This is a genomic window from Amycolatopsis dendrobii, assembly GCF_014145675.1.
GTDB lineage: Bacteria > Actinomycetota > Actinomycetes > Mycobacteriales > Pseudonocardiaceae > Amycolatopsis > Amycolatopsis dendrobii.
Map to the genome: position 1 here is coordinate 57053 of NZ_JACGZW010000016.1, position 56787 is coordinate 113839.

The 56787-nt window shown below is 69.3% G+C and carries 57 protein-coding genes (2 of these 57 only partly in view); 33 read left to right on the plus strand and 24 right to left on the minus strand.

Annotation, left to right across the window (positions count from 1 at the left end):
- Positions 1–654, plus strand: partial view of a LacI family DNA-binding transcriptional regulator gene (locus tag H4281_RS37460; protein ID WP_182895596.1) — the 3' portion only. Its footprint begins 357 nt before the window's first position; 654 of the gene's 1011 nt are visible here — the last part of the coding sequence; its start codon lies off the left edge, out of view; it ends in the stop codon at positions 652–654.
- The gene (locus H4281_RS37465; RefSeq protein ID WP_182895597.1) at positions 651–1652 is read left to right on the plus strand and encodes a Gfo/Idh/MocA family protein; all 1002 of its coding nucleotides are present in this window, start codon (positions 651–653) and stop codon (positions 1650–1652) included. Before H4281_RS37460 ends, H4281_RS37465 begins: the two co-directional genes overlap by 4 nt.
- Before the next feature lies 1 nt (position 1653).
- Here H4281_RS37465 and H4281_RS37470 read toward each other — a convergent pair whose 3' ends face one another.
- Entirely contained in the window at positions 1654–2250 is a 597-nt protein-coding gene (locus H4281_RS37470; protein WP_182895598.1) for a TetR/AcrR family transcriptional regulator, read from the minus strand.
- A gap of 61 nt (positions 2251–2311) precedes the next feature.
- Here H4281_RS37470 and H4281_RS37475 point away from each other — a divergent pair, with 61 nt between their 5' ends.
- Together H4281_RS37475 and H4281_RS37480 are read left to right on the plus strand one after the other, a co-directional pair.
- Positions 2312–2971, plus strand: coding sequence for an SDR family NAD(P)-dependent oxidoreductase (locus H4281_RS37475; RefSeq protein WP_182895708.1), 660 nt, complete (start codon positions 2312–2314; stop codon positions 2969–2971).
- Positions 2972–3024: 53 nt separating this feature from the next.
- On the plus strand, positions 3025–3528 hold the full coding sequence (locus H4281_RS37480; RefSeq protein ID WP_237598407.1) for a GNAT family N-acetyltransferase: 504 nt from the start codon (positions 3025–3027) through the stop codon (positions 3526–3528).
- 211 nt (positions 3529–3739) lie between these two features.
- Here the strand turns inward: H4281_RS37480 and asnB are convergent, their stop codons facing one another.
- Positions 3740–5581 (minus strand): asparagine synthase (glutamine-hydrolyzing), encoded by a 1842-nt coding sequence (asnB, locus tag H4281_RS37485; protein ID WP_182895599.1) that lies wholly within the window; start codon positions 5579–5581, stop codon positions 3740–3742.
- 425 nt (positions 5582–6006) lie between these two features.
- On the opposite strand from asnB, the gene kdpF reads away from it, so the two are divergent.
- The 13 genes from kdpF to H4281_RS37550 all read left to right on the plus strand — a co-directional run bounded on the left by kdpF (position 6007) and on the right by H4281_RS37550 (position 20546).
- Positions 6007–6108, plus strand: coding sequence for a K(+)-transporting ATPase subunit F (gene kdpF / locus H4281_RS45950; RefSeq protein ID WP_037358287.1), 102 nt, complete (start codon positions 6007–6009; stop codon positions 6106–6108).
- 1 nt (position 6109) lies between these two features.
- Complete coding sequence (kdpA, locus tag H4281_RS37495) at positions 6110–7771, plus strand: potassium-transporting ATPase subunit KdpA (RefSeq protein WP_182895600.1); 1662 nt, start codon at positions 6110–6112, stop codon at positions 7769–7771.
- On the plus strand, positions 7768–9861 hold the full coding sequence (gene kdpB, locus H4281_RS37500; RefSeq protein WP_182895601.1) for a potassium-transporting ATPase subunit KdpB: 2094 nt from the start codon (positions 7768–7770) through the stop codon (positions 9859–9861). Before kdpA ends, kdpB begins: the two co-directional genes overlap by 4 nt.
- A gap of 1 nt (position 9862) precedes the next feature.
- Positions 9863–10474, plus strand: a complete 612-nt coding sequence (locus H4281_RS37505; protein ID WP_182895602.1) for a potassium-transporting ATPase subunit C — start codon at positions 9863–9865, stop codon at positions 10472–10474.
- A 5-nt stretch (positions 10475–10479) separates the two neighbouring features.
- Entirely contained in the window at positions 10480–13038 is a 2559-nt protein-coding gene (locus H4281_RS37510) for a DUF4118 domain-containing protein (RefSeq protein ID WP_182895603.1), read from the plus strand.
- On the plus strand, positions 13035–13733 hold the full coding sequence (locus H4281_RS37515) for a response regulator (RefSeq protein ID WP_037810222.1): 699 nt from the start codon (positions 13035–13037) through the stop codon (positions 13731–13733). Before H4281_RS37510 ends, H4281_RS37515 begins: the two co-directional genes overlap by 4 nt.
- A 77-nt stretch (positions 13734–13810) precedes the next feature.
- Positions 13811–14062, plus strand: a complete 252-nt coding sequence (locus tag H4281_RS37520; protein WP_182895604.1) for a hypothetical protein — start codon at positions 13811–13813, stop codon at positions 14060–14062.
- Between the two features lie 30 nt (positions 14063–14092).
- Positions 14093–14374 carry a hypothetical protein gene (locus H4281_RS37525; protein ID WP_182895605.1) on the plus strand — a complete coding sequence of 94 codons (282 nt, stop codon included), beginning with the start codon at positions 14093–14095 and terminating at the stop codon, positions 14372–14374.
- Between the two features lie 269 nt (positions 14375–14643).
- Positions 14644–14940 (plus strand): acylphosphatase, encoded by a 297-nt coding sequence (locus tag H4281_RS37530; protein WP_182895606.1) that lies wholly within the window; start codon positions 14644–14646, stop codon positions 14938–14940.
- Between the two features lie 179 nt (positions 14941–15119).
- Positions 15120–18722 (plus strand): chromosome segregation protein SMC, encoded by a 3603-nt coding sequence (smc, locus tag H4281_RS37535; RefSeq protein WP_182895710.1) that lies wholly within the window; start codon positions 15120–15122, stop codon positions 18720–18722.
- Positions 18723–18858: 136 nt separating this feature from the next.
- The gene (locus tag H4281_RS37540; protein ID WP_220508429.1) at positions 18859–19401 is read left to right on the plus strand and encodes a hypothetical protein; all 543 of its coding nucleotides are present in this window, start codon (positions 18859–18861) and stop codon (positions 19399–19401) included.
- A gap of 155 nt (positions 19402–19556) precedes the next feature.
- Positions 19557–19898 carry a beta/gamma crystallin domain-containing protein gene (locus H4281_RS37545; protein WP_182895607.1) on the plus strand — a complete coding sequence of 114 codons (342 nt, stop codon included), beginning with the start codon at positions 19557–19559 and terminating at the stop codon, positions 19896–19898.
- Positions 19899–20048: 150 nt separating this feature from the next.
- Entirely contained in the window at positions 20049–20546 is a 498-nt protein-coding gene (locus tag H4281_RS37550) for a hypothetical protein (RefSeq protein ID WP_182895608.1), read from the plus strand.
- Between the two features lie 54 nt (positions 20547–20600).
- Here H4281_RS37550 and H4281_RS37555 read toward each other — a convergent pair whose 3' ends face one another.
- Positions 20601–22166, minus strand: coding sequence for a sodium:solute symporter (locus H4281_RS37555; protein WP_182895609.1), 1566 nt, complete (start codon positions 22164–22166; stop codon positions 20601–20603).
- A gap of 9 nt (positions 22167–22175) precedes the next feature.
- Positions 22176–23390 carry an anhydro-N-acetylmuramic acid kinase gene (locus tag H4281_RS37560; RefSeq protein WP_182895610.1) on the minus strand — a complete coding sequence of 405 codons (1215 nt, stop codon included), beginning with the start codon at positions 23388–23390 and terminating at the stop codon, positions 22176–22178.
- 140 nt (positions 23391–23530) lie between these two features.
- Between H4281_RS37560 and ftsY the strand changes: the two genes are divergently transcribed.
- Together ftsY and H4281_RS37570 are read left to right on the plus strand one after the other, a co-directional pair.
- Positions 23531–24892 carry a signal recognition particle-docking protein FtsY gene (gene ftsY / locus H4281_RS37565; protein WP_182895611.1) on the plus strand — a complete coding sequence of 454 codons (1362 nt, stop codon included), beginning with the start codon at positions 23531–23533 and terminating at the stop codon, positions 24890–24892.
- Between the two features lie 34 nt (positions 24893–24926).
- Positions 24927–25421 (plus strand): GNAT family N-acetyltransferase, encoded by a 495-nt coding sequence (locus H4281_RS37570; RefSeq protein WP_182895612.1) that lies wholly within the window; start codon positions 24927–24929, stop codon positions 25419–25421.
- Here H4281_RS37570 and H4281_RS37575 read toward each other — a convergent pair.
- The gene (locus H4281_RS37575; RefSeq protein ID WP_182895613.1) at positions 25414–26178 is read right to left on the minus strand and encodes an IclR family transcriptional regulator; all 765 of its coding nucleotides are present in this window, start codon (positions 26176–26178) and stop codon (positions 25414–25416) included. The two genes, H4281_RS37570 and H4281_RS37575, sit on opposite strands and share 8 nt — an antisense overlap.
- Positions 26179–26286: 108 nt before the next feature.
- On the opposite strand from H4281_RS37575, the gene aceB reads away from it, so the two are divergent.
- Positions 26287–27861 carry a malate synthase A gene (aceB, locus tag H4281_RS37580; RefSeq protein WP_182895614.1) on the plus strand — a complete coding sequence of 525 codons (1575 nt, stop codon included), beginning with the start codon at positions 26287–26289 and terminating at the stop codon, positions 27859–27861.
- Positions 27861–29057: a DUF6986 family protein gene (locus H4281_RS37585; RefSeq protein ID WP_182895615.1), complete on the plus strand. Its 1197-nt coding sequence runs from the start codon at positions 27861–27863 to the stop codon at positions 29055–29057. The genes aceB and H4281_RS37585 overlap by 1 nt, the downstream gene beginning before the upstream one ends.
- A 54-nt stretch (positions 29058–29111) precedes the next feature.
- Here the strand turns inward: H4281_RS37585 and H4281_RS37590 are convergent, their stop codons facing one another.
- Entirely contained in the window at positions 29112–29531 is a 420-nt protein-coding gene (locus H4281_RS37590) for a nuclear transport factor 2 family protein (protein ID WP_237598415.1), read from the minus strand.
- Between the two features lie 131 nt (positions 29532–29662).
- Here H4281_RS37590 and htpG point away from each other — a divergent pair, with 131 nt between their 5' ends.
- A complete protein-coding gene (gene htpG / locus H4281_RS37595; RefSeq protein ID WP_182895616.1) occupies positions 29663–31549 on the plus strand; it encodes a molecular chaperone HtpG in 1887 nt (628 codons plus the stop codon).
- 69 nt (positions 31550–31618) lie between these two features.
- On the plus strand, positions 31619–32959 hold the full coding sequence (locus H4281_RS37600; protein ID WP_182895617.1) for an 8-oxoguanine deaminase: 1341 nt from the start codon (positions 31619–31621) through the stop codon (positions 32957–32959).
- A gap of 325 nt (positions 32960–33284) precedes the next feature.
- On the opposite strand, the gene H4281_RS37605 is transcribed toward H4281_RS37600, so the two are convergent.
- Positions 33285–34679 (minus strand): FtsW/RodA/SpoVE family cell cycle protein, encoded by a 1395-nt coding sequence (locus H4281_RS37605; protein ID WP_182895618.1) that lies wholly within the window; start codon positions 34677–34679, stop codon positions 33285–33287.
- A gap of 163 nt (positions 34680–34842) precedes the next feature.
- On the opposite strand from H4281_RS37605, the gene H4281_RS37610 reads away from it, so the two are divergent.
- Entirely contained in the window at positions 34843–35529 is a 687-nt protein-coding gene (locus tag H4281_RS37610) for a DUF998 domain-containing protein (protein ID WP_182895619.1), read from the plus strand.
- A gap of 11 nt (positions 35530–35540) precedes the next feature.
- On the opposite strand, the gene H4281_RS37615 is transcribed toward H4281_RS37610, so the two are convergent.
- The 7 genes from H4281_RS37615 to H4281_RS37645 all read right to left on the minus strand — a co-directional run bounded on the left by H4281_RS37615 (position 35541) and on the right by H4281_RS37645 (position 40261).
- A complete protein-coding gene (locus H4281_RS37615) occupies positions 35541–35900 on the minus strand; it encodes a twin-arginine translocase TatA/TatE family subunit (protein ID WP_182895620.1) in 360 nt (119 codons plus the stop codon).
- A 36-nt stretch (positions 35901–35936) separates the two neighbouring features.
- Positions 35937–36545: a TetR/AcrR family transcriptional regulator gene (locus H4281_RS37620; protein ID WP_182895621.1), complete on the minus strand. Its 609-nt coding sequence runs from the start codon at positions 36543–36545 to the stop codon at positions 35937–35939.
- On the minus strand, positions 36542–37888 hold the full coding sequence (locus tag H4281_RS37625) for a nucleobase:cation symporter-2 family protein (RefSeq protein WP_182895622.1): 1347 nt from the start codon (positions 37886–37888) through the stop codon (positions 36542–36544). The genes H4281_RS37620 and H4281_RS37625 overlap by 4 nt, the downstream gene beginning before the upstream one ends.
- 25 nt (positions 37889–37913) lie before the next feature.
- Positions 37914–38804, minus strand: a complete 891-nt coding sequence (gene pucL, locus H4281_RS37630) for a factor-independent urate hydroxylase (protein ID WP_182895623.1) — start codon at positions 38802–38804, stop codon at positions 37914–37916.
- 1 nt (position 38805) lies between these two features.
- On the minus strand, positions 38806–39123 hold the full coding sequence (gene uraH / locus H4281_RS37635; RefSeq protein WP_182895624.1) for a hydroxyisourate hydrolase: 318 nt from the start codon (positions 39121–39123) through the stop codon (positions 38806–38808).
- An 82-nt stretch (positions 39124–39205) separates the two neighbouring features.
- Complete coding sequence (gene uraD, locus H4281_RS37640) at positions 39206–39691, minus strand: 2-oxo-4-hydroxy-4-carboxy-5-ureidoimidazoline decarboxylase (RefSeq protein WP_182895625.1); 486 nt, start codon at positions 39689–39691, stop codon at positions 39206–39208.
- A 93-nt stretch (positions 39692–39784) separates the two neighbouring features.
- Positions 39785–40261, minus strand: a complete 477-nt coding sequence (locus tag H4281_RS37645) for a helix-turn-helix domain-containing protein (RefSeq protein ID WP_043833120.1) — start codon at positions 40259–40261, stop codon at positions 39785–39787.
- Positions 40262–40369: 108 nt separating this feature from the next.
- On the opposite strand from H4281_RS37645, the gene allB reads away from it, so the two are divergent.
- The gene (gene allB, locus H4281_RS37650; RefSeq protein ID WP_182895626.1) at positions 40370–41698 is read left to right on the plus strand and encodes an allantoinase AllB; all 1329 of its coding nucleotides are present in this window, start codon (positions 40370–40372) and stop codon (positions 41696–41698) included.
- 4 nt (positions 41699–41702) lie between these two features.
- Entirely contained in the window at positions 41703–42722 is a 1020-nt protein-coding gene (gene alc / locus H4281_RS37655; RefSeq protein ID WP_182895627.1) for an allantoicase, read from the plus strand.
- Positions 42723–42953: 231 nt separating this feature from the next.
- On the opposite strand, the gene H4281_RS37660 is transcribed toward alc, so the two are convergent.
- The 3 genes from H4281_RS37660 to H4281_RS37670 all read right to left on the minus strand — a co-directional run bounded on the left by H4281_RS37660 (position 42954) and on the right by H4281_RS37670 (position 45582).
- Positions 42954–44939 (minus strand): hypothetical protein, encoded by a 1986-nt coding sequence (locus H4281_RS37660; RefSeq protein ID WP_182895628.1) that lies wholly within the window; start codon positions 44937–44939, stop codon positions 42954–42956.
- Entirely contained in the window at positions 44936–45268 is a 333-nt protein-coding gene (locus H4281_RS37665; protein WP_182895629.1) for a type VII secretion target, read from the minus strand. Before H4281_RS37665 ends, H4281_RS37660 begins: the two co-directional genes overlap by 4 nt.
- A gap of 137 nt (positions 45269–45405) precedes the next feature.
- On the minus strand, positions 45406–45582 hold the full coding sequence (locus tag H4281_RS37670) for a hypothetical protein (RefSeq protein ID WP_167441866.1): 177 nt from the start codon (positions 45580–45582) through the stop codon (positions 45406–45408).
- Between the two features lie 69 nt (positions 45583–45651).
- Here H4281_RS37670 and H4281_RS37675 point away from each other — a divergent pair, with 69 nt between their 5' ends.
- Genes H4281_RS37675 through H4281_RS37685 form a run of 3 tightly spaced genes read left to right on the plus strand, consistent with a single transcriptional unit; the run spans position 45652 to position 46962 of the window.
- Complete coding sequence (locus tag H4281_RS37675; protein ID WP_009074407.1) at positions 45652–45816, plus strand: ribbon-helix-helix protein, CopG family; 165 nt, start codon at positions 45652–45654, stop codon at positions 45814–45816.
- A gap of 1 nt (position 45817) precedes the next feature.
- Complete coding sequence (locus H4281_RS37680) at positions 45818–46144, plus strand: VOC family protein (protein ID WP_182895630.1); 327 nt, start codon at positions 45818–45820, stop codon at positions 46142–46144.
- Positions 46141–46962 (plus strand): class I SAM-dependent methyltransferase, encoded by an 822-nt coding sequence (locus H4281_RS37685; protein ID WP_312872253.1) that lies wholly within the window; start codon positions 46141–46143, stop codon positions 46960–46962. Before H4281_RS37680 ends, H4281_RS37685 begins: the two co-directional genes overlap by 4 nt.
- Here the strand turns inward: H4281_RS37685 and H4281_RS37690 are convergent.
- The 5 genes from H4281_RS37690 to H4281_RS37710 are packed head-to-tail and all read right to left on the minus strand — an operon-like array spanning position 46955 to position 50590.
- Positions 46955–47449 carry a DUF6228 family protein gene (locus H4281_RS37690; protein ID WP_182895631.1) on the minus strand — a complete coding sequence of 165 codons (495 nt, stop codon included), beginning with the start codon at positions 47447–47449 and terminating at the stop codon, positions 46955–46957. The two genes, H4281_RS37685 and H4281_RS37690, sit on opposite strands and share 8 nt — an antisense overlap.
- A 30-nt stretch (positions 47450–47479) precedes the next feature.
- On the minus strand, positions 47480–47956 hold the full coding sequence (locus tag H4281_RS37695; protein WP_182895632.1) for a CoA-binding protein: 477 nt from the start codon (positions 47954–47956) through the stop codon (positions 47480–47482).
- Positions 47953–49239 carry an O-acetylhomoserine aminocarboxypropyltransferase/cysteine synthase family protein gene (locus H4281_RS37700; protein WP_182895633.1) on the minus strand — a complete coding sequence of 429 codons (1287 nt, stop codon included), beginning with the start codon at positions 49237–49239 and terminating at the stop codon, positions 47953–47955. The genes H4281_RS37695 and H4281_RS37700 overlap by 4 nt, the downstream gene beginning before the upstream one ends.
- An 11-nt stretch (positions 49240–49250) precedes the next feature.
- Positions 49251–49760: a GNAT family N-acetyltransferase gene (locus tag H4281_RS37705; RefSeq protein ID WP_182895634.1), complete on the minus strand. Its 510-nt coding sequence runs from the start codon at positions 49758–49760 to the stop codon at positions 49251–49253.
- Positions 49757–50590: a putative RNA methyltransferase gene (locus tag H4281_RS37710; protein WP_182895635.1), complete on the minus strand. Its 834-nt coding sequence runs from the start codon at positions 50588–50590 to the stop codon at positions 49757–49759. Before H4281_RS37710 ends, H4281_RS37705 begins: the two co-directional genes overlap by 4 nt.
- A 174-nt stretch (positions 50591–50764) precedes the next feature.
- Here H4281_RS37710 and H4281_RS37715 point away from each other — a divergent pair, with 174 nt between their 5' ends.
- The 4 genes from H4281_RS37715 to H4281_RS37730 all read left to right on the plus strand — a co-directional run bounded on the left by H4281_RS37715 (position 50765) and on the right by H4281_RS37730 (position 55332).
- Positions 50765–52132, plus strand: coding sequence for an ammonium transporter (locus H4281_RS37715; RefSeq protein WP_182895636.1), 1368 nt, complete (start codon positions 50765–50767; stop codon positions 52130–52132).
- A complete protein-coding gene (locus H4281_RS37720; RefSeq protein ID WP_182895637.1) occupies positions 52129–52467 on the plus strand; it encodes a P-II family nitrogen regulator in 339 nt (112 codons plus the stop codon). Before H4281_RS37715 ends, H4281_RS37720 begins: the two co-directional genes overlap by 4 nt.
- Before the next feature lie 3 nt (positions 52468–52470).
- Entirely contained in the window at positions 52471–54774 is a 2304-nt protein-coding gene (locus tag H4281_RS37725; protein ID WP_182895638.1) for a [protein-PII] uridylyltransferase, read from the plus strand.
- Between the two features lie 171 nt (positions 54775–54945).
- Positions 54946–55332: a hypothetical protein gene (locus H4281_RS37730; RefSeq protein WP_182895639.1), complete on the plus strand. Its 387-nt coding sequence runs from the start codon at positions 54946–54948 to the stop codon at positions 55330–55332.
- Positions 55333–55531: 199 nt separating this feature from the next.
- On the opposite strand, the gene H4281_RS37735 is transcribed toward H4281_RS37730, so the two are convergent.
- The gene (locus H4281_RS37735; protein ID WP_182895640.1) at positions 55532–55972 is read right to left on the minus strand and encodes a MarR family winged helix-turn-helix transcriptional regulator; all 441 of its coding nucleotides are present in this window, start codon (positions 55970–55972) and stop codon (positions 55532–55534) included.
- Positions 55973–55981: 9 nt separating this feature from the next.
- Positions 55982–56787 carry the 3' end of an ABC transporter ATP-binding protein gene (locus H4281_RS37740; protein WP_182895641.1) on the minus strand. It continues 988 nt past the right edge of the window, so only the last 806 of its 1794 coding nucleotides appear in the window; the start codon falls outside the window, past its right edge; its stop codon occupies positions 55982–55984.

A 56787-nucleotide genomic window follows, 5' to 3' on the forward strand; every position in this document is an offset into this window, starting at 1 on the left:
GGCGTCGTGCTGTTGTCGCCTGTGGTTCCGGCCGCGGCGATCGAAGCCGCGGCACGGCAGTGTCCGGTAGTGTTGGTGTCACGGACCTCTCGACTGTCTACTGTGGATACGGTGAACGACGACGGCGAGGCTGGCGCGGCGTTGGCCGTCGAGCACCTGGTCCAGTTGGGGCATCGCCGGATCGCGCACCTCGACGGCGGGGGAGCGGCCGGCGCCGCGGCTCGGCGACGCGGTTTCCGGCAGGCGATGCGGGCGCACGGGCTGGAGCCGATCGTGGTGAGCAGCGAACACACCGACACCGCGGGCGAGAAAGCCGTGCAGGAATTGCTGTCCGCGTACTCTCCGGCTCCGACGGCACTGCTGGCGGGCAATGACTTCAACGCGGTCGGCGCGATCTCGGCGCTCGAAGAACGCGGGTTGAGGGTGCCGGAGGACGTGTCCGTAGTCGGCTACGACAACACGTCCTTGGCTTCCCTGCGGCACATTTCACTGACCACAGTGGACCAACCGCGGGCGGAAATGGCGCGGCTGGCTTTCGACGCGCTGCTGGAGCGCGTACGCGGTGAACGCACTGAACCGGTGCGGCACCTGCTTCATCCGTCCCTGGTCGTGCGGGAGACCACGGGGCCCGACTCAGGGGAGGCGCAGCGATGAGGTTAGGACTGGCAGGGGCCGGACGGATCGGTGCCGCACACGCGGAAACGCTCGCGGGATTCGACGAGGTCGCGTCGGTGGTCGTCGCCGACGTGGATCCGGCGCGCGCCCAGCCGGTCGCCGATCGGCTCGGTGTCGAGGCGGCCGAAGGAATCGACGCCCTGTTCCAGTCTGGTCTCGACGGCCTGGTCATCGCGGCGGCCACGGACGCGCATCCGGAGTTGATCATCAAGGCGGTCGACGCGCGACTACCGGTGTTCTGCGAAAAGCCGGTCGCCGCGGACATCCCCGGCACGCTCGCGGTGATCGACCGCATCGCGGACTCGGACGTTCCGGTGCAGATCGGTTTCCAGCGCCGGTTCGACGCGGGTTACCAGGCCGCGCGGGTCGCGGTGGAGAGCGGGGAGCTGGGCTGGCTGCACAGCGTCCGGGCGACCACTTTGGACCCGGCACCGCCGCCCGCCGCGTATGTCGCGCATTCCGGCGGTCTCTTCCGGGACTGCGGCGTGCACGACTTCGACATCCTCCGGTGGGTGACCGGCCGGGAGGTCGAGCAGGTGTTTGCCTTGGGGCGCAACAAAGGCGAGCAGTTCTTCGCGGATGCCGGAGACGTCGATACCGCCGCGGTCGCGATGACTCTCGACGACGGAACCCTCGCGACGGTCTCGCTGACGCGTTACAACGGCGCGGGTTATGACGTGCGCTTCGAGGCCCTCGGTTCGCTGGCGAACGCCGTGGTGGGCTTGGACGGCCAGGCCCCGCTGCGGTCCGTGGAGCCGGGCGTCGGACGATTGCCGGGACCGGCGTATCCGGGCTTCATGGAACGTTTCCGGACGGCCTATTCGGCTGAGCTGCGGGCGTTCCTGGATGTTGCCGCCCGGCGGATCCCGTCGCCTGCCGGAGCAGCGGACGCGTTGGAGGCGTTCTACATCGCGGAGGCGTGCGAGGTCTCGCGGAGGGAGAACCGCCCGGTGCGGGTCGCCGAGGTGCGGCGGTAGGTCACCCGCGCGGACGAAGCAGCTTATCCACCAACGTATCCACCAAATTCTTCGGCACCGCGGTTCCCGTGAGCGCACAGTAGACGATCGGTCCGAACAGAGCGTCCATTGTGGCTTCCGGATCCAGTACCGGAGAAACCTCGCCTGCCTCGGCAGCGCGGGTCAGCATCTCGCGTTCGGCGATCTGCCGCGGCTCCAGGTAGCGCTCGTGGAACCGCGCGGCAGTCCCCGCATCGTGCTGTGCTTCGGCCAGCAGGGTAAGCAGGCACTTGCCCGCAGGGTCCTCGGCGAGGAAATGCGCGAAGTCGCGCAGATAGGCCCGGATGCTGTCGGCCGTCGGGAGTTCCGTCGGCACCGGCAGGCGTTTCTCGCTGTCCTCGATCAGCGTGTCCAGCAGAATCTCGACCTTCGACGGCCACCAGCGGTAGATGGTCTGCTTCGCGACGCCGGCCCGGCGCGCGATCGCTTCGACGGTCAGTGCGCCGAAGCCGTGCTCGACCAGCAGGTCGTCGGCGGCGTGGAGCACCGCCAGGCGCGCGGCCTCGTCGCGCCGGTTGCCGGAGCGTGCCCTGCGGGGCTGGGAATTGACTGCGGGCATACCGGGCACCTTACCGTGCTACTGTCTAGACGTGACGTTGCGTCTAGACAAGGGAGCGGTCATGGCGGTACGCCGGGCGTTGGTGGTCGGGGCTTCGCGAGGACTGGGATTGGTGCTGGTCACCGAACTGGACCGGCGCGGGTGGGAGGTCGTCGCGACGACTCGCGACGGTTCGGTGCCGCGGGAAGGAATGCGGACCGAGCAGCTGGAGATGACTGACGACGCACAGATCGCGGCGCTCGGAGACAGAGTCGGCGGTCCGCTCGACCTGCTCTTCGTGAACGCAGCGATCAACCAAGGGAATCTGCCGATCAGCGAAGTGCCGGCGACGATGTTCGCCGAAGTCATGATCACCAACGCGTTGAGCCCGTTGAGAGTCCTCGAAGGACTGCACGATCTGGTCGCGCCGGGCGGCACGGTCGCGGTGATGTCGTCCGAGCAGGGCAGCATCTCGATGAACGTCGAACCGGGATACGAGCTGTACAAGGCGAGCAAGGCCGCGCTCAACCAGCTCATGCGCAGCTACGCCACTCGCCACGAGGCCGACGGGCGCACCAAACTGCTCATCGATCCCGGCCACAACCGGACTCGGCTCGGCGGTCCGGACGCGCCGTTGCTGCCTGAGGAAAGCGTCCCCGCGGTCGTCGACGTGCTCGAAGCACAGGCAGGAGAGCCCGGGCTGCGGTTCCTCGACCGCTTCGGCGAGCCGGTTCCCTGGTAACGACTGGGCCGATCGGGTAGCGCTGGACGGCTTCGCGTGCCAAGCTGCGGGGCGTGCCTGGATCCGGAGAATCCGAGATCGTGCTGATCCCGCTCGACGAGCCGGGGCTCGAGCGGCTTCTGGACGCCGCGGTGGCCGACGCCGAACCGACGGAGGTCATGCCGCCGGTGGAAGGTCCCGCCGGGTGGACCGAAGCCCGCCGCGAAGCGTTTCTCGCGTTTCACCGCAGGCGATCGCTCAATCCGGACACCGCCATCGAGACGACGTGGGTCGTGGAAGTCGACGGCCGCGTCTGCGGGGCGGCGCGGCTGCGGCCAGTGTCCGGACGGGCCGCACTGGCGGTCGAGGCCGGGGTGTGGCTGGGCCGATCGGCGCGCGGACGCGGAATCGGCCGCAAGGTGACCGCGGTACTGCTGGACGCGGCCCGCGACGGCGGCGCGGCGAAGTTCGTCGCGACGACCACTGTGGACAATGCGGCGGCACAGCGGCTGCTGAGCGGGGCCGGCGCGGAACTGGACGTGCGCGGCACGGAGATCGACGCGCACCTGGACTTCTGACCGCTCGCCCGGCCGACGAGACGGCCTTCACGGCTTCGCTCCGATGAGGTCCGTGAAGGGCTCCTTGAGGGAATCAGATTCCCTCAAGGAGTCCTTCACCGACGTCGGCATCGCGCGCCCGGTCCCGAGGGTAACGGGGCGGCACACCACAGCCGCTGAGCCCGGCACCGCGCGGAAACGGTGCCGGGCGAGCAGCGGGCCAGGGCCAAGGTCAGTTGAGTTCCAGCTCCGGCGAGTACATGTCGAACCAGTGGTGCAGGTCCAGCGCCCGGTCCATGCCGACGCGCTGTGCCTGGCTGATCGTCGCCGGGTCGGTGTCCGCCGACTGCTGCAGCCATTCCCGGCTGACCATCTGGAACACCGGATTGTCCTTCTGCGCCAAGGCTTCCTTGATCTGCTGCTGCAGCGCGATCGCGTACCCCGGGTCCTGAGTGGAGGGATACGGGCTCTTCACCCGGTCCCGCACCGACGCCGGCAGCACGTGCTTCGTCGCGTGCCGCAGCAGGCTCTTTTCCCTGCCGTCGTAGGTCTTCAGCGACCACGGCGTGTTGTAGACGTACTCCACGAGCCGGTGGTCGCAGAACGGCACGCGCACTTCCAGGCCCACCGCCATCGACATGCGGTCCTTGCGGTCGAGCAGCTGCCGTACGAAACGGGTCAGGTGGAGGTTGCAGATGACGCGCATCCGCGACTCCCGCTCGGATTCGCCGTCCAGCAAGTCCACTTGGGACACTGCGGTGCGGTACTGGTCGGCGACGTAGGACTCCAGGTCCAGCTTCGCGGCCAGGCCCGGTTCGAGCAGCGATTCCCGGTCGTCCATCAGGCTGTTGCGGAACGCCAGCCACGGGAAGGTGTCCGCCTTCACCGCGGCCTCGTCGTGGAACCAGCGGTACCCGCCGAACACCTCGTCGGCCGATTCGCCGGACAGCGCGACCGTCGATTCCGCCCGGATCGCCTTGAACAGCAAGTACAAGGACGTGTCCATGTCGCCGAGCCCGGTGGGGATGTCACGGGCGCGCAGCACCTTGCGGCGCACCTCGGGGTCGCTCAGGTCGGCCGGGTTCAGCATCACGTCCTGGTGAGCGGAACCGACGAGCTTGGCGACGTCGCGGATGTAGGGCGAGTCGGGGGTGTCGCGCATTTCGTCGGGCTGGAAGTTCTCCTCCTGCCCGAAGAAGTCGACCGAGAACGTGCGCAGCTGCTCGCCCTGCTCGGCCAGCCGGGCGGCGGCGAGGCCGGTGACCGCGCTCGAGTCGAGGCCGCCGGACAGCAGCACGCAGCGCGGGACGTCGGCGACCAGCTGCCGGTGGACGATGTCGGTCATCAGCTCGCGCACGCGCGCGACCGTCGTCTCCTGGTCGTCGGTGTGCTGCTTCGCGTCGAGCTTCCAGTAGGTGCGGGTGTTGATGCCCTCGCGGGTCACCGTCACGACGGTGGCCGGGTCGACCTCGTACATGCCCTTCCACAGCGACCAGCCCGGCCGCTTCGTGAAGCCCATCAGCTCGCGCAGGCCGTCGCTGTCGACCACCTTGCGCGCCAGCGGGTTCGCGAGGATCGCCTTGGGCTCGGAGCCGAACAGGACGCCGTCGCGGGTGGGGTAGTAGTAGAACGGCTTGATGCCCATCCGGTCGCGGATCATCACGAGCTTCTGGTCGCGTTCGTCCCAGATCGCGAACGCGTACATGCCGTTGAGGTGGTCCACGACCTCGGCGCCCCACTGCAGGTAGCCGTGCAGCACGACCTCGGTGTCGCTGTCGGTCTCCCAGCGGTGGCCCAGTTTGGTGAGTTCTTCACGAAGTTCGGAGAAGTTGTACGCCTCGCCGCTGTAGACCATGGCGACTTCGCCGTTCGGAGTCTTGACGCTCATCGGCTGGCGGCCGCCCGGCAGGTCGATGATGGCGAGCCGGCGGTGACCGAGCGCGACCGAACGGCGGACCCAGGTTCCGCGGTCGTCGGGTCCTCGGCAGGCCATGGTCTCGGTCATCGCGTCCGCGATCTCCTGCTGCTGCGTGAGATCGGTGTCGTAGGAAACCCAGCCCGCGATTCCGCACATACGAGCCCTCCCTGAACCTAGTTAGTTAGTTGATACAACTATTGGTTACTCAGGTGTAACACGGACCCCCGATCGTTGTCTGCCCGAATTGCACTCTCTGTCCTTGATCCGCTACCAGCTGTGCCGCAAGTCACCCACCAACTACGGACAGTCATGCCGTCGCGCTGACCCGGATGGCGCTTGACGCAGTGGCCCGGGTCACCAGCCGTCAAGATCGCGTAAACGCCCCCAGGTCGCGGCGTCAAGGAGGCGTCAGACGCGGGTGCTTACGCTCCGCGACGACCGCACAGTGGCTCTCGACCGACGGTCACCCCGTGCCGGGTGACCCTTCCTGAGAGGTGCCTCGTGGCGGATTTGCTGTACGCCCTATTGCTCATCGGCGTTTTCGTGGTGCTCGCCGGTGTCCTGCGCGGGCTGGAGAAGCTGTGAGCGGCGCGGGCACCGTGGCCAACATCGTCGGCGGGCTGCTGGCGCTTGGCCTCCTCGGCTACCTGTTCGTCGCCCTCGTGAGGCCGGAGAAATTCTGAGATGAGTGACGTCGCGGCCGGCTTCCTGCAAGCCGGCATGCTCCTGGTCGCCCTCGCGGTGGTCTACAAACCCCTCGGCGACTACCTCGCCCGCGTCTTCTCCACCGAGAAGCATCTGCGGGTCGAGAGGGCCCTGTACAAGGTCGTCCGGGTCGACCCGGACACCGAGCAGCACTGGAAGACCTACGCCTCCGGCGTGCTCGGCTTCTCGTTCGTCTCGGTGATCCTGCTGTACCTGGTGCAGCGCCTGCAGTCGATCCTGCCGTGGAACTTCGATCGCGGCCCGGTATCGCCTGCCGTCGCGTTCAACACCGCGGTTTCCTTCGTGACCAACACGAACTGGCAGTCCTACACGCCCGAGACGACCATGGGCCACTTCGTCCAGATGGCCGGGCTCACCGTGCAGAACTTCCTGTCCGCGGGCGTCGGGCTGGCCGTGGCGATCGCGGTGACGCGCGGGTTCGTCCGCTCGCGCACCGACCGGCTCGGCAACTTCTGGGTCGACCTGACCCGCGGCACGATCCGCGTGCTGCTGCCGATGGCGTTCGTGTTCGCGATCGTCCTCGTGGCGCTCGGCGTGGTGCAAAGCCTCCGTTCCGGCGTCGCGGTGACCAACCCGGACGGCAGCACCAGCACGATCGCGCTGGCCCCGGCGGCGAGCCAGGAAGTGATCAAGGAACTCGGCACGAACGGCGGCGGCATCTTCAACGCCAACTCCGCGCACCCGTTCGAAAACCCGAACGTCTGGACCAACCTCGTCGAGATCTTCCTGATCCTGGTGATCCCGGTCTGCCTCACCCGCGCTTTCGGGCAGCTGGTGGGCAACCGCAAGCAGGGCTACGTCCTGCTGTCGGTGATGGCCGGTCTGTGGGCCGCGATGCTCGCGGTGATCTGGACGTCCGAGACGCACACGAACAGCCCCGCCGCGCTGGCCGCGGGCGGGAACTTCGAGGGCAAGGAACAGCGGTTCGGGCTCAGCCTGACGTCGCTGTTCGCCGACACCACCACCGGCACCTCGACCGGCGCGGTGAACGGCGCGCACGACAGCCTGTCCGGTCTCGGCGGCGGGGGCGCGATGCTCAACATGCTCTTCGGCGAGGTTTCGCCGGGCGGTGTGGGCACCGGGCTGTACGGCATCCTCGTGATGGCTGTGATCGCGATGTTCCTGGCCGGCCTGATGGTCGGCCGGACTCCGGAGTACCTGGGCAAGAAGCTCGGCAAGCGCGAGGTCACCTGCGCGGCGATCTCGATGCTGGCGATGCCCGTCGTGGTGCTGCTCGGCTCCGGCATCGCCCTGATGATCCCGAGCACGCGAGACGCGCTCGCCAACTCGGGATCGCACGGACTGTCCGAAGTCCTTTACGGCTACACGTCCGCGGGCAACAACAACGGCAGTGCCTTCGGCGGGCTCACCGCGACCAGCGACTGGTTCCAGGCGTCGCTGTCGGTGGCCATGCTGATCGGCCGGTTCGTGCCGATCGTCGCGGTGCTTTGCCTGGCGGGTTCCCTTGCCGCGCAGAAGAAAGTCCCGGAAACCGCGGGCACGCTGCCCACCACCGGGCCGCTGTTCGGGACGTTGCTGACCGGCACCGTCGTCCTCGTCGCGGCTCTCACGTTCATCCCGGCGCTCGCGCTGGGGCCGATTGCAGAGGCATTGGCATGAGCATTACCCAGGAGCGGACTCCGGAACAGGAGACGCAGCACCACGTCGAAAACGCCGGACGCGTCGGAGCGGGCGTGTTCAGCCCGAAGCAGCTGTGGTCGTCCATGCCGGACGCGCTGCGCAAGCTGAACCCGCGCCACCAGCTCAAGAACCCGGTGATGTTCGTGGTGTGGGCCGGTTCGGTCCTCACCACCGTCTTCGCGGTCACCGACCCGAGCGTGTTCTCGATCCTCATCGCGGTGTGGCTGTGGTTCACCGTCGTGTTCGCGAACCTGGCCGAGGCGGTCGCCGAAGGGCGCGGCAAGGCACAGGCGGAATCGTTGCGGCGGACCAAAAAGGAGACCGTCGCGCGGCGGCTCACTGAGGACGGTTCCGAGGAGCAGGTGCCCGGCGTGGACCTGCGGGTCGGCGACCGCGTGGTGGTCGAGGCGGGCGAAGTGATCCCGGGCGACGGCGACGTCGTCGAGGGCATCGCCACGGTCGACGAATCGGCCATCACCGGCGAGTCGGCCCCGGTGATCCGGGAGTCCGGCGGCGACCGGTCGGCGGTCACCGGCGGCACCACGGTGCTGAGCGACCGGATCGTGGTGCGGATCAGCACCAAGCCCGGCGAGTCCTTTGTGGACCGGATGATCGCGTTGGTGGAAGGCGCTTCCCGGCAGAAGACGCCGAACGAGATCGCGCTGACCATCCTGCTGTCGACGCTGACCATCATCTTCCTGCTCGCCGTCGTGGCGCTGCAGCCGATGGCCGCCTACTCCGGCAGCGAGCAGTCGGTGATCGTGCTGACCGCGCTGCTGGTCTGCCTGATCCCGACGACGATCGGCGCGCTGCTGAGCGCGATCGGCATCGCCGGGATGGACCGGCTGGTGCAGCGCAACGTCCTCGCCACCTCCGGCCGCGCGGTCGAAGCCGCGGGCGACGTCTCGACGCTGCTGCTGGACAAGACCGGCACGATCACCTTCGGCAACCGGCGCGCGACCGAGCTGATCCCGGTCGGTTCGTCCACTGTGGACGACCTGGCGCGCGCGGCCCGGTTGTCCAGCCTCGCCGACGGCACGCCGGAAGGCCGCAGCATCGTCGAGCTGATCGCCGAGCAGCACGGGCTGCCCGGGGAACCGGACGACAGCGAAAAGCTCGCCGAGTTCGTACCGTTCACCGCGCAGACCCGGATGAGCGGCGTCGATCTCGGCGACCGCGAGGTCCGCAAGGGCGCGACGTCGGCGGTGCGCCAGTGGGTGCGCGAACGCGGCGGCGACGTGCCGGACGAGACCGAACGCGTCGTGGACGAGATCAGCCAGCAGGGCGGGACCCCGCTGGTGGTCGCGGAAGCGGCGGGCGGCACGGCGTTCGTACGCGGCGTGATCCGGCTGTCGGACGTGGTGAAGCCGGGCATGAAGGAGCGCTTCGAGGAACTGCGCTCGATGGGCATCAAGACGGTGATGATCACCGGCGACAACCCGCTCACCGCGAAGGCCATCGCGCAGGACGCGGGCGTCGACGACTATCTCGCCGAGGCCAAGCCCGAGGACAAGATGGCGCTCATCAAGAAGGAGCAGGAGGGCGGCCGGCTCGTCGCGATGACCGGCGACGGCACGAACGACGCGCCCGCGCTCGCGCAGTCCGACGTCGGCGTGGCGATGAACACCGGGACCATGGCGGCGAAAGAGGCAGGCAACATGGTCGACCTCGACTCGAACCCGACGAAGCTGATCGAGATCGTCGGGATCGGCAAGCAGCTGCTGATCACCCGCGGCGCGCTCACCACCTTCAGCGTGGCGAACGACCTGGCGAAGTACTTCGCCATCCTGCCGGCGATGTTCACCGGCATCTTCGCCCAGCTCGGCGCGCTCAACATCATGCACCTGGCGACCCCGAAGTCGGCCATCCTGTCCGCGGTCGTCTTCAACGCGCTGATCATCGTCGGGCTGATCCCGCTCGCCTTGCGCGGCGTGCGGTACCGGCCGTCGTCGGCGTCCGCGCTGCTACGCCGCAACCTGCTCGTCTACGGCCTCGGCGGCATCGTGAGCCCGTTCCTCGGGATCTGGGTGATCGACCTGATCGTGCGCCACATTCCAGGGATTGGCTGACATGAACGTTTTGCTCAAGCAGACCTGGGCCGGCCTGCGCCTGCTCATCGCGATGACCGTGCTGCTCGGCATTGTTTACCCGCTGGGCGTGTGGGCGGTGTCCCGCATCCCCGGCCTCCAGGGGCACGCCGAGGGCTCGGTGGTGACGCAGAACGGCCAGGCCGTCGGCTCGTCGCTGATCGGGATCGACCCGGTGCCCGCCGACCCGGCGCACGACCCGTGGTTCCACAACCGGCCCTCCGCCAGCTCGAAGGACGTGCTCGGGCCGGGCGACCCGTCGACCTCGGGGCCCTCGAACAAGGGCCCGTACAACGAGGATCTGACCAAGGCCATCGCGCAGCGGCGGGAGCTGATCGCCAAGCGCGAAGGCGTCGACCCGGCGGAGGTGCCCGCGGACGCGGTGACTGCCTCGGGTTCGGGCCTCGACCCGGCGATCAGCGTCGCGTACGCCGATCTGCAGGTGCTTCGAGTCGCGCGCAACACCGGGCTGAGCGAGGAGAAGGTGCGGCAGCTGGTCGCGGACAACACGACGGGCAACGGGATCGGCGCGCCGGGCGTGAATGTGCTCCAGCTCAACCTTGCCGTGCATTCGACCGCGCCTGGCGCACACTGAACACTGTGAGCGCACCTGACACACCACCGAAGCCGCGCCGAGGCGAACTCCGCATCTACCTCGGCGCGGCTCCGGGCGTCGGCAAGACCTTCGCCATGCTCGGCGAAGCACGCCGCCGGCTCGACCGCGGCACCGACGTGGTCGTCGGCCTGGTCGAAACGCACGGCCGCAAGAAGACCGCCGACCTGCTCGACGGGCTCGAGGTCGTGCCGCGGCGCACGGTCGGGCATCGCGGGCACGAGTTCGCCGAGATGGACCTCGACGCGGTGCTCGCCCGCGCGCCCGAGGTCGTCGTCGTGGACGAGCTGGCGCACACGAACGTGCCCGGCGGGCGGCACGAGAAACGCTGGCAGGACATCGACGAGCTGCTCGAAGCGGGCATCGACGTGCTGTCCACGGTCAACGTCCAGCACCTGCAGAGCCTCAACGACGTCGTCGAGCGCATCACCGGCGTCACCCAGCAGGAAACCGTGCCGGACGAGGTCGTGCGCCGCGCGGAGCAGCTGGAGCTGGTGGACATCACGCCGGAGGCGCTGCGGCGGCGGCTCGCGCACGGCAACGTCTACCCGGCCGAGCGCATCGACGCCGCGCTGGGCAACTATTTCCGGCCCGGCAACCTCACCGCTTTGCGCGAGCTGGCGCTGCTGTGGGTGGCCGACCAGGTCGACGTCGCGCTGCAGCGTTACCGCGCCGAGCAGAAGATCACCGATACGTGGGAAACGCGCGAACGGGTGGTCGTGTCGATCACCGGCGGCCCGGAAAGCGAGACGCTGATCCGGCGCGCGAGCCGGATCGCCAACCGGGCGGGCGCGGAACTGCAGGTCGTGCACATCCTGCGCGGCGACGGCCTCGCCGGGCTCGGGCCGACCGCGATGGCCCGCTGCCGCACGCTGGCCGAGGAGGTCGGCGCGACCTTCCACGCGGTGGTCGGCGACGACGTTCCGACGGCGTTGCTCGACTTCGCCCGCGGGGTCAACGCGACTCAGCTGGTGATCGGCACCTCGCGGCGTTCCCGGGTCGCGCGGCTCTTCGACGAGGGCATCGGCGCGACCGTGATCCAGCAGTCCGGTCCGATCGACGTGCACATGGTCACGCACTCCTACGCCGGCGGACGACTGCGGGCGCGGCTCGGCGCGAGCCCGCTGGCGCCGTCGCGGCTCGTGCTGGGCTGGGTGTTGAGCATCCTGGCGCCGGTCATCGCGACCGGTCTCGGCGTGCTGCTGCGCGACGCGGTCGAGTTCTCCACCGACGTCATCCTCTTCGTCCTTTCGACGGTCATCGTCGCTTTGGTGGGCGGGCTCGGTCCGGCTTTGGTGGCGGCGATTTTCGGTGCCGGGCTGTTGAACTTCTTCTTCACCCCGCCGCTGTACACGCTGGACGTGCACAGTCCGCAGAACGTCGTGACGCTCATCGTGATGGTCGTGGTGGCGGTGATGGTGGCCTTGGTCGTCGCTTCTGCCGCGCGGCGTGGAGTGGCCGCGGCGCGAGCTCGGACGGAGGCGTCGTTGCTGGCGTCTTATGCGCGCACAGTGCTGACCAATCCGAATCCGATCGAGCGGTTGCTGGAGAAGGTGCGGGAAAACTTCGGGCTCACTTCCGTGACGCTGCTGGAGAAACGCAATGGCAAGTGGGACAAGGTCGCGCTGTCCGGCGGCGAGCCGTGTGCGGATCCGGATGAGGCCGATGTGGACATCGCGGTGACCGCTGACGTGCACCTGACGCTGCGCGGTCGCGCGTTGCCCGCGGCGGACCGCCGGGTGCTGGAAGCCGTTGCGGGACAAGCGTTGCTCGCCCTGCGGCAGCAGCGGATGGCCGCGGCCGCGGCGGCCGCCGAGCGGAAAGCCGAGGCGACCGAACTGCGCACGACGCTGCTGTCCGCGGTCGGACATGACCTGCGGACGCCGCTCACATCCATCAAGGCGGCGATCGGCAGCCTGCGCGCGCCGGACCTGTCTTTGTCCGATGAGGACACTGAGGAACTGATGGAAGCCGTGGAACTGTCGGCGGACCGGCTCGCCGGACTGATCGACAACCTGCTCGACTCTTCGCGGCTCGCTACCGGTGCGGTCACCCCGCACCTGCGGCCGGTCGGCTACGACGAGGTGGTCGCGCACGCTTTGTCCAATGTGGACAACTCGCAGAAGGTGCAGGTATCCGTGGACGCTCGATTGCCTTCGGTGCAAGCAGATCCGGGCCTGCTGGAACGGGTGATCGCGAACGTGCTCGACAATGCTCTCCGGCACGGCGGCGGCGACGTTTCCGCGCGGGCGAGCGCGCATTCGGAGTTCGTGGAACTGCGGATCGTCGACCACGGCAAGGGTCTGCGCAAGGGCGCCGCGGAGTCCGCGTTCGCGCCGTTCCAGCGGCTGGGCGGGGACCGGGACTCGACGCCCGGCGTCGGGCTCGGCTTGTCTGTCGCGAAGGGGTTCACCGAGGCGATGGGCGGTACGGTTCGCGCCGAGGACACTCCTGGTGGAGGGTTGACCGTGGTGATCTCGCTGCCGGCCTGCACCGGCCGGGAACTCGTGGAAGCCGAACCGGCGGAGGAGGGGGTGGCGCGATGACGGCCGATCCAGCGGCGACGGTGCTGGTCGTCGACGACGAACCGCAGATCGTGCGCGCGTTGCGGATCAACCTCAACGCACGCGGGTACAAGGTGATCACCGCCCACGACGGGACGGCCGCGCTGAAAGCGGTCGCCGAAACGAAACCCGACGTGGTGGTGCTGGATCTCGGCCTGCCCGATCTGGACGGCACCGAGGTGATCGCGGGCCTGCGCGGCTGGACGACGGTGCCGATCATCGTGCTGTCCGCGCGCGGCGATTCGGCGGACAAGGTCCAGGCGCTCGACGCGGGCGCGGACGACTACGTGACCAAACCGTTCGGAATGGACGAACTGCTCGCCCGATTGCGGGCCGCGGTGCGGCGCTCGTCGGTCGGCGGGACGGACGGCGCGGAAGCGGTGGTGGACACCGGATCGTTCACCATCGACCTGGCGGCGAAGAAGGTGCTGCGCGAGGGTCGCGAGGTGCACCTGACCAAGACCGAATGGGGAGTGCTGGAACTGCTGGTGCGCAACCGGGGACGGCTGGTGGCGCAGAAGCAGCTGCTGCACGAGGTGTGGGGGCCGTCGTATGAGACGGAATCCCATTACCTGCGGGTGTATCTGGCACAGTTGCGGCGGAAGCTGGAGCCGGAGCCTTCCCGGCCGCGGCATCTGCTTACCGAACCCGGCATGGGGTACCGCTTCGAAGCCTGACCTGGCCGGAAAGCCGTGAGGGGCTCCTTGAAGGAATCTGATTCCCGCAAGGAGCCCTTCGCGGACTTCAGCGGCTGGTGGAACTCGTCGGGCCGGAGTCCGAAGTGGACACGCTCGGCGACGAGGACGACGACGGCTGGCCGCCGGTGGAGCTGCTGCCAGAGCTGGGCGGCGGGCTGTCCGGAGGCGACGAGGGGGTGCTCGGCGGGGTGGAAGGCGTCGTCGACGCAGTGGAGCTGGTCGGCGGTTTCGGCGTCGTGGGGTGGCTGGTCGGCGGGTCGCTGCGGTCCGAAGTCGTGCCCGGCACGGGCTGCCCGCCACCCGGCTGACCGCCCGGCTGCCCGGCGTTCGGCGGCGGCGTGATCACGCTCGTGGTCGGCTTCCCGTCCGGACCGACGGCCACCACCGTGGTCGGGGTCGGCGGGGCGGTCTGGCCGGGGGTCGGCGAGCCGGGGACGGTCATCGGGCCGCCGGGGACGGCGTTGCCCGGCACGACCACCTGGGAACTGCCCTGGAAGCCGCCCTGGCCGCCGCCGGTGGTGTTCGTCGCGGTGTCGGTGACCGAGCCGGGGCCGGCCAGTTCGGCGACCGCGGCGAAGGCCGTGGCGACCACGAGGCCGCTGACGCCCAGGATCGCGTAGCCGGAGCGGCTCAGCCTCCCGCTCGCGCCCTTCGGCGGAGCGGTGGGGGCAGCGCTCACCGCGATCTCGGGCGACGCTGAGCTTGGTTCAGGCCCGTCGGGACGGGACATGCAGGCTCCTTAGAAGAGTCAACGCTCAAGTCGAGGGGCGGCACGGGGGAGCGGGGCTCCGGCCCCGGATGCCAGGCGGGAGGTTATCACTGCTCAGGACCCGTTCGCGCGACCGAGGGACGGGACCGTCACCGTCCGCAGCCGGGGGCGTGCGGCAGGATGGGGCCGGTGAACGAGCAGGAATCGCCCGTCCGGCTGGCCGCCTGGGTGCACGGGCAGGTGCAGGGTGTCGGTTTTCGCTGGTGGACCCGGAGCCGGGCGCTGGAACTCGGACTGGCCGGATTCGCGAGGAACCTCCCGGACGGCCGTGTCGAGGTGGTCGCGGAGGGTAGCCGGGACAACTGTGCGCGATTGCTGGCCGCGCTGCGCTCCGGAACCTCACCCGGAAGAGTGGATCAGGTAGTTGAACGCTGGACCGCCGCGAAAGGCGGCCTCGAAGGGTTCGCCGAACGCTGAGGCCGGTGAGGCGGCTGCGGCTGATGGGGTGCTTGGGGTTGCCGGGGCGGCCGGATCTGTGCTAGGCGCGCCCGGGCGGCCCGGCCTCCCACGGCGGCGGAGAACCCCCGGGTAGCCTGTCCCGAACCGGGGGAACCGGTAGCCATCCAGTACCCGTGGCCAAGAGGGGTCGGCAGCACGTGCACCTGAAAAGCCTGACGCTCAAGGGCTTCAAGTCCTTCGCCTCGGCGACCACGCTGCGCTTCGAACCCGGCATCACCTGCGTGGTCGGCCCGAACGGCTCCGGAAAGTCGAACGTCCTCGACGCGCTGCGCTGGGTCATGGGCACCCAGGGCGCGAAGGACCTGCGCGGCGGCAAGATGGAGGACGTCATCTTCGCCGGCACGGCGGGCCGCGCCCCGCTCGGCCGCGCCGAGGTCACGCTCACCATCGACAACGCCGACGGCGCGCTGCCGATCGAGTACGCCGAGGTCTCCATCACCCGCCGGATGTTCCGCGACGGCGCGAGCGAGTACGAGATCAACGGCGACCGCTGCCGGCTGATGGACGTGCAGGAACTGCTGTCGGACTCCGGCATCGGCCGCGAGATGCACGTCATCGTCGGGCAGGGGCAGCTGTCGGCGATCCTGGAGTCGAAGCCCGAGGAGCGGCGCGCGTTCATCGAGGAGGCCGCCGGCGTCCTCAAGCACCGCAAGCGCAAAGAGCAGACCCTGCGCAAGCTCAACAACATGCAGGGCAACCTCGACCGGCTCACCGACCTCACCACCGAACTGCGCCGCCAGCTCAAACCGCTGGGCAAGCAGGCCGAGATCGCCCGCAAGGCCCAGTCGGTCCAGTCCGACCTGCGCGACGCCCGGCTCCGGCTGCTGGCCGACGACCTGGTCACCCAGCGCGAGTCCATCCAGCGCGACGAGGCCGACGAGCGCACCGCCCGCCAGCGCCGCGCCGAGGTCGAGCAGGCACTGGAAATCGTGTCCGCCGAAGAGACCGAGCTGGAGGCCTCGCTCGCCGAGGACGCGCCGCGGCTGCAGATCGCGCAGGAGACTTGGTACAAGCTGTCCGCGCTCACCGAACGGCTGCGCGGCACCGTGCGGCTGGCTGTGGAACGTCAGCGGCACCTTTCTTCCGACGTCTCCGCGCCGACCGGCGGTCGCGATCCGGAAGAGCTGCTTGCCGAGGCCGAACAGGCCGCGGAGCGCGAGCAGGAGCTGACCGAGGCTGTCATGGAGGCCCGCGAACTTCTCGCGGAAACCGTGCTGCGGCGCGAAGATCTCGAACAGCGAGTGCAAGCCGCGGAGCGCGCGCACTGGGCCGCGGTCCGCGCGATCGCCGATCGACGCGAGGGCATGGCGAAGCTGACCGGCCAGGTCGAAGCGTTGCGCAGCAAGAACGGCGCGACCGCGGAAGAGGTCGACCGGCTCACCGTCGGGCTGCAGGAAGCGGCCGAGCGCGCCGAGATCGCGGTCGAGGAGCTGGAAGAAGCCAAAGCCGTCGGCGGCACGGAAGAATCCGACGACGCCGAGCTGCAGCAGCGCCACGATCGCGCGGTCGAGGCGAACAACGCCGCCAAGGCTCGCGTCGAAGAGCTGGTGAAGGCCGAGCGCGGTTCCGAGCGCGAGATCGCGTCGGAGAAGGCTCGCGTCGAGGCGTTGTCGATGGGCCTCAAGCGCAAGGACGGCGCGGGCGCGCTGCTCGGCGCGTCCGCCGAACTGCCGGGCTTGCTCGGTTCGGTCGCCGCGCTGCTCACCGTGCAGCCGGGGCACGAGGTCGCGCTGGCCGCCGCGCTCGGGCCGGTGGCCGACGCGGTCGCGGTGTCCGGCGGCGAGAACGCGCTGTCCGCGCTGAAGTACTTGAAGGACACCGATTCCGGCCGTGCGGGGATCGTTCCGGTCGGCACCGGGTCCACCGTGGACACCAGTTCGTGGCCGGCGCTGCCCGAGGGCGCCCGCTGGGCTCGCGAGGTCGTCAGCGCGCCGGAGCAACTGCGGCCCGCGGTCGAGAAGGCGCTGGACCGGCTCGCGCTGGTGCCGGATCTGGACGCCGCGCGTCAGCTCGTGGCCCAGCACCCGCAGGTGCGCGCGGTCACCGCCGAGGGCGATGTCTTCGGGGCCAACTGGATCGCCGGCGGTTCGGCCGCCCGCGAGAGCGTGATCGAGGTCCAGGCGGCGGTCGACGAGGCGCAGGAACGCTTGCGCACGGCCGAACGCGCGCTGGAGCAGTACTCCGCCGAGCTGGAAGGCGCGCGTGCCGAGCAGCAGTCCCGGCGCGAAGAGGTCGGCCAGGCGAAGGACGCGCTCGGCGAGGCCAAGGTGCGCAAGGCCCGTTCGTCCGAGCGGCTCAACCGGTTGCAGCAGGCGGCGCGGTCCGCGCAGGCCGAGGTCGAACGGCTGACCCAGCAGCGCGCGAAGGTCGAGCAGAGCCGCGAACAGGCGCTGGAACAGCTGGCGGAGCTGGAAGAACGGCTCGCCGCGGTCGCCGAACAGCCGGTCGAGGACGACCCGGACACCGCCGAGCGCGACGAAGCCGCCGAGCAGCTCGCCGTGGTGCGGCAGGAAGAAGTCGAAGCGCGCCTCGCCCAGCGCACCGCCGAGGAACGCGCGCGCAGCATCGCGGGACGAGCGGAATCGTTGCGCCGCGCGGCTTATGCCGAGCAGCAGGCCCGTGAGCGCGCGGCCAAGGCCCGGGAAGCCCGGGAGCGCGGCGCGGAAATCGCGAACGCGGTCGTCAACGCCGGTGAATTCGCGTTGGAGCGCATCGAAATCTCGGTGCAGCGCGCGGCCGCGGAGCGTGACGAAGCCCAGGCGCAGCGCCAAACCCGCGAAACCGCGCTGACCGCAGTGCGTGCGAAGGTGCGCGAGCTCTCCGGCGAACTGGAGAAGCTGACCGACGCCGTGCACCGCGACGAGGTGCTGCGCGCCGAGCAGAAGCTGCGGCTGGAAACGCTGGAAGCCAAGATCGCCGAGGACTTCGGCATCGGGCTGGCGGACCTGGTCGAGGAGTACGGCCCGAACGTGCCGGTGCCGCCGAGCGCGGGCGAGATGGCCGAGTACGAGGCGGCCAAGGAACGCGGCGAGGACGTCACCCCGCCGCCGCCCATGCCGTACGACCGCGACACCCAGGCCCGCCGCGCCAAGCGCGCGGAGAAGGACCTGACCCTGCTCGGCAAGGTGAACCCGCTGGCGCTGGAGGAATTCGCGGCGCTGGAGGAACGCTACAAGTTCCTCTCCACCCAGCTGGAAGACCTCAAGGACACCCGCAAGGACCTCGAGGCCGTCATCAAGCAGGTCGACGAGAAGATCCTGGAGGTCTTCACCTCGGCCTACGCGGACGTGGCGCGCGAGTTCGAGACCGTCTTCGGCGTGCTGTTCCCCGGCGGCGAGGGCCGGATGGTGCTCACCGAGCCGAACGACCTGCTCGCCACCGGCGTCGACGTCGAGGCGCGCCCGCCGGGCAAGAAGGTCAAGCGGCTGTCGCTGCTGTCCGGTGGCGAGAAGTCGCTGGTGGCGGTCGGCATGCTGGTGGCGATCTTCCGTGCCCGCCCGTCGCCGTTCTACGTGATGGACGAGGTCGAGGCGGCGCTGGACGACACCAACATGCGCCGGCTGATCGGCCTGCTGGAGCAGCTGCGCGATTCGTCGCAGCTGATCATCATCACGCACCAGAAGCCGACGATGGAGATCGCCGACGCGCTGTACGGCGTGAGCATGCAGGGCGACGGCATCACCAAGGTGATCTCGCAGCGGCTGCGCACCGCGGAAGAGGAACCCGTCCCGGCGTCCTAGGCGGGTTGCGCCGATCGGGGCGATCCTGCCCGAACGGGCAGCTCTGCCCGGACAGCCGTCCGACGAGCCAACTGCCGCGGAATCCGCACGTCTTCAGGGGTGTTCGAAAGAAACGCATCCTGGAGGGGATTCGACAATGCGCACCATCGTGGCCCGCACCCTGATTTCCGGTTCGCTGCTCGGCGCCGCCCTCGCGGTCGCCGCGTGCGGCGGAGGCTCGCAGACCGGGCAAGCCGCGGCCGCACCGAGTGCGCTCTCGGCCGCGCCGACCGCTTCTTCCGTGGCCGCACCGAGTTCTTCCGCCACGCCCACGCCGTCCGCCCAGGCCCCGACGCACCCGAGCAAGCCCAAGCCGCGCCCGGCCCCGGCTGAGGAACAGCCCGGCGACCGCCTGCCGGGCAAGGGAGAACTCGGCGACGGCGCCGACTGCGGCCCGATCGACGGCCCCGGCGGCAAGGTCGACGTGGTCACCGAGGCGATGCCAGCGGGCACGGTCGGCTGCACCGAGGCGATCACCGTGATGTCCGACTACCTGGCCCAGGCTCCGACCAAGGCGCAGGGCACCGGGCGCTTCCTCGACGTCGACGGCTGGAACTGCGGATACGACGGCGGAAACGGCGGCAGCAAGCAGATTTTCTGCGGCAGCAAGGGGCTTTCGTTCCATGGCAAGGCCGTCTGAGCGTTGGTCCCGGACCCCGGGTACGAACGGGTAGAAGCGGGCATCGCGGGTGTCGGCTCGGTGTCCGCGACTGGCACCGTCGAACTCGTCCGGCAGGGCGGTTTCCGCCGGGCTCACCTTCGAGGCAGCACTGGGAGAAAGGTTCCACAGCGATCATGCCTTCACTCGTCAAGAGACTCGCGATCGGCGGCGCCGCGGCGCTCGCGCTGGCCGGCACCGTTCCGGCCGGTCAGGCGTTCGCCATCGACCGGGTCGCCTGCAACGGCCGCACCGACTTCGTCCAGGTGCGCCTCGCGGGCGGAAGCCCGTGGGACGGCAGCGATGTCGCCTGCTTCGCCAACGGCGGAGCGACGTACGTGGATCTGGGCGGCGTCACCCGGGTCGACTCCGGCAACAACTCGGTCACCCTGTACTGGGACGGCGGCCGGACCGACCTCGGCCGGTGGCAGGGCGGCGACCTGAACTTCGTGCACGTGCGGCAGGTCGTCATCCACTGACGTATTCCTGACGGCGGCCCGGTTTCCCCTGGAACAAGGGGAAGCCGGGCCGTTCGCTGTGACGCGCAGCGGTCACACTGCCGACCCGGCGCGGCCCGCTTAGGGTGATCTTGGCCGATCGGCGGCCGGAAACCGGGGAGGGAATTCTTCATGCGCACGTTGGTGTCCAAAGCCGTTGTCACGGCGTCGATTCTCGCGTTCGGCGGGCTGGCCGCGGCTTGCGGCGGGAGCAGCGACCAGGCGGCCCCGTCGTCGGTTTCGGCCGCGCCGACCGCCGCTTCGGCGCCGGAAAGCCCTGCGGCCAGCACCAAGTCCGCGCCCGCGAGCAAGACGCACCGCCCGAGCAAGTCCCAGGAAGCCAGCCCGGACACCGGCGAAACGGTCGGCCCGCCGGTCGACTGCGGCCCGATCGACGCGCCCAACGGCAAGGTCGGCCTGATCGCCACCGAAACCAAGGCGGGCCGTCCTGGCTGCACCGAGGCGATCGACGTGATCACCGAGTACTTCCAGGACGCGCCGAAAAAGGCCGAGGGCACCGCGCACGTGCTGACCGTGAGCGGCTGGCAGTGCATGGCCGACACCGGCGCGCAGGGCAGCGGGCGGATCGGCTGCGACAAGGACGGCATGGTCTTCTACACGCAGCCGTAGCAGCCTCGTGAGTGTTTGTGCCGGTTAGAACCGGCACAAACACTCACGAGCTTTCTACGCCGCGCTTTCCGCCGGTTCCTCCGCCTTCACCGCATTCGGGTCGGCGCCGCGCCGCCGCAGTGACAGCAGCCCGCCCACGATCAGCGTGATCAGCACCCCCGCGAAGGTGTACCAATACGTCGCCAGCGGCACGAGCGTCTTCGTCGCCGCGCCGAAGTGGATGTGCACCTCGGTGGTCGCCTTGTCGAATTTCACGAACAGGATCAGGAACGCCATCCCGATCACCGAGCAGGCGAACGCGATCACCGCGTCGGACTGGCGGGCCTTGCGCACCATCAGGCCGAGGAAGAACGACCCGAGCAGCGCGCCGTAGGTGTAGCCGACGATCCCGAGGCCCTGCTGGATGACCGGGTCCTTCGAGTTGGTGAACATCGAGGCGAACACCGCGAACACGGCCGCCCAGATGAGTGTCCACATGCGACCGTGCCGGAGCAGCTTGGCGTCCTCGATCGACTTGTGCGTGAACCGCTGGTAGAGGTCGGCGATGGTGGAGGTGGACAGCGCGTTGAGCGCGGACGCGAGCGCGCCCATGGTCGACGCGAGGATGCCGGCGATCAAGAGCCCGGCGAGGCCGACCGGAAGGTCGTTGACGATGAAGTTGGAGAACACGTCGTCGCCGGACATCTTCCCGGCCGCGACCGCGGTGGCCGTCGGGCCGTTCTTGCCGCCGGTGTAGACCCACAGCATCGCGCCGACGAGCAGGAACAGCGCGAACTGGACGAACACCACGATGGACGAGCCGATCAGCGCGCGCTGGCCGTCGCGCAGGTTCCGGCACGACAGCAGCCGTCCGACGATCAGCTGGTCCGCGCCGTGCGAAGCCATCGACAGGAACGCGCCGCCGACCACCGCGCAGAGGAACGCGTACGGGTTGGTGAGGAGGTTCGACGCGAAGTCGGTGAGCTGGAACCGGCCCTGGCTCGAAGCGATCTGCGTCCAGCCGGACGGCAGCTTCGTGGACAGGAAGATCACCGCGCCGATCGCGCCGAGGATGTAGAGCGACCACTGGATGACGTCGACCCAGATCACCGACTTGATGCCGCCGACGAACGCGTAGACCACGGTGAGCGCGGTCAGCAGCACGACGATGTGCCAGTACTCGGTGTGGATGCCGTAGTGGCCGAGGATCGCCTTGATCGGGATCGCCCCGGCGAACAGCCGCAGCCCCTCGGCGAGCAGCCGGGTCACCACGAAGGTGACCGACGCGGTGCCCTGCAGCCCGCGGCCGAAGCGGCGGCCGAGGAATTCGTACGCGCTCACGTAATTGCCGCGGAAATACCGCGGCAGCAGCACGAACGCGGCGATCACGCGGCCGATGATGTAGCCGAAAGCCACTTCCAGGAACAGGAAGGCGCTGCCGAACACGAGCCCGGGCGTGGAGATCACGGTGAGCGTGGACGTCTCGGTGGCCACCACCGAGAGCGTGACCGCCCACCACGGCATGCTGCGCTCGCCGACGAAGTAGTCGTTCGCGGACTTCTGTCTGCGTCCGACCAGCACGCCGATGACCGGCATCGCCGCGAGGTACACGATGACGATCACCAGATCGACTGGATTCATGGGGTTCTCCTACCGTGGTTGCCCGGATTCCGCGACCCGGAGCCGGGTCGCGGCGCCCCCCAGCGGGGCGGGGAGATTCAGGGGCGCCGCACCCGGCGTCAGCGCGCCGAGCAGGCGGGGACCGCTCGCTCCGGTGGCCGACGGCAGCGTCGCCGGGACGCCGCACCAGCTCAGCCAGCCGAGCAGCGCGGTCAGATAGGCCTCTTTTCCGGAGCCGGGGAGACCGAGGTCGTCGCTGGTGCGGAGCGCGCCGCCGGGCAGTTGCCGGGCGAGCGCGGCCATGGTCGCCGGGTTCGCGACGCCGCCGCCGGACGCGACAACGGTCGCCACGCCGTGCCGCCGGCATTCCGCGGCGACCGTCGCGGCGGTCAGTTCGGTGAGCGTGGCCAGCAAATCCTCCGGGGACAACGGCGGCAGCCCGGACAGGGCTGCGTTCAGGTATCCGCCGTGGAAGTGCTCTTTGCCAGTGGATTTCGGGGGAGCGGCGGAGAAATAGGGGTCGGCGAGCAGCCGGTCGAGCAGGTCTTTCCGGACCGACCCGGCGAGCGCGAGGCGTCCGTCGATGTCGGCGGACAGTTTGCCGTCGCTGACGTGGGCGGCGGCGAGATCGAGCAGCGCGTTGGCCGGGCCGGTGTCGTAGGCGAGCACCTTGTCCGACTGCGTGACCACGGTGATGTTGGCGATGCCGCCGAGGTTGAGCGCGGCCACCGGACGTCCGGTCTCCTCGGCGAGGCCGCGCAGCCACATCGCGTCGAGCGTGCTGGCCAGCGGCGCGCCCTGGCCGCCCGCGGTGATGTCCCGGATGCGGAGGTCGGCGATCACCGGCACTCCGGTGCGCTCGGCGATCCACGCCGGCTGGCCGAGCTGGAGCGTGCCGAGCGCGACGCCGTTTTCGACCCAGTGATAGACGGTCTGGCCGAGCGAGGCGATCACGTCCACCGGCCCGTACGCGGCGATGCCGAGCGCGGCCGCGTCCGCGAACGCCTGGCCGACCCGGGTGTCGAGGACGGTCAGCTGCCGCGCGCTGCTCGGCCGCGGCGGGAGGGCGTCGAGCAGATCCGTGCGGAGGTCGGCGGGATAAGGCACGTCGAGCTCGCCGAGCGGGGTGAGGACGACGGTCCCGGTGTCAGCGCGGATTTCGGCGACCGCGACGTCGATCCCGTCCACGGACGTGCCCGACAGCAGCCCGAGGACGCGGAAACAGTGGCCGGCGGGGGTGGTCATCCGATGTGGTCTAGTCAACACCGAAGGGGTGGCGCAAGACGCTTCGTGGAGTCTTGGCCGAATCGGAACCGTTCGCGTTACTCGTTGGCCTCGCGGTGGGGTGTCCCGTGGCTTGTGCACGCGGATGACAGGATGGTGGCGTGTCGAGCACCTGGTTCTGGATCGTTGTCGTCGCCGTCGTCGTCCTGGTCGCCGTGCTGGTGTCCGGGCTGCTCATCGCGCGCAAGCGGCGGATCAGCATCGCCGAACAGCGCGAGGTCGAGGAGAAGCCGAAGGGCGGCGGGTACGCCGCGAGCGGCGGGATCTCTTTCGCGTCCGGCGGAACGGCCGTCGAGGAGAAACCCGGGCCCGCGCCTGAGCCCGAACCTGCTCCTTCGCCGGAGCCGGTGGTCGAGCATCCCGTCGAGGACCGCCCGGAGGTCGACGGGCAGCCCGCGGTCGGCGACGACGCCGCGGTCCCGCGCGACTCCGACCAGCGCACGGTGCGCGACGTCAAGCTCCCCGAGCCGGTCGAAGAAGAGGCCCCCGAGGCGGTCGTCCCGGGAACCGTCGAGCCGATCGAGGAGATCGAGTCCCCGGCCGGCCGCCTGGAGCGCCTGCGCGGCCGCCTGTCGAAGTCCCGCTCGGTGTTCGGGCAGAGCCTGCTGGGCCTGCTCGGCGGCGGCGACCTGGACGAGGATTCCTGGCAGGACGTCGAAGACACGCTGCTCATGGCGGACCTCGGCGCCGCCACGACGACCCAGATCGTGGACCGCCTGCGCGACGAACTGAACCGCCGCGCAGTGCGCACCTCGGCGGAAGCACGCGAACTGCTGCACGAGGTGCTGACCGCGTCCCTGTCCACGGACGCCGAGCGCTCGGTCCGGGCCCTGCCGCACGAGGTGGACGGCAAGAAGCAGCCCGCGGTCGTGCTGGTCGCGGGCGTGAACGGCACCGGCAAGACCACGACGACCGGCAAGCTCGCCCGAGTACTGGTCGCCCAGGGCGGCACGGTCGTCCTCGGCGCCGCCGACACGTTCCGCGCCGCAGCCGCCGACCAGCTCCAGACCTGGGGCGATCGCGTGGGCGCGTCGGTCGTGCGAGGCAAGGAAGGCGCGGACCCGGCAGCGGTCGCGTTCGACGCGGTCAAGCAGGGCATCAGCGAGGGCGTGGACACGGTCCTGGTCGACACCGCGGGCCGCCTCCACACGAAGACCGGCCTGATGGACGAACTCGGCAAGGTGAAGCGAGTCGTCGAGAAGCAGGCGCGAGTGGACGAGGTGCTGCTCGTGCTGGACGCCACCACCGGACAGAACGGACTCGCGCAGGCACGGGTGTTCGCCGAGGTCATCGACGTGACGGGAATCGTCCTGACCAAACTGGACGGCACGGCCAAGGGCGGGATCGTGTTCCAGGTCCAGAAGGAACTGGGAGTGCCGGTGAAGCTCGTGGGTCTCGGCGAGGGGCCGGACGATCTGGCGCCGTTCGAGCCGGGTGCGTTCGTGGACGCTTTGCTGGGCTGACGGAAGCCTCGAAGAGAACGGTGGAGTCGACGAAGTGAGCCGCGTCACCCTTCGCCCGCTCGTCGAAGCCGACCGGGCACGCGTCCACGAGATCCTTTCCGCCCCGGAAGTCTCGCAGTGGTGGGGCGATCCCGACGAAGAAACCGACAGCCTCCTCGCCAAAGCCGAGGCGCAGGCCTACGCCATCGAGCACAACGGCGAGACTGTCGGCATCATCCAAAGCTGGGAAGAAGCCAGCCCGCGTTACCGCCACGCCGGAATCGACCTGGCCGTGCACCCCGGCCACTACGGGCTCGGGCTCGGCGCGGAGGCGATCCGGATCCTCGCCCAGCGCCTGTTCGACCGGGGACACCACCGGATCACCATCGACCCGGCGGCGGCCAACGTCCGCGCGATCCATGTGTACGAGAAGCTCGGTTTCCGGCGCGTCGGGATCCTCCGCGATTACGAGCAGGGGCTCGACGGCACCTGGCACGACGGACTGCTGATGGACCTCCTCGAAGGCGAACTCAAGGGCGAACTCAGGTAACCGGCAGCTGCTGCGAAAGCCGGTCCGCCACCTTCTGCACCACCGGCGCGATGTGGCTCACCGCGTCCGCTGTCAGGCGGCCGGACGGGCCGGACACCGAGACCGCCGCGGGGACCGGTGCGCCGGGGATCGCGACGGCGATGCAGCGCACCCCGAGTTCCTGCTCCGCCTCGTCCAGCGCGTAGCCCTGTCCGGCGATCTTCTTCAGCTCCACCGCCAGCGCGTCCGGGTCGGTGAAGGTGTGCTCGGTGTACGCGGGCATTCCGGTGCGCTCCAGCAGCGACGCGACCTCGCCCGCGGGCAGTTCCGCCAGCATCGCCTTGCCCACGCCGGTGCCGTGCGGCAGCAGGCGCCGTCCGACCTCGGTGAACATGCGCATCGAGTGCTTCGAGGGCACCTGTGCGACATACACCACCTCGTCGCGTTCCAGCACCGCCAGGTTCGCCGTCTCGCCGACCTCCTCGACCAGCTCCACCAGCAGCGGCCGCGCCCACGCGCCGAACTGCATGCTGGCGTTCTCGCCGAGCCGGATCAGCCGGGCGCCCAGCGCGTAGTGCCGGTTGGTGTTCTGCCGGACGTAGCCCAGCGACACCAGCGTGCGGATCAGCCGGTGGATCGTCGGCATCGGCAGCCCGGACAGGGTCGCCAGCTCCGACAGGCTGGCCTCGCCGCCGGTGTCCGCCAGGTGCTCCAGCAGCTCGAACGCGCGCTGCAGGGACTGGACGCCGCCGTCTCGTCCGCTCTTCTCAGCCGCCACCAGTGGTCCTCCTCACAGACCCGATTGATGTTCCGCTATGCAGAAACTATAGTCCGTCAGGTAAAAACCGTAGGGACGTTATCCAAAGCACTACTCGGGGTGTTGCGCATGTCTGAGGTCCAGGTTCTCGGCGGGTCCGTCGAGCGTGGGGACGAGATTCTGACGCCGGAAGCCCTCGCTTTCGTAGCGGGCTTGCACGACGAGTACGCCGCGCGGCGCGACGAACTCCTCGTCGCGCGGGGCAAGCGGCGCGAGGAGGCCCGTACCACCGGCCGCCTCGATTTCCTGGCTGAGACCAAGGAGATCCGCGAAAGCGACTGGCAGGTCGCCGGCGCTCCGGAAGCGCTGCGCGACCGGCGCGTGGAGATCACCGGTCCCACCGATCGCAAGATGACCATCAACGCCCTCAACTCCGGCGCCAAGGTGTGGCTCGCCGACTTCGAGGACGCCAACACGCCGCACTGGGCGAACGTCGTGGGCGGCCAGGTCAACCTGTCCGACGCGATCCGCGGCACCATCACGCTCGACCAGAACGGCAAGCACTACGAGCTGAAGCCGGACGTCGAGCACGCCACCATCGTGGTCCGCCCGCGCGGCTGGCACCTCGACGAGCGCAACCTGACCTTCGGCGGCCGCAAGGGCGTCGGCGCGCTGGTCGACTTCGGCCTGTACTTCTTCCACAACGCCCAGGAACTGCTCAACCGCGGCAAGGGCCCGTACTTCTACCTGCCGAAGATGGAAAGCCACCTCGAAGCGCGGCTGTGGAACGACGTGTTCACCCACGCGGAGAAGGCGCTCGGCATCCCGCACGGCACCGTCCGCGCGACCGTGCTGATCGAGACCATCCCGGCCGCGTTCGAGATGGAAGAGATCCTCTACGAACTGCGCGAGCACGCCTCGGGCCTCAACGCGGGCCGCTGGGACTACCTGTTCAGCGTCATCAAGTACTTCCGCGACGCGGGTGAGAAGTTCGTGCTGCCGGACCGCAACTCGGTCACCATGACCGCGCCGTTCATGCGCGCCTACACCGAACTGCTGGTGCGCACCTGCCACAAGCGCGGCGCGTTCGCGATCGGCGGCATGGCCGCGTTCATCCCGAGCAAGGACCCGGAAGTCAACAAGGGCGCCTTCGACAAGGTGCACGCCGACAAATCGCGGGAGGCCGGGGACGGCTTCGACGGTTCGTGGGTCGCGCACCCGGGCATGGTCGCACTCTGCAAGGAAGAGTTCGACAAGGTCCTCGGCGACAACCCGAACCAGCTCGAGCGCACCCGCGACGACGTGCAGGTGACCGCCGACCAGCTGCTGGACGTCGCCTCGACGCCGGGCAGCGCGACCGCGGCCGGTCTGCGCGCGGCGGTCGACGTCGGCATCCGCTACCTGGCCTCGTGGCTGGGCGGCAACGGCGCGGCGGCGATCCACAACCTGATGGAAGACGCCGCCACGGCCGAGATTTCGCGGTCGCAGGTGTGGCAGTGGGTCAAGAACGGCACGCAGCTGGACAACGGCGAGAAGGTCACCGCGGAACTGGTGCGCGGGGTCGTGGCCGATGTCCGCGGCGAGCTGGCGGCTGAGGTTTCCGACGATCTGCTGAAGCCCGCGGTCGAGCTGTTCGAGCAGGTCGCGCTGGCCGACGAGTTCCCGGACTTCCTGACCCTGCCGGCGTACGAGCACATCCAGTAATGGGCGGCGGACGGCTCGCCGAGGACGTCTACACCGCCGCCGACACGCGGTTGGCCGAGGCCGACGCGCGCGTGGCGGCGCGGTATCCCGGCGAGTCTCCGGGCCGTCGTCCGGTGCACACGGTGTATGTGCCGGCGTCGCAGTACCGCACGCGCCTGGTCGCCGACTGGGGCAAACAGGCGATGCGGGTTTTCGTCGAGCACGGCGATCTGCTGAACCTCGACCCGGCGGTGGCCGAGCGCGTCCGCGAGAAGCTCCTCACCGAGCCGATCGAGGATCTCCGCATCGACTTCGAGGACGGCTACGGCCATCCCGGCGACGAAGCGGAGGACGCGGCCGCGGAAGCCGCGGGGCGCACCCTCGCGACCACCGGCGGCACTCCGTTTGTCGGAATCCGGTTCAAGAGCTTCGAAGCCGCGACGCGGCGGCGGGGCATCCGGACGCTCGACCTGTTCCTGTCCGGCTTGCTGTCCGAAGGATCGCTGCCGGACGGATTCGTGGTGACGCTGCCGAAGGTCACCGCGGTCGAACAGGTCGAGGTCGCCGCGGAAGTGTTGGGGCGGCTGGAAACCGCGTACGGACTGGCGGACCGCGCGCTGCGGTTCGAGGTGCAGATCGAGACCGCGCAGTCGATCCTCTCGACCGATGGCACGGTTTCGGTCGCGCGGATCATCCAGGCGGCGGACGGCCGGTGCTCCGGGCTGCACTACGGGACCTACGACTACAGCGCGGGTCTCGGCATCAGCGCGGCGTACCAGAGCATGGCGCACCCCGCCGCCGACTTCGCGAAGCAGTTGATGCAGGTCGCGGCTGCCGGAACGGGCGTGCGGCTGTCCGACGGTTCGACCAACCGGCTCCCGGTGGGCGATGACCTGCCGGGCGCGTGGGCGGAGCACCTGCGCCTGGTGCGGCGGTCGCTGGAGAACGGCTTCTACCAGGGCTGGGACCTGCATCCGCACCAGCTGCCGACCCGGTACGCGGCGACGTACGCCTTCTACCGCGAGGGCGCCCCGGCGGCGGCCAAGCGGTTGCAGGACTACGCGTCGAAGACCGCCGGGGGAGTGCTCGATGAGCCTGCCACGGCGGAGGCGCTGGCCCGGTATTTGCTGGGTGGCTACAACTGCGGGGCGTTGGCGGAGGCGGAGCTGCCGTTCGAGGTGGCCCGGCTGGACGCGTACGCGCGGCGGCAAGCCTGAGAGACGTCGTGAGTGCCTATCACGGTTAGAACCGCGATAGGCACTCACGAGTCTTCAGCCGCGGCAGGCTTCGGCGATCGCCGCGGTGTCCCAGTAGAACGGCCGCACCTCGGCGATCCGCCCGTCCTCGATGCGCAGCGTCTGCAGGATCGGGAACTCCAGATCGCGTCCGGTCGTCCGCGTCCGGGCCCGGACCTGCGTGAGCACCACCGACGTCGCGCCGAGGGCGAGGAACTCCTGCTCGCCGATCTCGAACGACTCCCAGATCCGGCTCATCTCGAGGAAGAACTTCTCCAGCCCGGCGTGGCCGTGCCAGTCGCCGCCGAACGGCAGCCCGGCGGCCTGGTGCAGTACGACATCCTCGGCGAAATACGGGGCCAGCGGGGCAAAAGAAGCCGAATCGGGGCCGCCTGCGGCGAAATACTCGGCTTCGGCTCGGTACATGCCGTCGAGCACGGCTGCGGGATCAGTCACGGGCCCATCCTGGCCGTCCCGGGCGGGTGCGGCTGGCGGCAATCGGACTTCGCGGTCTCCGCACGTTCTGTCGTCCCTCCTCGGTAGACTTCACGCCGGTCTTTCAGGGGCGGAAAGGAAACACGAAAGCCATGGCTGAGGAAACCGGGACGGTCGAAACGCTGGAGTTCCAGTCCGAGGCGCGCCAGCTGCTGCAGCTGATGATCCACTCGATCTACTCGAACAAGGACATCTTCCTGCGCGAGCTGGTCTCCAACGCCTCCGACGCGCTGGACAAGCTGCGGCTGGAGACGTACCGCGACAAGGATCTGCGGGCCGAGACCGACAACCTGCACATCGAAATCCTCCTCGACTCCGAGGCGCGCACCCTCACCGTGCGCGACAACGGGATCGGGATGAGCCGGGACGACGTCGTCAACCTGATCGGCACCATCGCGAAATCCGGCACCGCCGACTTCCTGCGCAAGCTGAAGGAGTCGAAGGAATCCGCCGGCCAGGACCTGATCGGGCAGTTCGGCGTCGGCTTCTACTCGAGCTTCATGGTCGCCGGCAAGGTCACCCTGGTGACCCGGCGCGCGGGCGCCGACGAGGGCGTCCGCTGGGAATCCGCCGGCGAGGGCACCTACACGATCGAGTCCCTCTCCGACGCGCCGCAGGGCACCTCGGTGACGCTGCACCTCAAGCCCGCCGACGACGAGGACCACCTCTACGACTACACGTCGCCGTGGAAGGTCCGCGAGATCGTCAAGCGCTACTCCGACTTCATCACCTGGCCGGTCCAGATGGCCAAGGAGGTCAAGGAAGGCGAAGAGAGCGGTCTCGAGACCGTCAACTCGATGAAGGCGCTCTGGGCGCGGTCGAAGGACGAGGTCTCCGACGAGGAGTACCACGAGTTCTACAAGCACATCAGCCACGACTGGACCGACCCGCTCGAGACGGTCCGGATGCAGGCCGAGGGCACCTTCGAGTACCAGGCGCTGCTGTTCCTGCCCTCGCGCGCACCGGTGGATCTGTTCATGCGGGACGCGAAGCGCGGCGTGCAGCTGTACGTCAAGCGCGTGTTCATCATGGACGACTGCGAAGCGCTGATGCCGAACTACCTGCGCTTCGTGAAGGGGGTCGTCGACGCGGCGGATCTGTCGCTGAACGTGTCGCGCGAGATCCTGCAGCAGGACCGGCAGATCCGCGCGATCCGGCGGCGGCTGGAGAAGAAGATCCTCTCCACGGTCAAGACGATGATGACCGAGGACGCCGAGAAGTACGCGACGTTCTGGCAGGAGTTCGGCCGCGCGGTCAAGGAAGGCCTGATCGACGACCCGGAGAACCGGGAGCAGATCCTGGAGATCTCGTCGTTCGACTCGACGCACCACGCGGACAAGCCCACCTCGCTGCGCGACTACGTGTCGCGGATGAAGGAGGGCCAGGAGCACATCTACTACCTGACCGGCGATTCGCGCACCGTCATCGAGAACTCTCCGCACCTGGAAGCGTTCCGCGCCAAGGGGTACGAGGTGCTGATCCTCACCGACCCGGTCGACGAGATGTGGACCGAGTCGGCGACCGGCTTCGACGGCAAGACGTTCCAGTCGGTCGCGAAGGGCGAGGTCGACCTCGGCGACGAGACGACTGACGAGAAGAAGGCCGAGTACGAGGACCTGCTGAAGTGGATGTCGGCGACGCTGTCCGACACCGTCAAGGAGGTCCGGCTGTCGTCCCGGCTGACGACGTCGCCGTCCTGCATCGTCGGCGACGCGGGCGATCTGACGCCGACGCTGGAGAAGATGTACCGCGCGATGGGCCAGGAGCTGCCGCCGGTGAAGCGGGTGCTGGAGCTGAACCCGGAGCACGCGCTGGTCACCGGTCTGCGCAAGGCGTTCGCCGAGCATCCGGAGGACGCTTCGCTGGCCGAGACGGCGGAGCTGCTGCACGGCATGGCTTTGCTCGCCGAGGGCGGCGAGCTGAAGGACCCGAGCCGGTTCCTGAACCTGGTGGCGGATCGCGCGGCCAAGGCGTTGTGACGGGTTTCGTGAGTGGCTGCCCCGAATCCGGGGTAGCCACTCACGAACCCTTCCGGAGGTGAGTGCCGCATGAGGACAGTCGTCGAGAACGCCGCGATCGCGACGGTCAGCGGTCCCGAATACCGCACCGGACATGTCGTGATCGAGGACGACCGCATCGCGGCTGTCGGTGACGGTGCTTTCGCCGGCGAGGCGGACGAACGCGTCGACGCGGGTGGCTGCCTCGTCACGCCGGGCCTCGTGAACACGCACCACCACCTCTACCAATGGGCCACCCGGGGCCTCGCCGCCGACCACACGCTGTTCGAGTGGCTCGTCGCGCTGTACCCGGTGTGGGCCAAGCTGGACGCGGAGATCACGCACGCCGCGGGCGCAGCCGGAATGGCACGGCTCGCCTTGAGCGGCTGCACCACGGTCGCCGACCACCACTACGTCTTCCCGGCCGACGGCGGCGACCAGATAGCCGCGCTCGCTGCTGCGCGGGAGCGGATCGGCTTGCGGTTGCACCTGGTCCGCGGCTCGATGGACCGCGGCGAATCGGACGGCGGGCTGCCGCCGGACAGCCTGGTCGAGACCGCCGAGGACGCCCTTCTCGGCACCGAAGCCGCGATCGACCGCTACCACGACGCCTCGCCGGGCGCGCACCTCCAGATCGCCGCTGGCCCGTGCTCGCCGTTCACCGTCACCGAGCGCCTGATGGCCGATTCGGCCGCGTTGGCCCGGCGCAAGGGCGTCCGGCTGCACACGCATCTGGCCGAAACCCAGGACGAGGAAAAGCAATGCCTCGCCGAAACCGGCCTCACGCCCGCGGAGTACGCGGACAAACTGGGCTGGCTGGCACCCGACGTCTGGCTCGCACACACCGTGCACCTCGCGCCCGACGCAATCCGTCGGTTCGGCGCGACGTCAACCGGTTCCGCGCATTGCCCGACGTCGAATGGCCGACTGGGCAGCGGAATCGCTCCCGTGCGGGACTTGCTCGACGCGGGCGCGCCGGTCGGTTTGGGCGTCGACGGCGCGGCTTCCAGCGAATCCGGCGGCTTGGCGGAGGAACTGCACCAGGCGTTGCTGCAGGCCCGGCAACGCGGCGGGCCGACCGGCCTAACGACGCGGGAAGCGTTGTGGCTAGGGACAATGGGCGGCGCACGCTGTCTCGGCCGGGAGCGCGACATGGGCTCGGTCGAGGTGGGGAAGCTCGCGGATCTGGCGGTGTGGGATCTGAACGGGCTGAACTACGCGGGCATCGAGGACCCGGTCGCGGCGCTGGTGCTGGCCGCGCCGCCGCCGCTGCGGAAGCTGTTCGTGGGCGGGAAAACGGTGGTAGACGCCGGGCAGCTCGCGACGGCCGACGAATCGGCGATCGCGGGGGAGCTGACGAAGGCGAGTGCTCGGCTGCGCGAAGACCGGTAGCCCGGTCCGGTGTGCCGTACGCGAGAACGGCCCACCGGTTCCAGAGTCACGCTCGTTCCACGGTCCACAGCGCAGTCGGCGCGTGGCAGATCCGCACTCCGGCGGCTTCGGGGCTGCCCCCGCTGTTGTTCAGGCAGAGCCTGGTCTGAACGTCTTGAAGTACCTGTTCGTTGTGGACGAGGTCGTCCAGGTCGTGATGAACACGGCCGTTCTACCCCCGGTTCCGTCCCTCGTTGCGCCGCTCGATGACATGTCAGTCCTTCCGCGGTAGACGGCCGGACGGAAGAGACGCTGCCGGGCGGCGTCCCCCGTCCGGTCAGCTAGCTTATTGCGGCCGTCTGACCAGCACTGTTCCCGCTTCTGCCAGCGGCGCCCGCACCGCTTGCACCGGATCGGTCGCGCTTGGCTTGCGCGCCGCGTCGGAGATCCGCAGCAGCAAGGCGACCAGGACGTAGTTCGCGAGCAGCGACGAACCGCCCTTCGACAGGAATGGGGCGGTGATCCCAGTCTCCGGAATCAGCTTCGTCACCCCGCCCACGACCACGAAAATCTGCATCACCACGGTGAATGCCAGCCCGCCGCCGAGAAGTTTCCCGAAGCTGTCCCGGACGGCCAGCGCGTGCCGCATTCCGCGCAGCGCGATCAGCAGGTACAGCATCAGCACCGCGGCCAGCCCGAGGAAACCCAGTTCCTCGCCGATGCTGGCGGTGATGAAGTCGGTGTTCGACTCGGGCACGATGTCCGGCCTGCCCTCGCCGAGGCCGGTTCCGCCCATGCCGCCGGTGCCGAGGCCGAACAAGCCCTGCGCGACCTGGTACCCGCCGCCGGCCTGGTCGTAGGTCGCGAGCGGGTCGACCCAGTTCGCGACCCGCTGCCGCACGTGGTTGAACAGGAAGTACGCCAGCACGCACCCGCCCGCGAACACCGTCAGCCCGGCATACACCCAGACCGCCCGTTCGGTCGCGAGGTAGATCATCACCAGCACGATCCCGAAGAACAGCAGCGAGGCGCCGAGTTCCTTCTCGAACGCCAGCACCGCCACGCAGCCGAGCGCGGCGAGCACGATCGGCCCGAGGTCGCGCGCCCGCGGCAGTTCGACGCCGAGCACCTTGCGCCCGGCGACGCGGAACAATTCCCGTTTCGCCACCAGCGTCGTCGCGGCGAACACGATCAGCAGCAGCTTCGCGAATTCGCCCGGCTGGAGCGACATCGGGCCGATCCTGATCCACACCTTCGCGCCGTTGGCCTCCGACAGCGACGACGGCAGCAGCGCGGGCAGGATCACCGCGACGATTCCGGCCAGCCCGGCGAGGTAGCCGTAGCGGGTCAGCACGCGGTGATCGCGGACGAAACCGAGCACTGCCAGGAACAACGCCAGCGCCACGACCGTCCACAGCACCTGCTGCCCGGCGACGGCCGAGTACTGTTTTCCGCGCTGCACCGCCTGTTCGGCGAGCCCGAGGTCGATCCGGTGGATCACCACCAGCCCCAAGCCGTTCAGCAGCACGGTGCACGGCAGGATCAGCGGATCCGCGTGCGGGGCCCAGCGCCGGACCGCGAGGTGCGCCACCGCGACCACCGCGGTGAACGACGCGCCGTAGCCGACGACGGAGAAGCTGAGCTGTGCCAAGGCGTTCGCGTCCACGAGCAGGAACGCGCACCAGACGATCGCCACCGCGAACAGAAGCAGCCGCAATTCCGTACCGCGCGCGGCAGGCATGGATTTCCCGTCGGTAGAAATCAGTGAACGGCCGCGAGGGTAGTCACGATTTCTGGCAGGACGCTGAGAATGCGCGGCAATTCGGTCGGACTGTCCGAAAGCGACGGGACGGTACCCGGGATATGCTTTCGGGAAAGCGGACGGGCGGAGCGGAGAACCTGCGGTGGCCACAGAACTGACCCCGGCGCCGATCCCGGCGCTGGCGCCGGCTCCGGCGGCGAAAGGAACGAAACGCGCGCTCGGCGCCGCGGTGGCCGCGGTGCTGGCCGCGGCGGCGTTCCTGGTGGTGCTGCACGTCGACCGCTACTGGGGCCCGATCGACCCGGTCAGCGCGATGCTCAGCGACTACGCCTGGACTCCCGGCTGGTGGATGTGGGCGGCGGCGATGCTGCTGACGTCGGCCGGTTCGGTCGTGGTGGCCGCGGTCCTGCGCGGCCGGGGCCTGCTGCGCGGAACGCTGACGGTCGTCGCGACGACCGCTTGGTGCGCCGGGCTCGCGGCGGTCGCGTTGTTCACGAAGGACCCGCAGGGAAATGCGGTGACGTGGGTCGGCAAAGTGCATCTCGGCGCGACCGGGATCAGTTGTGTGAGTTTGCCGTTAGCCGGATGGCTGCTCGGCCGCGCGCACCGGAATTCGCCGCAGTGGCGGGGTTATGCGCGCTGGTCGCGTATTTTGGGGCTGGCGGCCGTGCCGTTCTTTCTGCCGTTTCTCATTCCGTTCGCGGCCAATGTCGCGTTCGGGCAGCATCTGCCGACCGTCGCGACCGGGCTCGTGGAACGGCTGATGGCCGTGCTGGAACTCGTCGAACTGCTCGTGCTCGCCGGATGGGCGTGGCGCGCGTCCGAATAATCCCGAATGACTCAGGTGGCGTCGGGATCGACCGGCGGCCGCTCGTTCGCCCGCAACGGAACCGGAGCCGGAACCGCCGGGGCTCGCGGCGGCGTCGAGGCCGGGGGAGTGTCGTCGAGCAAATACCTCGTCACGGCTGCCCGAGGGTTCCCTATCCGCAGGGACTGCAGTTCCTGCAACGGTTTCCGCAGTTCCTGGTACTCCGGGCCGATCTCGGCTTCGAGCTGGGCTTTGGCGCCCGCGGCGAACCCGCGGGCCCGTTTCAGGGTCTGCGCGACCCAGTGCGCCGCCTCGGGCAGCCGTTCCGGGCCGAGGATGAACAACCCGGCGAGCAGCAAAATCACGATGTGGTCGATGCTGAGACCGAACACCGGCCACCTCCCGAGGACCCGGACGCTGGCTCCAGCTTAGCCGTCCTCGGGACGCCGCTTCCCGTCGTCGCCCAGTTCGGTCAGCAGCCGTCGCGCTACGTCGACCACCGCCGCGCCCGCGACCGCCATCGGTTCAGTCGTCCGCATGGAGCGGCACAACACGAACGCGCCCTCCAGGCTGGTCACCAAGGCGAGCGTGAGGGTGCGGGCGTGCTCCTCGGGAAGGCCGAAGGCGCAAAATCCCTTGGTGCCCGCTTTGGTCCACGCCTCGAACACGTCCGCGGTGGCCTTGCGCAGCGGTTCGTTCGTAGTCGCCACTTCGAGCGCGACGGTCGCGATCGGGCAGCCCTCGACGTAGTCCGTTTCGAGCAGCGTGGTGACCGCGGCCCCGAAGAAGGTTTCCAGGCCGGTGATCAGGTCCGGCGCGGGAGCAATGAAAACCTCGAACAGCTGCGCGTATTGCATCCCCGAGGTGCGTACCACTTCTTCGCCCAGTTGCTCCTTGCCGCCGGGGAAGAAGTGGTACACCGACCCGAAGGGCGCGCCGGCCTTCTCGACAATCTGCTTCATGCCGGTGCCCGCGTACCCGCCTTGGCGGAACAGTTCCGCCCCGGCGGCGAGGATGCGGTCCTTGGTGCCAGTCACGACACCGAGGATAGCTCCTTGACAGTAGAGCGTTCTATCAAGCGCGGCCGGAGCACCAGGTTCAGCACCACCGCGGTCACGCAGCCCGCGCTGATCCCGGAGTTGAGCACGACCTGCAACGCCGCCGGGAACCCGGAGTAGAAGTCCGGCATGGCGATCGGGATGAGCCCGACGCCGAGCGACGCTGCGACGATCGCGACGTTGACCGGATGCTCGAACGACGCCTTCGCGAGCGTCCGGATGCCGCTCACCGCGACGCTGCCGAACAGCACCAGCCCGGCCCCGCCGAGCACCGGCTGCGGCACCAGCGCGACGATCCCGCCGGTCACCGGGAACACTCCCAGCAGCACGAGCACGACGCCGCTGGCCGCGACCACGTACCGGCTCACCATGCGGGTGAGCGACACGAGCCCGATGTTCTGCGCGAACGCCGTGCAGGCGAACCCGCCGAAGATCGTGCCGACGGCGGTGGAGAGCCCGTCCGCGCGCAGGCCGTCGGCCAGCACCCGGCTGGTGGTCGGCCGGTCCACGATTTCGCCGAGTGCCAGCAGGTCAGCGGTGCTTTCCGCCATGATCACGAGCATCACGATGAGCATCGAGACGATCGCCGCGATGTCGAATGCCGGCGTGCCGAAGTGGAACGGCGTCACGATGCCGAACACCGGGGCCTGCCGCAGCGTCGACGTGTCGACCTGGCCCATCGGCCACGCCGCGGCGGTGCCCACGACCAGGCCGAGCAGCAGCGCGATCCGGCTCCAGAACCCGGTCAGGAACCGGGTGAAGACGAGCACCGCGACCAGGGTGATCCCGGCCAGCACGAGGCCGCTGGGCTTGGCCGATTTGTGCTGGGCGGCGATCCACTGCACGGCGACCGGCAGCAGGGAAATCCCGATGAGCGTGATGACCGTCCCCGTCACCACCGGCGGGAAAAACCGCGTCAGCTTGGAGAAAAACGGAGCGGCGAACACCACGAACACGCCGCCGACGAGCGTGGCGCCGTAGACGACGCCCAGCGCGTTGCCGTCGCGATGCTGCGCGGCGATGGACAGGATGGGTGCGACGGCGGCGAAAGTGACGCCGTTGACCAGCGGCAGTCTCGCGCCGAAGCGCCAGAAGCCGAGGGTCTGCAATAAGGTGGCCAGCCCCGCGGTGAACAGCGCCGCGCTGATCAGCAGCGCGAGCTGGCCGGGGGAGAGGCCGACGGCCGCGCCGATGACGAGCGGTGGCGCCACCACTCCGGCGTACATGGCCGCGACGTGCTGGATTCCTCCGAGGATCAACTGCGGCAGCGGGGGCGCCGCGTCCACGGGGTGCCGAGAAGGTCGTTCCTGTGCAACTGACATGCGCTCTCCCGGAGGGGACTCGGGGCTAGAGCACGGCGTCGGTCCAGGCCGGGCCGGGCTCTTCGGCTTCGTCGCGGACTACTGTGCCTTCGATGAGGCCGTACGGTCGGTCCGCGGCGTAGAACACCTCGTTGTGGTTCTCGAGGCCGAAGGGGCTTAGATCGACGAGGAAATGGTGCTTGTTGGGCAGAGAGAACCGGATCTCGGCTACTTCCGGCCGTGCCTGCAGCACGGCTTCGCCCATCGCGTACAGGGTCTGCTGCAGCGAAAGACTGTGCTTGGTGGCGAACGTCTCCAGGAGCGTCCGCCGGATCTCCCGATGGCTCTTGGCCCAGTCGATCCCGGTGAATCCCTCGTAGCGCCAGCGCGCGGTCACGGCGGTGGCGAGAATGCGGTCGTCGGTTTCGACGAGCGTGGTGTACTCGTCCTTCGGGTAGCCGTGGAATTCGGACCCGGTGGACTTGAGCACCACCAGACCGTCCACTCCGGACACCACCCAGGCGCGGTCGGCGTACACGGTGACGGTCGTGGTCCGGCGTTCGCCGCCGGAACGGCTGAACGAGTGGTCGTGCGGCGCGCCGTCGACGGTGATGCGGTCCCATTCCTGCTCTTCGACGGAAATCCGCGCGCCGGTGATCTTTTCCTGGGTGCCGACGAAGTGCTGGCCGAGCCGCAGCGCGAAGTCCTCGATCTCGCCGACGTCCTGCTGCTTGGCGAACGCGTACACCGTGTTCTTCTGCGTGTCGGTGGCCAGCACGGCGGAGTTGTCGCCGGTGAGGTGCGTGGCCGACAGGTCGCCGCGCAGGGCCGAGGACACCGTGAGGTCGCGCAGATGGTGCACGCCGCCGGCGCGCCGGACGGTGACGAGGCGGACCTCCGCCTTGCCGTACTGGTTGGGGCCCAACGAGATTCCCATGTCAGCTCCCGCGATAGGTGGAATAGGCGAACGGGCTCAGCAGCACCGGCACATGGTGGTGCGACGTGCCGTCGACGATTCGGAAAGCGATCGTGACGTCGGGGAAGAACGCCTCCGGGCCGAGGTAGCTCCCGGTGTCGAAGATCAGCCGGTACACCCCGGGGTCGAGCGTGTCCGGGCCGAGGTCGCGGATGCGGCCGTCGTCGTCGGTCGCGCCCTCGGCGATCAGCGAGCCGTCCTGGCCCTCGAAACGCACGGCGATCCCGGCGGCGGGCTTGCCGGTCGCGGTGTCGAGGACGTGCGTGGTCACAAGACTCATGCCGTCGCCTCCTTGACGGGTTCCACGCTGTCTGCCTGGGAGGCGACGGCACGAATATCCATGATTCGCTTGCAAGCGGCGCTCATGCCGTTACCGCTTTCGCCAGGCGCAGTTGCGCGATCTTGGCCAGCTCCGCTCCGGCGACGTCGAGTTCGGTTTCCGGGTCGTTGCCGAGCCGGGAGCGCAGGTTCGCGAGCAGTTCCTCGCCGCTGCGCCCGCTCGCGCACACCAGGAAGACGTGGCCGAAGCGTTCTTCGTACTCGGCGTTGGCGGCGGCGAATTCGTCCGCGTTGTCCACTCCGGACTGCTCCGAACGGGACCAGTCGGCGTCGCTGCCCTTGCTGGTCGGCCGTTCCCCGATCCTCGGGTGCGCGGCGATCGCGTCGCGGATCTCGTTGCGGTGCAACGGGGTCGCGCTGTCCGCGCTCTTGCTCAGCGCGGCGAAATCGGCGTACGGGCGGCCTCCGAGCACCGTGTCGACCCAGCGCGGCACGGCCAGGCAGGCGGTGAGCGTCGGCCGGAGTTCGGCGGCGGGCGCGGAGTTGAACTCGGCGAGTGCGAGCGGCAACGGAATCTCCTGAAGGGGAGGTGGTGTTCCGCTGACCGTACGGCCGGGCCGAGCGTGCGTCAACACTTTGTTGAATTGCGGCTCGCGGCTCTTTCAGTCGGCTTCCCGGTTGAGGTAGTTGTAGACCGTGAACCGCGTGACGCCCAGTTCCTCGGCGACGGCCGAAACCGATTTCCGCAGGTTGAAGGCCCCTCGCTCGCGCAGCAGGCGCACCGCGCGCTGCTTTTCCGGGCGGTCGAGATCGCGGAGTTTCGAGCCGAGTTCGCGTTCCACGTCGGAGATCAATCGCGACAGCGCGCTGTTGAGTTCGACCGCGGGAACGGTGTCGGAATCGTCGGTCCGGCGCAGCTGCAGCGTCACCCGGGTGGCCCCGCCTTCGAGGGCGGCGCGGGCGATCGACGGCAGGGCGGCGAACAGTTCGTCGGCGGTCCCGCGGGCCAGGGTGCCGAGCGGCCCGAAGTCGGTGTCGAGCCCGGCCGCGTCGGCGGCGTCGCGGGCGCGGACAGCGTGCTCCGGCGGTGCGCCCTCGCCGCGGAACGGCTCGCTGGTGAACTCGGCTTCCAACTCCACCCGGTGACCGTAACGTGGGAAGGACGGCGTTGACGAGCCGGGAAGGACGTGTCTAATCTCGGTGAGCGAAAGACTCTTTCCGTAACGTGGAACTGGAGGAGGCCGTCGATGGACCTCGTGGTGCGGGCCGCACGTGCGGTGACCCCCGCCGGTCTCGGGCCGGCGACGATCGGCGTGCAGGACGGCCGGATTGTCGCTGTGGAACCCGGCGTTGTCGAGATGCCGGGCACGCGGGTCGTCGAACTGGCTGAAGACGAGGTGCTGCTGCCCGGTCTCGTGGACACCCACGTGCACGTCAACGACCCTGGCCGCGCCGAGTGGGAAGGCTTCGAGACCGCCACGCGCGCGGCCGCCGCCGGTGGCGTCACGACGATCGTGGACATGCCGCTGAACAGCCTGCCGCCGACGGTCGACGTGGCCGCGCTGGAGGTCAAGCGCAAGGCGGCGAGCGGCCGCGTCCACGTGGACGTCGGATTCTGGGGCGGCGCGATTCCGGGCAACGAAGGCGATTTGCGCGGGCTGCACGACGAGGGTGTCTTCGGTTTCAAGTGCTTCCTGCTGCACTCCGGCGTCGACGAGTTCCCGCCGTTGGACGCGGCCGGTCTGGAATCCGCGCTGCGCGAGCTGAAGTCGTTCGACGCGCAGATGATCGTGCACGCGGAGGATTCCGACGCGATCGACGCCGCTCCCGATCCGCACGGCGAGAAGTACCACGACTTCCTCGGTTCCCGCCCGCGCGGCGCGGAAAACCTGGCCATCACGCACGTGATCGAAGCCGCCCGGCGCACCGGTGCTCGCGCGCACATCCTGCATCTGTCCTCTTCGGACGCTTTGCCGCTGATCGCCAGCGCCCGCCGCGAGGGCGTCGAGCTGTCGGTGGAAACCTGCCCGCACTATCTGTCGTTCGTCGCGGAGGAAATCCGGGACGGCGCGACGCAATTCAAGTGCTGCCCGCCGATCCGCGAGGCGGCGAACCGGGAATTGCTGTGGCAGGGTTTGGCCGACGGCGTGATCGACACAATCGTCAGCGACCATTCGCCGTGCACGCCGGAGCTGAAACGCTTTGACACCGGCGATTTCGGTCTGGCCTGGGGCGGGATCTCCAGCCTGCAGCTCGGTCTGCCCGCGATCTGGACGCAGGCCCGTCAGCGCGGCTTCGGTCTCGTCGATGTGGTGCGCTGGATGGCCGAGCGTCCGGCCGCACAGGTGGGGATGACCCGCAAGGGCAAACTGGAAGTGGGCGGCGACGCCGATTTCTGCGTCTTCGCGCCGGACGAGGCCTTCGTCGTGGACGTCGCGAAGCTCGCCCACCGCAACCCGGTGAGCGCGTACGACCAGCGTCCGCTGGCCGGCGTCGTGCGCGGCACGTGGCTGCGCGGCGAGCCGGTGACCGGCGGCGAACCGAGGGGGACTCTGCTGACCCGGGGCAATTGCTGAAGAGATGGAGGAGCACGTGTCCGACCGTCCGGAGTGGACTACCCAGCCCGATCTGGCCTCGCGCCTGTTCGGGGGCACCGTGATGTGGGCGAGCGACGAACTGTTCGCCGAAAAGGAAAACCTGGTCAACCCGTGGCGGCCGGCGCACCGCGCCGAAACGTTCGGCCCGAAGGGCCAGGTGTACGACGGCTGGGAGACCCGGCGGCACCGCGAACCCGGCGACGACCACGCGCTGGTCCGCCTCGGCCTCGGCGGCGTCGTTTCCGGCGTGGTGGTGGACACGGCGTTCTTCAAGGGCAACTACCCGCCGTTCGTCTCCGTGGCGGCGACATCCGTGCCCGGCTACCCGAGCGCGGCGGAGTTGCAGGACGCCGACTGGGACGTCCTGGTCGACCACGAACCGGCAGTCGGGGACTCGGAGAACTACTACAAAGTGACGTCCCCGCGTCGCTACACCCACGTACGCCTCACCCAACACCCCGACGGCGGTGTCGCACGACTGCGGGTACACGGTTCGCCGGTGCCCGACCCTTCGCTGCTCGACCCGCGATCGCTGGACCTGGCAGCGTTGGAAAACGGCGCGGTTGTCACCGGATGCAGCGACATGTTCTATTCGTCGCCGAACAACATGCTGTCGCCAGGCCTCGCCGCGCACCAAGCGGAGGGTTGGGAAACCGCCCGCCGCCGCGACGACGGCAACGACTGGGCGACGGTGTCCCTGGCGGGCGCGGGCCTGATCCGGTTCGTGGAACTGGACACCAGCAACCTCAAGGGAAACGCACCCGGCTGGGCCTCGGTGAGCGGCCGCCTCGACGAGGGCGAATGGGTGGAATTGTTGCCGCACACCAGGTTGCAGCCCGACACCCGGCACCGCTTCGCCCTCGCTGACGACGGCCCCGAGGTGACCGAGGTCCGCCTGGACATCTATCCCGACGGCGGCCTCGCCCGGCTGCGGCTGTTCGGCGAGCTGAGCAAGCGCGGCCGGGAAGCCATGACAGCGCGGTTCGCGGAGACCTCCGACTGAGTTTGTTTGCGCCCCCTTGCCCGGGAACCGCCGTGAGGGCCACCCTGAGGGAATCAGACTCAATGCCAGGAACTTAAGCCGCGTGAACGCGGCACGCTGACAGTCCACAAAGGACTCAAGTAGTGCCGAAATGCTCGATTTATCGCCAGGTGGCCGTGTCTTGAAGGCCGTGAGGGCCGCCTTGAGGGAATCAGATTCCCTCAAGGCGGCCCTCACGGCTTTTCGGTCCGGTTACTCCGCGGCGGCCGGGTCCGGGTGTTCCTTGCGCCACTCCTCGTCTGAGGCGTTCCAGGCTTCCTCGGCCTGCATGTGGATGTCGGTGATCGACTTGTCGAAGTTGACCGCGTCCTTGCCGGCCCAGCCGACGAAGTTCTTGCTGCTCTTGGCGTCGGACATGGTCTTGAGGAAGGTGAACACCTTCGGGTACTGCTTGAAGAACTCCTCCGGCCCCTTGACGATCTCCGACCAGACGTTCTTCCCGCCGGTGTACTGCTTGATGCCGGGGATGTCGCAGACGTTCTTCAGCCAGCTTTCGTGCTTCTTCATCCAGCTGAACTCGTACGGCTTGAACGGCGACTGCGGGCCGGACCCGCCGCTTCCGCTGTTCCCGCCGCCCCCGTTGCCGCCGCTACCGCCGTTGCCTTCGCCGTTCTCGTGGTTGCCGCCGCCAGGGTTGTTCTCGTGCTGATTGCCGCCCGGGTTGTTCTCGTGATCGGCGTTGTTCCCGCCGGGGTGGTCTTCGTGGTTCGTGTTGCTGCCGGGCGGGTCGTCGTGATGGTTGTTCCCGCCGGGAGTGTCCTCGTGCGGGTTGTTGTTGCCGCCGGGCGCGTCTTCGTGGTGGTTGTTGCCGCCCGGGGTGTTGTCGTGTCCGGAACTCCCGCCCGGCGAGTTCTCGTGGTGATTGCCCCCGCCGCCGGGGGCGTCTTCGTGCGGCGTGTTGCCGCCCGGGGTGTCGTGCGGACGGTTGGGCGGCGGGTTGAAGTGCTGGTCCGCGGCCAGCCAGGTGTCGAACGGATCGTCCTCGTGCGGCTGGTTGTTCGGCCGTTCCTCGTGCGGACTGTTGTTGCCGCCCGGCGGGTCCTCGTGATGGTTGTTCCCGCCCGGCGCGTCTTCGTGGTGATTGTTGCCGCCAGGCGTGTTGTCGTGCCCGGGGGTGTCGTCGTGCGGATTGTTGTTCCCGCCCGGCGGATCCTCGTGATGGTTGTTGCCGCCCGGGCTGTCCTCGTGGTTCGTGTTGTTTCCCGGCGGATCCTCATGGTGGTTGTTGCCGCCCGGGGTGTCTTCGTGGTGGTTGTTCCCGCCAGGAGCGTCGTCATGCGGCGTGTTGTTCCCGCCGTGACCACCCTGCCCGCCCTGACCGCCACCCCCGCCGCCGCTGCCATGACCCCCGCCGCCGTGGTTGCCGCCGAGGTCGGTCATCTCGTGGTTGTTCCCGCCCCCGTGCGACCCGCCGCCGCGGCCGGGCTTCACCTTCTCCGCCAGTTGCGCCAACCGGCTCGCGGTGCGCCCGCCCAGACCGACCACCCGGGCGATCTTGGACGCCATCGTCAGCGCCAGCGAGATCCCCGACCGGATCACGTTGCCGACCCCGACCACGATCGACGCGCCGAACGTGAACGCCGCCATCGCGAGCGCGATCAGCATCGTCGCGATGACGTCGCCGAGGAACGTCGTGATCAGGTCGCGGATCAGCGAGCGCACCACGGAGACCAGGGCCATCGTCGTCTTGACCACGTAGCCCGCGACGTCGACCGCGTGCCCGGCGCTGTCGATCTGGCCCCGCCGGTCGCCGATGTTCTTCTTGAACGCCTCGGCGCCCTCGCCCTGCCAGTTGGCGACCGTCTTCTCCAGCGTGGTGTCGAGGTCCTTCGCCGCGTTGCGCAGGTTCTCGGCGGTCTTGTGCAGTTCCTCGGCCATCTTGTTGATCGCCGCGGGGTCGCCGGCGAGCTTGTCGAGGCCCTCTTTGAGGAACGAGATGTGCTCGATCAGCCAGCCGAGCCCGGCCGCGATCAGCTTGCCGAACGGGTCGAGGACGAACGCCGCGGTGTCCGCGATCGCGCCGACGATCGACACGCCGATCTCGACCCCCACCGCGGCCGCGTCGGCTCCGTGCAGGTGCTGGATCTCCTGGATCGACGAGACGACGCTGTGCCAGCTGTCCGCGACACCCGCGCCGGTGGTGCTGTTCTTGTCCGTGATGGGCTCGACGCCGCTCATTTCACCTGCTCCGGCTTGAACTTGTCGAACGCCTTCGCCAGGTCCTGGTCGCCCTTGCTGTACTGCTCGCTGGCTTGCCGCGTCTTGTCCGCGCTGTCGGTCACGTCCTTCGCGACGCCGTGCAGATTGTCGGAGACGGCTTTCAGCGCGATCCGCGCGGGAATCGCGAGCACCTGCGCGAGCACGACGCCGAACGCGTCGATGTCGCCGCCGTTGGCGTCGTCCACCGCTTTCGCGGAGTCGTTGACCGTCGGCACGGTCGTCTTGTCCAGGTACTCGCTGAATTTGTGCAACTCGTCCGTGTGGACGGTGAAGCCGTTCCCTGCCACCAACACTCCTTCGCCTGCCGCGATCGGGCCGCGCCGAGTAGAGCAGCGGCGGCTGAACCGGAGGCGACGTCCGTGCGGACGAAGGTTGAACGACAGAGCTTCCTGCCCGAGCGTCCGGGCCGGGCTGCCCGGACGGGTCAGCCGCGCGCGCTGGGCCGGTTCAGATAGGCGGAGAAGGACGACAGCAGAGCCGCGACGCCGACGATCGCGGTGACCCACCACGGGCCGCCGGTCACCAGGTTGAACACGAACGCGGCAGCCATCAGGACGGCGGCGATGATGTTCCTGATCTGCAGCCCGGAGGGTTTCGCCATGCCTCCACCCTCTCATGGCGGCCGACGGCGGGCCTTGTCCGCCGTTGGCTAGATTGCTAGCATCCTAGAATGGCCGGTGAAGAGGTCAAGCAATTCAACGTCTACCTGCCGGTCGAGCTGATCAAGCAGGTGAAGTACCGGGCGATCGAAACCGAGCAGTCGCTGTCCGCGCTGGTCACCGCGGCCTTGCGGGCTTATCTCGGCACCCCGCCCGAACAACGAGAGGACGGCTGACATGAGCGACGGCATCACGATGTTCGTCATGGAGACGCACAACTGGGGCAAAACCGCGAAGTTCCTGCAGCGCGTGGGTTTCAGTCTCGATTTCGAGACCGACCACAACTCGGGCCAGCTCTCGAACGGCGACGGCGCGCCGGTGTTCGTCGTCGAGGTGCCCGAAGGGCAGGAGCCGAGGACGGCCGTGGTGGTGGCGGTGCCGGACGAGTCGGTCGACGCGGAACTCGACGTCGTCACCCCGTTCGAAGACACCCACTACGGCACCCGCGAGATGACCGTGCGGGACCCGGACGGCCGGATCTGGACGCTGCGGGCCCCGAAGTGAGCGAGCCGGACCACACCGCGGTGCGCGTCGCGTTGTGGCGTGCGCTGCACGTGCTCGCCGATCCGCCGCCGCACGCGCTGGCCGACGAGGTCGGTCTCCGGTTGGCCGATCCCGGCCCGGACTGGCGGTCCCGGCCGGACATGGACCTGGACTTCACCCGCCGGTTCCGCGCGGGAATCGCGTTGCGCAGCCGGTTTGCCGAAGATCTGGTGCGCGAACGCGGGGTCTCGCAGTACGTCCTGCTCGGCGCCGGGCTGGACACGTTCGCGCAGCGGGAACCGGAGCTGGGCGTGCGGGTGTTCGAGATCGACCAGCCGGGCACGCAGGAGTGGAAACGCGCGCGGCTGGCCGAACTCGGGCTGCCCGCCCCGTACCGGTTCGTGCCGGTCGACTTCGAATCCGGCGAACAGTGGCCGGAACGCTTGGCTGCCAACGGCTTTGAACTGGAGAAGCCCGCCGTGGTGGCGTCGACGGGAGTCAGCATGTACCTGACTCGCGAGGCGAACGCCGCGACGTTGCGCGCGCTCGCCGGTTTCGCGCCGGGCACCGTGGTGGCGATGACGTTCCAGATGCCGGAGGAATACCTGGACGAACCCGATCGCGCGGCCCGGGCGGCGGCGATGAAGGGCGCGAAGGCGGCGGGGACGCCGTTCGTGAGCTTCTTCGCGCCGGACGAGATGCTGGATTTCGCGCGGGAGTGCGGTTTCCAGGACGTCCAGCATGTCAGCGCGGCGGAGCTGAACAAGCGGTATCTGTCCGGTCGTCCGGACGGGCTGGAGACGTCGGGGGAGGAGTTCCTGGTCGCGACGGTCAGCTGAAGCCGGCCTCGCTGTACTCGACCGGAAACCCTTCTGCGGTAAGGAAAGCGTGCAGCTGGGCGGCCAGGTCGTCCTTCTCGGCGCCAGCCTCCATCGCGGTCGTGACGGTGACTTCCCATTCGCCGCAGACGGAGTGCCGCCACGGCCGGATCGTCCAGGCCAGTTCGACGCGGCCGCCGGAGCGGTGGGTCGCGGAGACGATCAGGTCGCGGTCGGCGTTGACCCACCGTCGCTCGCCTTCCCAGCCGCGGAAGTCGAGACCTTCGAGGAAACGGGCGAGGCCGCGGCCCGTGACGAAGTTGGTGACGCCCTCCAGCCGGGCGTCCAGGCCAGGCGCCTGGACGCGCACGGTGAAGAACAGCCGCCGGTCGAGGTGGTGGGTGGCCGCGTGCCGTTCGCCGAAGCGCACCGAGACGGACTCGCCGACGAACACGACCTCGAGGTCGTCCAAGCGGGTCATCTCGACCTCAGGACGGTTCACGTTCACCCGCCAACCGTACTCAGCTCAGCACCCGGTTCACGGCGCTGTCTGCCGCCGCGAACTGATCACCCCGGTGTTGAACCCAGCCAGATGCAACCCGCCCGCGAACCGCGCGTGTTCGATCTTCACGCAGCGGTTCATCACCACGTCCAGCCCCGCCTCGCGGGCGCGGTCCGCCACCGGTTCGTGCCACAGGCCGAGCTGGAGCCACAACGTCCGCGCGCCTGCCTCGATGACCTCCTCGGCCACCCCGGGGAGGTCATCGTGCTTGCGGAACACGCTCACCAGATCCAGTTCGCCCGGCACGTCCGCCAGCGACGGGTACACCGGCCGCCCCAGCAGCAGGTTGAGCCGCGGGTTCACGAAGTTGACCTCGTACCGCGTCGATGACAGCAGATACGTCGCCACGAAGTAGCTCGGCCGCGCCGGATTCGCCGACGCGCCCACGATCGTCACCGATTTCGTGCGCCCGAGAAGACGCCGCCGTTCGACCGCTCCGACGTCGTAGCTCACGCGTTCACCGCCTTGTCGAGGGCCTGGTCGAGGTCCCACAGCAGATCCTCGACGTCCTCCAGCCCGACCGACAGCCGGATCAAGTCCGCGCTCACGCCCGCAGCGGCGAGCTGGTCCTCGGACAGTTGCGCGTGCGTCGTCGAGGCCGGATGGATCACCAACGTCCGCGCGTCGCCGACATTCGCCAAGTGCGACAACAGTTCCACCGATTCCACGAACTTCTCGCCCGCCGCGCGTCCGCCCTTCACCCCGAACGAAAACACCGCGCCCGGCCCCTGCGGCAGATACCGCGCGGCCCGCTCGTGATCCGGATGATCGGGCAACCCCGCGTAAGACACCCACGCGACCCGCGGGTCCGCGTTCAGGTACTCCGCGATCGCCTGCGCGTTGACGACGTGCGCGTCCATCCGCTGCGGCAGCGTTTCCACGCCCTGCAGCAGCAAAAACGCCGAATGCGGCGACAACACCGCGCCAACGTCGCGTAACTGCTCCGCGCGCAGCCGCGTGCAGAACGCGTACTCGCCGAAGTTCTCCCAATACTTGAGCCCGCCGTAACTGTCGACGGTCTCGGTCATCCGGGGGAACTTCCCGTTGCCCCAGTCGAAAGTCCCCGCCTCGACGACGACCCCGCCGAGCGTCGTGCCGTGCCCGCCGAGGAACTTCGTGGCCGAGTGCAGGACGATGTCCGCGCCGTGCTCGATCGGGCGGCAGAGGTACGGCGTGGCGAGCGTCGCGTCGACCACGAGCGGGATGTCGTGCGAACGCGCGAGATCGGCCAGCCCGGCGAGGTCCGCGATCGCGCCGCTCGGGTTGCCGATCACCTCGGTGTAGATCAGCTTCGTGCGGTCGGTCACCGCTTTGGCGTAGTCCTCGGTGCCGCCGTGCACGAACGTCGTCTCGATGCCGAACCGCGCGAGCGTCCCGGTGAGCTGCGTGACGGTCCCGCCGTACAGCCCGGCAGCCGACACGATGTGGTCGCCGGCCTCCGCGAGCGCCGCGAACGTCAGGAACTCCGCCGCCTGCCCGCTGGCCGTCGCGACCCCGCCGATGGCCCCTTCGAGACTCGCGATGCGCTCCTCGAACGCCGCGACGGTCGGATTGCCGATCCGGCTGTAGACGTTCCCGTACTTCTGCAGCGCGAACAGATTGGCCGCGTCGGCCGCGTCCACGAACACGAAGCTGGTCGTCTGGTAGATCGGCACCGCACGGGCCCCGGTGGTGGGGTCGGGAGTGCCGCCTGCGTGCAGGGCGCGGGTGCGGAAGCCCCAGGTACGTTCGCTCATCGGACGCCACGCTAACCCAGCGCCGGGGGTGGCGGCCATTCCTCCCGGAGAGTGATCGGGCGGGCGCGCCAGACCACCGCGAGCGCCGGATCCCCAGTGGGGTCCGGCTCGATCCTCTCGACCGCGAAACCTTCCCGTTCGTAGAACGCCGCGGCCCGTTCGTTGGCGGCGAAGTGTTCGATGCGCAGCTGGTCGACGCCTTCCGGCAGGCGGCTGGCCAGGGCGTCGAGCAATCGTGGGCCCAGCCCGTGGCCGCGGTGCTCCGGGGCCAGGTAGAGCTTGTAGACGACGTGGTCCGGCCCGCACTGTCCGACGCCGACGACGCGCCCGTCGGTTTCGGCGACGACAACCCGCCCGTCAGTAACGGCCGCGTCGATATGCGATTCGTTCCACCACTGGCGCACTTGGTGCTGGGCCGCCGCCTCGCCGATCAGCGGGGTGTAGTGCGGCGGGATGTGTCTTTCGCCGAACTGGCAGATCGCCTCGACGTCGCTCGGCTCGGCCAGGCGTACTCCGTTCACGGCACGTCGTCTCGCTTCCGCCAAGTGCTCACCGAAACCGCCAGCGTCACGTCCCGCCCCGCCGCCGCTTCGAGCCGCTCCCGCCGCCCGTACCGGTCCAGATGGAACCCGGCAGGCCCCATCGCCACCACATCCCGCACCTGCTCCGCACTGAACGCCTGCGTCCGGACCACCTCGACCCCGGATTCCCGCACGAACAGCCCGCCCAAAGCGGCCTCGAGCCGTTCTTCCTTCCGCGCGTCCACCGCGAGCACCAGGTCGCCCAGTTCCGCGAGATGCCCCGGCAACGGCGACGCCACCACCAGCTTCCCGCCCGGCTCGAGCACCCGGTGGAACTCCGCGGCGTTCCGCGGCGAGAACACGTCCAGCACCACCGAAGCCGCCTCGTCGGCCACCGGCCACGGTTCCCACAGGTTCCACACCGCCGCGCCCAGCCGCTCATGTGCCCGCGCGGCCCGCCGCAACGCGATCGCCGACACGTCCAGCGCGAGGCCGACCGCGTCCGGAGCGGAGTCCAGCACCCGCGAGAGGTAATAGCCCGGTCCAGCACCGGCGTCGATGATCAGTCCACGAGCAGAACCAGCGGAGGCGACCGCCTCGGCGAGCGGCGCGTACGCCCCGGAAGACAAGAACGCGGCGCGCGCGTCCACCATCGGCGCGGTGTCGGCCGTGCCCGCCGGGATGCGCGCGTGCAGGAGGTTGACGTAACCCTGCCGGGCCAGGTCGAACGCATGCCGCCGCTCGCAGCGCAGCGTCCGGCCGGTCAGCGAGACCGGCTCCGCACACACCGAACAGCGCAGTGCATTGATCACCCGATCAGGCAAAGACATGGCGGTATTCGACCACGAGGTTGCCTGACCGGACATTTCGCCCCGGGTCCGCGGAAACGTCCCCGTAACAACCACCACGCCGGAGTTCACGAGGGGGAAACGTGAATCGAAGCCTGGCGAAACACCCGCGGCCAACACTTCCTCTGCAGTTGCCCACGGCACGGGAGGACGATTGTGCTGAACGCCGGAGACACCGCCTGGGTGCTGATCAGCGCCGCGCTGGTCATGCTCATGACCCCAGGCCTCGCGTTCTTTTACGGCGGCATGGTCCGCGCGAAGAGCGTTTTGAACATGTTGATGATGAACTTCATCGCACTCGCGATAGTCGGGGTGCTGTGGGTGCTCTTCGGGTTCTCGCTGTCCTTCGGCGACGACGCTTTCGGCGGTCTGGTCGGGAACTTCGACTACGCCGGCTTGTCGGACGCGTTCGGCAAGCTCGTCGGCCTCGCCAGCGAAGGACCGCCCGCGGTTCCGTGGCCGGGGCCGGACGCGCTGCCGCTGCTCGCGTTCTGCATGTTCCAGCTGATGTTCGCGATCATCACCCCGGCGCTCATTTCCGGGGCCATCGCGGATCGCGCGAAGTTCTGGGGCTGGACGCTTTTCGTGACGATCTGGGTGGTCGTCGTGTATTTCCCGGTCGCGCACTGGGTGTTCTCGTTCGACGGATTCACCGGCAAGGACGCGGTCGGCGGCTGGATCGCCAACCAGCTCAAGGCGCTCGACTTCGCGGGCGGCACGGCGGTGCACATCAACGCGGGCGCGGCGGGTCTCGCCCTCGCGCTGGTGCTCGGCAAGCGCAAGGGCTGGCCGAAGGACACCGGCCGTCCGCACAACGTCCCGTTCGTCCTGCTCGGCGCGTCGCTGCTGTGGTTCGGCTGGTACGGATTCAACGCCGGGTCCGCGCTGGGCGCGAACGACCTCGCGGGCGTCGCGTTCACCAACACCACCGTCGCGACCGCCGCCGCGGTGCTCGGCTGGCTGCTCGTGGAACAGCTGAAGTTCGGCAAGCCGACCACGCTCGGCGCGGCTTCCGGCGCGGTCGCCGGGCTGGTCGCGATCACCCCGGCCTGCGGTTTCGTGAGCCCGCTCGGCTCGATCGCGATCGGCGTGATCGCCGGGGTGCTGTGCGCGCTGGCCATCTCGCTGAAGTTCCGCCTCGGCTTCGACGACTCCCTCGACGTCGTCGGCGTGCACCTCGTCGGCGGTCTCGTCGGCACCGTGCTGATCGGCTTCTTCGCCACCAAGAGCGTGAACTCGGCGGGCGCGGACGGCCTGTTCTACGGCGGCGGCTTCAAGCAGCTGGGCATCCAGGTGGTTGCCGCGCTCGCCGTTCTCGGCTACTCGTTCGTCATGACGTTGATCATCGGGTTCGCGATCAAGAAGGCGGGCGGCTTCCGCGTCAGCGCCGAACACGAGGTCAGCGGCATCGACGAGGGCCAGCACGCGGAGAGCGCCTACGACTTCACCGGCATGGGCGGCCTCGGCCACTCGAGCACGTTCCCGGCCAAGCCCGTCACGAAACTCGAGGAGACCAAGGCATGAAGCTCATCACCGCGATCGTCAAGCCGTTCACGCTCGACGACGTCCGCTCCTCGCTGGAGCAGCTGGGCGTGCTCGGGATGACGGTGAGCGAGGTCCAGGGCTACGGCAGGCAGAAGGGGCACACCGAGGTCTACCGGGGGGCCGAGTACTCGGTGGACTTCGTGGCCAAGCTGAAGATCGAGGTCGTGGTGGACGACATCGTGGTCGAGAAGGTCCTCGACGCCGTCACCACCGCCGCGCACACCGGAAAGATCGGCGACGGGAAAGTCTGGGTGACGCCGGTGGAGACGGTCATCCGGGTCCGCACCGGCGAACGCGGCACGGACGCGCTGTAGCCGATGACCGACGGGGGCGAACTCGCCCGAGCCACCGCACTGCTGCTCGAAGGACGGCACGGAGCGCCCGCACTGCGGAACTCCCTGGTCGATCTGTACGAGTTCTGGCTCGGGAAAGGAGCGACGGCGGCCGGCGTCGACACCGCGGACCCAGGTGTCGCGCTGGTCGCCGTAGGGGGGTTGGGACGGCGTGAGCTGGTGCCGTACTCCGATCTCGATTTAGTATTGCTGCACAACGGGAACAGCGAGGTCGGGGAGATCGCCGACGCGCTGTGGTACCCGCTGTGGGACGCGCGGGTCGGCCTCGACCATTCGGTCCGCACACCCGGCGAGGCGCTGAAAGTCGCCGCGGAAGACCTGCGTACCGCGCTCGGCCTGCTCGATGCCCGGCATCTGGCGGGCGACCCGGCGCTCACCGAACGCCTCGCGGCCGCCGCCCGCGACCAATGGCGGCGCACCGCCCGCAAACGCTTGCCGGAGCTGGCTGAATCCGTCCACACCCGATGGCGGCGCAGCGGCGAGATCGCTCAATCCGCCGAGCCGGACCTGAAACACGGGCGCGGCGGCCTCCGCGACTTCGGCGTGCTGGAAGCCCTCGCGGCCGGACAGCTCACCGCCCGACCGGGCGAAGAACTGTTGGCAGCCAAGCAACTCCTGCTCGACGTCCGTACCGAACTGCGCCGCGAAGCACGTCGCGAACGAGACATCCTCAGCGCGGCCGACGCCGACGTCGTGGCGCGCGAACTGGAGCTGGGCGACCGATTCGCCTTGGCCCGCAAGCTTTCCGGTGCGGGTCGAACCATCGCGTACGCCGTCGACGTCGCCCTCAGGTCCACTGTGGAGCAACCGCGCCCGCGCTTCGGCCGACGCCCGGTTCGCCGCCCGCTGGCCGAGGGCGTCGTTCTGCACGGCGACGAGGTCGCACTGGCCCGAGACGCACTCCCTGCCCGCGACCCAGCATTGCTGCTTCGCGCCGCAGCCGCCTCCGCGCGAACCAGAAAGCCCATCTCGCCAGGCACTTTGCGCACCCTCGCGGAGTCCGCTCCCGAACTGCGCGAACCTTGGCCGGACGACGCCCGCAACGCCCTCGTCGAACTGCTGAGCGCGGGCGAGGGGCTGGTCGACGCGGTCGAAGCGCTGGACCGCACCGGCTTGTGGTCCCGGCTGTTTCCGGAATGGGGTGCCGTACGCGATCTGCCGCCGCGGTCGCCAGTGCACCAATGGACCGTCGACCGGCATCTCGTCCAGGCGTGCGTCGAGGCAGCGAAACTGACCACTACCGTGTCGCGGCCGGACCTGCTGCTGATCGGCGCGCTGCTGCACGACATCGGCAAGGGCCGCGAGGCCGACCACTCCGAGCTGGGCGCGAAGATCTCCGCCTCGGTAGCGCAACGCCTGGGCCTGCCGCCCGCGGACATCGCGACGGTCTCCGCGATGGTCCGCCACCACCTGCTGCTCCCGCACACCGCGACCAGACGCGACATCGGCGACCCCGCGACCATCTCGCGTGTGGTGAAAACCCTGGACAGCGACGTCGTCCTGCTGGAACTCCTGCACGCCCTCACCCGCGCCGACTCGCTGGCCACCGGCCCCGGCGTCTGGACCGACTGGAAGGACCGGCTGCTCGCCGAATTGGTCAGCGGCTGCGAGGAAGCCGTGCACGGCAAGGGTTTCACCCCGCCGGAGCCCTTGGACGACGACCAGCGCGAGCTAGTCGTCGAAGCCGCCCGCACCGGTGTCGGCCAAATCCGGATCTCCGCGCACGGCAAGGTCGTCACCGTGGTGCTGGCCGTGCCCGCGGACCGTGAACTGCTCGGTCCCGCGGCCGGGGTGCTGGCGCTGAACTCGCTGGAGGTCCACTCGGCGGTTCTGCGCGAGCACGGCGGCCGGGCGGGCGTGTTCACCGCGTCGCCGAAGTTCGGGTCGCTGCCGGATCCCGCGCTGCTGCGGGAACAGTTCGCCCGCGCGGTCGCCGGGACGATGCCGCTCACCCAGCGCCTGGCGGCCAAGGAACGCGACTACGCGACGTCGTCGCCGGTCGTGGTCAAGCCGGTGGTGCGCTGGTTCGACGACGAAACGAGCGGTCCCGACGCCGTGGTGCTGGAACTGCGCGCCGCCGACCGGATCGGCCTGCTCTTCCGCGTGGCGAGCGCCCTGCGCCGCGCCGAGGCCGACGTCCACTGGGCGAAAGCCGCGACGCTGGGCGGCGCCGTCGTCGACTCGTTCGCCCTCTCGCCGCGCTCCGGCCACGTCACCCCGGCGTGGCGCACCGCGATCACCGACGCCGTCCTGGCCGCCGTCGCCTGACGCTCCGTGAAGGACTCCTTGAGGGAATCAGATTCCCTCAAGGAGTCCTTCACGGACGAACGGCCAGGCAGACCCGGCCGGATTGCGCCATCCGGGCTCACCCATCCGGGGTGTCGGAGGCGACAACCCCGATTCCGGTGGCAGGATGGCAGGTCCGAGCAAGGGGGCGAGGTGAACGCGGTGCGAGGGCACGAGAACCTGCCGGAGCTTTCGCTGCCCCCGACAGTCGTGGCCGGGCACCTCCGCACCTGCGCCGAAGAACTCTCCGCCCTGCTCCGCGGCGACGGATCCGCCGCCACCCTCAGCGAACTCTCCGAAGTGGTCACTCAGCTGGTCGCCGGGCAGCACGCGCTCTCCCACGCCCTGGCCGGCCTGGCCGGCCGCATGGACGTCCGCAACCCCGCCCTCGCCACGGTCTCGCCGTCCGAGGTCGAGGTCCTCACCGAAGTCCTCCAAGCCGCCGCCTGCGCGGTCAGCTGCTCCGCCGAGGAATTGGCCGACGCCGAACCGCTCTTCGAGTTCACGAGCGACTCCGCGGGACCCGACACCCGCGTTTGAGTAGTCCTACTCAGTCCCGATTGAGGGACTTCACGCTGCCGCGCGCCCGGTCCCGGACGGCAGACTTCTCCCCAACGCCGGGTGGTCGAGGGGGAACCGCTCCGCGTGCCCGCGGCGGAAGGCCTCCTGGGGAGGTGAGCTCTTCCGCCACGGTTCCGGGGACGGCCGTGGGGAGCGGCCGCCCCGGAACTCCCCGGCCTCAGGAATCCGCGATCCGCGTCAGCAGTCCCGCCGCGAGCCGCAGCAGTTCCTGTTCGGTGGGGCTCAGCGTCCGTTCGACGGCCGCGGCCAGCCAGTTCTCCCGCGCGATCGAGTAGCCGCGCAGTTCCCGCAGCCCGGCCGGGGTGATCTCGATCAGCGACCGCCGCCCGTCCGCCGGATCCGGGGTGCGCGTGATCCACTCGCGTTCGGCCAGCGAGGCCAGGATCCGCGTCAGCGACTGCGGATGGATCCGCTCGGCCTCGGCCAGCTCGCCCGGCGTGTGCGTGCCGCCCCGGTACAGCCGCGACAGCACCGCCAGCACCGCCGGTCCCGGGGCGGGCGAGCCCGCCTCGGAGCGCATCCGCCAGTTCAGCCGCCCGACGCCCTCGCGCACCGCACGGGCCAGCGTCGCCAGCTCATCGGCGGATTCGGTCTGCATAAGGCCAGATTAGGCGGTTTCTCCCCGCACCAGCGCGGCGTACCTGCCGCCGGAAGCGAGCAGTTCCGCGTGCGTCCCCCGCTCGACGATCCGTCCCGCGTCCAGCACCGCGATCTGGTCCGCGTGCTCCACTGTGGACAGCCGGTGCGCGATCGCGATCGTCGTGCGGCCCGCGGCGAGCCGGTCCAGTTCCGCCTGCACCGCGCGTTCCGTGCGGTTGTCCAGCGAACTCGTCGCCTCGTCCAGGATCAGCACCGGCGGATTGCGCAGCAGGATCCGCGCGATCGCCATCCGCTGCTTCTCGCCGCCGGAAAACCGGTAGCCGCGTTCCCCGACGACGGTGTCATACCCCTCCGGCAGCGCGGCCAGCGTGTCGTGGATGTGCGCGGCCTTCGCGGCGTTCTCCAGCTCCTCGTCGGTGGCGTCCGGTTTCGCGAACCGCAGGTTCTCGCGCACCGAAGCGTGGAACAGATACGTCTCCTGCGACACCAGACCGACCCCGGCGGCGAGCGACGCGAGCGTGACATCCCGGACGTCCGTCTCATCCACGCACACCTTTCCCTCAGTCACCTCATACAACCGCGCCACCAGGTAAGCGAGCGTCGTCTTGCCCGAACCCGTCGACCCGACCAACGCCGTCGTCGTCCCTGCGGGCACGTCGAGATCGATGTCGCGCAACGTCCACGGCCCCTCGTCGGCGTAGCGGAACGACACTCCGCGCATCGAAACCGCTCCGCCGCTCGGACGCAGCGTTCGCGCGCCCGGCCGGTCGCCGATCTCCACCGGCAGATCGAGCACCTCGAAGATCCGCCCGA

Coding starts and splice junctions, on each gene's coding strand:
- H4281_RS37465 (WP_182895597.1), top strand. CDS start 651: ATGAGGTTAGGACTGGCAGGGGCCGGACGGATCGGTGCCGCACACGCG.
- H4281_RS37470 (WP_182895598.1), bottom strand. CDS start 2,250: ATGCCCGCAGTCAATTCCCAGCCCCGCAGGGCACGCTCCGGCAACCGG.
- H4281_RS37475 (WP_182895708.1), top strand. CDS start 2,312: ATGGCGGTACGCCGGGCGTTGGTGGTCGGGGCTTCGCGAGGACTGGGA.
- asnB (WP_182895599.1), bottom strand. CDS start 5,581: ATGTGCGGAATCGCGGGCTGGGTTTCCTACGACACCGATCTCACGCAG.
- kdpA (WP_182895600.1), top strand. CDS start 6,110: ATGAGTGACGTCGCGGCCGGCTTCCTGCAAGCCGGCATGCTCCTGGTC.
- kdpB (WP_182895601.1), top strand. CDS start 7,768: ATGAGCATTACCCAGGAGCGGACTCCGGAACAGGAGACGCAGCACCAC.
- H4281_RS37505 (WP_182895602.1), top strand. CDS start 9,863: ATGAACGTTTTGCTCAAGCAGACCTGGGCCGGCCTGCGCCTGCTCATC.
- H4281_RS37515 (WP_037810222.1), top strand. CDS start 13,035: ATGACGGCCGATCCAGCGGCGACGGTGCTGGTCGTCGACGACGAACCG.
- H4281_RS37530 (WP_182895606.1), top strand. CDS start 14,644: ATGGGGCCGGTGAACGAGCAGGAATCGCCCGTCCGGCTGGCCGCCTGG.
- H4281_RS37540 (WP_220508429.1), top strand. CDS start 18,859: ATGCGCACCATCGTGGCCCGCACCCTGATTTCCGGTTCGCTGCTCGGC.
- H4281_RS37545 (WP_182895607.1), top strand. CDS start 19,557: ATGCCTTCACTCGTCAAGAGACTCGCGATCGGCGGCGCCGCGGCGCTC.
- H4281_RS37550 (WP_182895608.1), top strand. CDS start 20,049: ATGCGCACGTTGGTGTCCAAAGCCGTTGTCACGGCGTCGATTCTCGCG.
- H4281_RS37555 (WP_182895609.1), bottom strand. CDS start 22,166: ATGAATCCAGTCGATCTGGTGATCGTCATCGTGTACCTCGCGGCGATG.
- H4281_RS37560 (WP_182895610.1), bottom strand. CDS start 23,390: ATGACCACCCCCGCCGGCCACTGTTTCCGCGTCCTCGGGCTGCTGTCG.
- aceB (WP_182895614.1), top strand. CDS start 26,287: ATGTCTGAGGTCCAGGTTCTCGGCGGGTCCGTCGAGCGTGGGGACGAG.
- H4281_RS37585 (WP_182895615.1), top strand. CDS start 27,861: ATGGGCGGCGGACGGCTCGCCGAGGACGTCTACACCGCCGCCGACACG.
- htpG (WP_182895616.1), top strand. CDS start 29,663: ATGGCTGAGGAAACCGGGACGGTCGAAACGCTGGAGTTCCAGTCCGAG.
- H4281_RS37600 (WP_182895617.1), top strand. CDS start 31,619: ATGAGGACAGTCGTCGAGAACGCCGCGATCGCGACGGTCAGCGGTCCC.
- H4281_RS37605 (WP_182895618.1), bottom strand. CDS start 34,679: ATGCCTGCCGCGCGCGGTACGGAATTGCGGCTGCTTCTGTTCGCGGTG.
- H4281_RS37625 (WP_182895622.1), bottom strand. CDS start 37,888: ATGTCAGTTGCACAGGAACGACCTTCTCGGCACCCCGTGGACGCGGCG.
- pucL (WP_182895623.1), bottom strand. CDS start 38,804: ATGGGAATCTCGTTGGGCCCCAACCAGTACGGCAAGGCGGAGGTCCGC.
- uraH (WP_182895624.1), bottom strand. CDS start 39,123: ATGAGTCTTGTGACCACGCACGTCCTCGACACCGCGACCGGCAAGCCC.
- allB (WP_182895626.1), top strand. CDS start 40,370: ATGGACCTCGTGGTGCGGGCCGCACGTGCGGTGACCCCCGCCGGTCTC.
- alc (WP_182895627.1), top strand. CDS start 41,703: ATGGAGGAGCACGTGTCCGACCGTCCGGAGTGGACTACCCAGCCCGAT.
- H4281_RS37660 (WP_182895628.1), bottom strand. CDS start 44,939: ATGAGCGGCGTCGAGCCCATCACGGACAAGAACAGCACCACCGGCGCG.
- H4281_RS37670 (WP_167441866.1), bottom strand. CDS start 45,582: ATGGCGAAACCCTCCGGGCTGCAGATCAGGAACATCATCGCCGCCGTC.
- H4281_RS37675 (WP_009074407.1), top strand. CDS start 45,652: ATGGCCGGTGAAGAGGTCAAGCAATTCAACGTCTACCTGCCGGTCGAG.
- H4281_RS37680 (WP_182895630.1), top strand. CDS start 45,818: ATGAGCGACGGCATCACGATGTTCGTCATGGAGACGCACAACTGGGGC.
- H4281_RS37700 (WP_182895633.1), bottom strand. CDS start 49,239: ATGAGCGAACGTACCTGGGGCTTCCGCACCCGCGCCCTGCACGCAGGC.
- H4281_RS37710 (WP_182895635.1), bottom strand. CDS start 50,590: ATGTCTTTGCCTGATCGGGTGATCAATGCACTGCGCTGTTCGGTGTGT.
- H4281_RS37720 (WP_182895637.1), top strand. CDS start 52,129: ATGAAGCTCATCACCGCGATCGTCAAGCCGTTCACGCTCGACGACGTC.
- H4281_RS37725 (WP_182895638.1), top strand. CDS start 52,471: ATGACCGACGGGGGCGAACTCGCCCGAGCCACCGCACTGCTGCTCGAA.
- H4281_RS37735 (WP_182895640.1), bottom strand. CDS start 55,972: ATGCAGACCGAATCCGCCGATGAGCTGGCGACGCTGGCCCGTGCGGTG.